General features: G+C 65.3%; 51 protein-coding genes and 2 tRNA genes (1 of these 53 only partly in view). 28 read left to right on the top strand and 25 right to left on the bottom strand.

The features are described from left to right. A protein-coding gene (locus tag J8I33_RS12980) for a hypothetical protein (protein ID WP_209936322.1) crosses the window boundary here: on the bottom strand, positions 1–40 show its 5' portion. It extends 173 nt beyond the left edge of the window; only the first 40 of its 213 coding nucleotides appear in the window; it begins with the start codon at positions 38–40; the stop codon falls past the left edge of the window. A 294-nt stretch (positions 41–334) separates the two neighbouring features. Here J8I33_RS12980 and J8I33_RS12975 point away from each other — a divergent pair, with 294 nt between their 5' ends. Continuing rightward, positions 335–1099, top strand: a complete 765-nt coding sequence (locus J8I33_RS12975) for a hypothetical protein (protein ID WP_209936312.1) — start codon at positions 335–337, stop codon at positions 1097–1099. Positions 1100–1239: 140 nt separating this feature from the next. Here J8I33_RS12975 and J8I33_RS12970 read toward each other — a convergent pair whose 3' ends face one another. The 16 genes from J8I33_RS12970 to J8I33_RS12895 all read right to left on the bottom strand — a co-directional run bounded on the left by J8I33_RS12970 (position 1240) and on the right by J8I33_RS12895 (position 19177). Beyond that, positions 1240–1956 (bottom strand): hypothetical protein, encoded by a 717-nt coding sequence (locus tag J8I33_RS12970; protein WP_209936306.1) that lies wholly within the window; start codon positions 1954–1956, stop codon positions 1240–1242. Positions 1957–2160: 204 nt separating this feature from the next. Then, positions 2161–3723: an ATP-binding protein gene (locus J8I33_RS12965; protein WP_209936298.1), complete on the bottom strand. Its 1563-nt coding sequence runs from the start codon at positions 3721–3723 to the stop codon at positions 2161–2163. 279 nt (positions 3724–4002) lie between these two features. Next, positions 4003–5580: a DNA cytosine methyltransferase gene (locus J8I33_RS12960; RefSeq protein ID WP_209936293.1), complete on the bottom strand. Its 1578-nt coding sequence runs from the start codon at positions 5578–5580 to the stop codon at positions 4003–4005. A gap of 540 nt (positions 5581–6120) precedes the next feature. Then, positions 6121–8154 (bottom strand): DNA topoisomerase III, encoded by a 2034-nt coding sequence (locus J8I33_RS12955; RefSeq protein WP_209936291.1) that lies wholly within the window; start codon positions 8152–8154, stop codon positions 6121–6123. A 295-nt stretch (positions 8155–8449) separates the two neighbouring features. Further along, positions 8450–8902 carry a single-stranded DNA-binding protein gene (locus tag J8I33_RS12950; RefSeq protein WP_209936288.1) on the bottom strand — a complete coding sequence of 151 codons (453 nt, stop codon included), beginning with the start codon at positions 8900–8902 and terminating at the stop codon, positions 8450–8452. A 70-nt stretch (positions 8903–8972) separates the two neighbouring features. Next, positions 8973–9500 (bottom strand): DUF3158 family protein, encoded by a 528-nt coding sequence (locus J8I33_RS12945; protein WP_209936286.1) that lies wholly within the window; start codon positions 9498–9500, stop codon positions 8973–8975. After that, on the bottom strand, positions 9497–10285 hold the full coding sequence (locus tag J8I33_RS12940; protein WP_209936284.1) for a PFL_4669 family integrating conjugative element protein: 789 nt from the start codon (positions 10283–10285) through the stop codon (positions 9497–9499). Before J8I33_RS12940 ends, J8I33_RS12945 begins: the two co-directional genes overlap by 4 nt. Positions 10286–10472: 187 nt before the next feature. Beyond that, positions 10473–11666 carry an STY4528 family pathogenicity island replication protein gene (locus J8I33_RS12935; protein WP_209936282.1) on the bottom strand — a complete coding sequence of 398 codons (1194 nt, stop codon included), beginning with the start codon at positions 11664–11666 and terminating at the stop codon, positions 10473–10475. 4 nt (positions 11667–11670) lie between these two features. Beyond that, positions 11671–12231: a DUF2857 domain-containing protein gene (locus tag J8I33_RS12930; protein ID WP_209936279.1), complete on the bottom strand. Its 561-nt coding sequence runs from the start codon at positions 12229–12231 to the stop codon at positions 11671–11673. Between the two features lie 15 nt (positions 12232–12246). Further along, positions 12247–13908, bottom strand: coding sequence for a ParB family protein (locus J8I33_RS12925; RefSeq protein ID WP_209936277.1), 1662 nt, complete (start codon positions 13906–13908; stop codon positions 12247–12249). Then, a complete protein-coding gene (locus J8I33_RS12920; protein WP_209936275.1) occupies positions 13901–14158 on the bottom strand; it encodes a type II toxin-antitoxin system HicA family toxin in 258 nt (85 codons plus the stop codon). Before J8I33_RS12920 ends, J8I33_RS12925 begins: the two co-directional genes overlap by 8 nt. Further along, positions 14142–15005, bottom strand: a complete 864-nt coding sequence (locus J8I33_RS12915) for a ParA family protein (protein ID WP_209936273.1) — start codon at positions 15003–15005, stop codon at positions 14142–14144. Before J8I33_RS12915 ends, J8I33_RS12920 begins: the two co-directional genes overlap by 17 nt. A 2-nt stretch (positions 15006–15007) precedes the next feature. After that, positions 15008–15226 (bottom strand): AlpA family transcriptional regulator, encoded by a 219-nt coding sequence (locus tag J8I33_RS12910; RefSeq protein ID WP_209936271.1) that lies wholly within the window; start codon positions 15224–15226, stop codon positions 15008–15010. A 496-nt stretch (positions 15227–15722) separates the two neighbouring features. Next, positions 15723–16622, bottom strand: coding sequence for a LysR family transcriptional regulator (locus J8I33_RS12905; protein ID WP_209936267.1), 900 nt, complete (start codon positions 16620–16622; stop codon positions 15723–15725). Between the two features lie 1001 nt (positions 16623–17623). Further along, a complete protein-coding gene (locus tag J8I33_RS12900) occupies positions 17624–18901 on the bottom strand; it encodes an integrase arm-type DNA-binding domain-containing protein (protein WP_209936263.1) in 1278 nt (425 codons plus the stop codon). A gap of 189 nt (positions 18902–19090) precedes the next feature. Then, positions 19091–19177, bottom strand: a tRNA-Leu gene (locus J8I33_RS12895). Positions 19178–19266: 89 nt separating this feature from the next. On the opposite strand from J8I33_RS12895, the gene J8I33_RS12890 reads away from it, so the two are divergent. Together J8I33_RS12890 and J8I33_RS12885 are read left to right on the top strand one after the other, a co-directional pair. After that, a complete protein-coding gene (locus J8I33_RS12890) occupies positions 19267–19455 on the top strand; it encodes a hypothetical protein (RefSeq protein ID WP_209936261.1) in 189 nt (62 codons plus the stop codon). A 254-nt stretch (positions 19456–19709) separates the two neighbouring features. Next, positions 19710–22025 carry an ATP-binding protein gene (locus J8I33_RS12885; protein WP_209936259.1) on the top strand — a complete coding sequence of 772 codons (2316 nt, stop codon included), beginning with the start codon at positions 19710–19712 and terminating at the stop codon, positions 22023–22025. Positions 22026–22609: 584 nt separating this feature from the next. On the opposite strand, the gene J8I33_RS12880 is transcribed toward J8I33_RS12885, so the two are convergent. Next, positions 22610–25501, bottom strand: a complete 2892-nt coding sequence (locus J8I33_RS12880; protein ID WP_245170216.1) for a glycosyl hydrolase family 18 protein — start codon at positions 25499–25501, stop codon at positions 22610–22612. A gap of 284 nt (positions 25502–25785) precedes the next feature. On the opposite strand from J8I33_RS12880, the gene gbpA reads away from it, so the two are divergent. The 19 genes from gbpA to J8I33_RS12785 all read left to right on the top strand — a co-directional run bounded on the left by gbpA (position 25786) and on the right by J8I33_RS12785 (position 44139). Beyond that, positions 25786–27243 carry an N-acetylglucosamine-binding protein GbpA gene (gene gbpA, locus J8I33_RS12875; protein WP_176015701.1) on the top strand — a complete coding sequence of 486 codons (1458 nt, stop codon included), beginning with the start codon at positions 25786–25788 and terminating at the stop codon, positions 27241–27243. A gap of 272 nt (positions 27244–27515) precedes the next feature. After that, positions 27516–27956, top strand: a complete 441-nt coding sequence (gene gspG, locus J8I33_RS12870; RefSeq protein WP_124637886.1) for a type II secretion system major pseudopilin GspG — start codon at positions 27516–27518, stop codon at positions 27954–27956. Further along, the gene (locus J8I33_RS12865) at positions 27931–28443 is read left to right on the top strand and encodes a lytic transglycosylase domain-containing protein (protein WP_124637887.1); all 513 of its coding nucleotides are present in this window, start codon (positions 27931–27933) and stop codon (positions 28441–28443) included. Before gspG ends, J8I33_RS12865 begins: the two co-directional genes overlap by 26 nt. A 2-nt stretch (positions 28444–28445) precedes the next feature. Next, positions 28446–29630: a type II secretion system F family protein gene (locus J8I33_RS12860; protein ID WP_209936256.1), complete on the top strand. Its 1185-nt coding sequence runs from the start codon at positions 28446–28448 to the stop codon at positions 29628–29630. A gap of 49 nt (positions 29631–29679) precedes the next feature. Next, complete coding sequence (locus tag J8I33_RS12855; RefSeq protein ID WP_209936254.1) at positions 29680–31311, top strand: GspE/PulE family protein; 1632 nt, start codon at positions 29680–29682, stop codon at positions 31309–31311. After that, a complete protein-coding gene (locus J8I33_RS12850) occupies positions 31292–32059 on the top strand; it encodes a hypothetical protein (protein ID WP_235356171.1) in 768 nt (255 codons plus the stop codon). The genes J8I33_RS12855 and J8I33_RS12850 overlap by 20 nt, the downstream gene beginning before the upstream one ends. Beyond that, a complete protein-coding gene (locus J8I33_RS12845; RefSeq protein ID WP_209925534.1) occupies positions 32056–32586 on the top strand; it encodes a hypothetical protein in 531 nt (176 codons plus the stop codon). The genes J8I33_RS12850 and J8I33_RS12845 overlap by 4 nt, the downstream gene beginning before the upstream one ends. Beyond that, entirely contained in the window at positions 32583–33137 is a 555-nt protein-coding gene (locus J8I33_RS12840) for a hypothetical protein (RefSeq protein ID WP_209936252.1), read from the top strand. The genes J8I33_RS12845 and J8I33_RS12840 overlap by 4 nt, the downstream gene beginning before the upstream one ends. Next, positions 33134–33616 carry a hypothetical protein gene (locus tag J8I33_RS12835; protein WP_209936249.1) on the top strand — a complete coding sequence of 161 codons (483 nt, stop codon included), beginning with the start codon at positions 33134–33136 and terminating at the stop codon, positions 33614–33616. The genes J8I33_RS12840 and J8I33_RS12835 overlap by 4 nt, the downstream gene beginning before the upstream one ends. 31 nt (positions 33617–33647) lie before the next feature. Continuing rightward, positions 33648–36062: a secretin N-terminal domain-containing protein gene (locus tag J8I33_RS12830; RefSeq protein WP_209925538.1), complete on the top strand. Its 2415-nt coding sequence runs from the start codon at positions 33648–33650 to the stop codon at positions 36060–36062. Beyond that, positions 36059–36547 (top strand): type II secretion system protein, encoded by a 489-nt coding sequence (locus J8I33_RS12825; protein WP_209936246.1) that lies wholly within the window; start codon positions 36059–36061, stop codon positions 36545–36547. The genes J8I33_RS12830 and J8I33_RS12825 overlap by 4 nt, the downstream gene beginning before the upstream one ends. Next, entirely contained in the window at positions 36522–36917 is a 396-nt protein-coding gene (locus tag J8I33_RS12820) for a prepilin-type N-terminal cleavage/methylation domain-containing protein (protein ID WP_209936232.1), read from the top strand. Before J8I33_RS12825 ends, J8I33_RS12820 begins: the two co-directional genes overlap by 26 nt. A 13-nt stretch (positions 36918–36930) precedes the next feature. Beyond that, positions 36931–37428 carry a type II secretion system protein gene (locus tag J8I33_RS12815; protein WP_235356172.1) on the top strand — a complete coding sequence of 166 codons (498 nt, stop codon included), beginning with the start codon at positions 36931–36933 and terminating at the stop codon, positions 37426–37428. Between the two features lie 13 nt (positions 37429–37441). After that, on the top strand, positions 37442–38125 hold the full coding sequence (locus J8I33_RS12810; protein ID WP_050012537.1) for a response regulator transcription factor: 684 nt from the start codon (positions 37442–37444) through the stop codon (positions 38123–38125). Positions 38126–38520: 395 nt separating this feature from the next. Continuing rightward, positions 38521–39042: a fimbrial protein gene (locus J8I33_RS12805; RefSeq protein WP_209925540.1), complete on the top strand. Its 522-nt coding sequence runs from the start codon at positions 38521–38523 to the stop codon at positions 39040–39042. Positions 39043–39059: 17 nt separating this feature from the next. Beyond that, positions 39060–39788, top strand: coding sequence for a molecular chaperone (locus J8I33_RS12800; protein WP_124637893.1), 729 nt, complete (start codon positions 39060–39062; stop codon positions 39786–39788). A 118-nt stretch (positions 39789–39906) separates the two neighbouring features. Then, entirely contained in the window at positions 39907–42465 is a 2559-nt protein-coding gene (locus J8I33_RS12795) for a fimbria/pilus outer membrane usher protein (protein WP_209925542.1), read from the top strand. Next, positions 42462–43430 (top strand): fimbrial protein, encoded by a 969-nt coding sequence (locus J8I33_RS12790; RefSeq protein WP_209936230.1) that lies wholly within the window; start codon positions 42462–42464, stop codon positions 43428–43430. Before J8I33_RS12795 ends, J8I33_RS12790 begins: the two co-directional genes overlap by 4 nt. Before the next feature lie 157 nt (positions 43431–43587). Further along, positions 43588–44139 carry a cytochrome b/b6 domain-containing protein gene (locus J8I33_RS12785; protein WP_050012542.1) on the top strand — a complete coding sequence of 184 codons (552 nt, stop codon included), beginning with the start codon at positions 43588–43590 and terminating at the stop codon, positions 44137–44139. 110 nt (positions 44140–44249) lie between these two features. On the opposite strand, the gene J8I33_RS12780 is transcribed toward J8I33_RS12785, so the two are convergent. Next, positions 44250–44336: transfer RNA gene (locus J8I33_RS12780), tRNA-Leu, on the bottom strand. Positions 44337–44585: 249 nt separating this feature from the next. Between J8I33_RS12780 and rnr the strand changes: the two genes are divergently transcribed. From rnr to J8I33_RS12750, 6 genes are all read left to right on the top strand, one after another. Beyond that, on the top strand, positions 44586–47063 hold the full coding sequence (gene rnr, locus J8I33_RS12775; RefSeq protein ID WP_050012543.1) for a ribonuclease R: 2478 nt from the start codon (positions 44586–44588) through the stop codon (positions 47061–47063). 148 nt (positions 47064–47211) lie between these two features. Next, positions 47212–47955, top strand: a complete 744-nt coding sequence (gene rlmB, locus J8I33_RS12770) for a 23S rRNA (guanosine(2251)-2'-O)-methyltransferase RlmB (protein WP_050012544.1) — start codon at positions 47212–47214, stop codon at positions 47953–47955. Positions 47956–48059: 104 nt separating this feature from the next. After that, complete coding sequence (locus J8I33_RS12765; protein ID WP_209936223.1) at positions 48060–48932, top strand: N-acetylmuramoyl-L-alanine amidase; 873 nt, start codon at positions 48060–48062, stop codon at positions 48930–48932. Between the two features lie 92 nt (positions 48933–49024). After that, positions 49025–49720 (top strand): ribose-5-phosphate isomerase RpiA, encoded by a 696-nt coding sequence (rpiA, locus tag J8I33_RS12760; RefSeq protein WP_069621409.1) that lies wholly within the window; start codon positions 49025–49027, stop codon positions 49718–49720. Positions 49721–50002: 282 nt separating this feature from the next. After that, on the top strand, positions 50003–50719 hold the full coding sequence (locus tag J8I33_RS12755; protein ID WP_050012547.1) for an FCD domain-containing protein: 717 nt from the start codon (positions 50003–50005) through the stop codon (positions 50717–50719). 101 nt (positions 50720–50820) lie between these two features. Continuing rightward, the gene (locus J8I33_RS12750; protein WP_209925546.1) at positions 50821–51810 is read left to right on the top strand and encodes a Gfo/Idh/MocA family oxidoreductase; all 990 of its coding nucleotides are present in this window, start codon (positions 50821–50823) and stop codon (positions 51808–51810) included. 70 nt (positions 51811–51880) lie between these two features. On the opposite strand, the gene J8I33_RS12745 is transcribed toward J8I33_RS12750, so the two are convergent. From J8I33_RS12745 to J8I33_RS12720, 6 genes are all read right to left on the bottom strand, one after another. After that, positions 51881–52573, bottom strand: a complete 693-nt coding sequence (locus J8I33_RS12745) for an amino acid ABC transporter permease (RefSeq protein WP_006484207.1) — start codon at positions 52571–52573, stop codon at positions 51881–51883. 122 nt (positions 52574–52695) lie between these two features. Then, the gene (locus J8I33_RS12740; RefSeq protein WP_209936219.1) at positions 52696–53490 is read right to left on the bottom strand and encodes a cystine ABC transporter substrate-binding protein; all 795 of its coding nucleotides are present in this window, start codon (positions 53488–53490) and stop codon (positions 52696–52698) included. 99 nt (positions 53491–53589) lie between these two features. Further along, on the bottom strand, positions 53590–54627 hold the full coding sequence (locus J8I33_RS12735) for a quinone-dependent dihydroorotate dehydrogenase (RefSeq protein WP_012492588.1): 1038 nt from the start codon (positions 54625–54627) through the stop codon (positions 53590–53592). A 98-nt stretch (positions 54628–54725) separates the two neighbouring features. Further along, positions 54726–55556 carry an arginyltransferase gene (locus J8I33_RS12730; protein ID WP_050012550.1) on the bottom strand — a complete coding sequence of 277 codons (831 nt, stop codon included), beginning with the start codon at positions 55554–55556 and terminating at the stop codon, positions 54726–54728. 33 nt (positions 55557–55589) lie between these two features. Beyond that, entirely contained in the window at positions 55590–56354 is a 765-nt protein-coding gene (aat, locus tag J8I33_RS12725; protein WP_050012551.1) for a leucyl/phenylalanyl-tRNA--protein transferase, read from the bottom strand. A gap of 10 nt (positions 56355–56364) precedes the next feature. Further along, entirely contained in the window at positions 56365–56910 is a 546-nt protein-coding gene (locus J8I33_RS12720; protein WP_006476111.1) for an NUDIX hydrolase, read from the bottom strand. Positions 56911–57144 lie beyond the last annotated feature (234 nt).

Here is a 57144-nt window from a genome sequence, read left to right as displayed (position 1 = left end):
AGAACAAGGCCAATTGGCCAAAAGAGACACGTTGGGACATGGTCGAACTCCTATGGGAAGAAACGAGGAGGCCGGGTCCCTGGCGGGATGGCAACTCCCGCAGGCGGTGAAAAAATAAAGATGCATCGGCGCCTTGGGGGCGCTCGTCCGCGGTGGCGATGCGGAGCGGACTGGCATGGTGCCGTCAACGACAGCAGCTCATGGGCATAACCATCCCGCCGGACGGTGACAGAGTCACGCAACAATCGGGTCCGAAAGGCTTCGGTTTGGTTGAGGGCAGATTGCGTACTGCGTACACTGGCTCGTTGGAAACGACAATGGGCCAGCCCTTGCAATGAGTACGCCATTCCCCAAGGAACATGAAGCCTTCGCCAGCGATAAGAGTCTGCTTACGCAAATCAAGCAGTTGGAAGACCGCATCGAGCAGCGCTACCAGGTTCACCAACTGACGCAATCCCTTCTGGCGATTGTCGACATCATTGGCCCGAGGCCAGAGCCGAAGAAGGACGCACCGCTGTCCGCGGAATTGGCCGAGGCGATGGCGGAATTGCTTAAGGATGTCCCTGCGCCTACGCAGTTGGACGTGGACAGGGATGTAATCTGGGAGATGCGCCGGCGCAAAGGGACGCAATACGTATTGGCGTTCCTGAGCCCTAAGCTCTGGATGAGCCTAGAAAATCTGTTCGCCGGCATTGTTGTGGGCTACTTGCAGATGTTCACCAGCTCCAGTCGCGGGCCACAGAAGGAGACTCGCTCGCGGCTCAGCGAAAACAAGGTCTTCGCTGGCCAGGAAGATCTCAAGGCAGCGCACGAGAAGATCGAGTACCTCAGAAATAGGCAGTACGCTCACAAGGAGCTTGAGCACGATCGCCACTGTGCGTCGTACGTCATCGATGCGCAAGGCGCCATCGCTATCGATGCCGGTGGAGCGCAGAACACCATCCATTACCATCCCACGCTCAGCGTGGACTTGATCAAGTGCCTGGGTGCGGTCGCGCTGTACTTGAGGCAAGACATTCAGTCTCGTAGTGACCATATCGTCGGCAGCTTGACCGAGGAGCAGAGGCAAGTCCTGAGTGCCTGTGCCGGTCAAGCGTGACATGAGGGGAAAAGAGCAAGTTCATCGCGGAACTACGGGGAACGCCGGGAAGGAACGTCGGCGTTCGGCCATGAGCGACCGGTCGCACGACCTCTACAATCCAGTCGATGCGGCCATGTTGATGCATGGAAATCGTCCGTTCAAGAACGTCTGAGGCGCTGGAGACTTGTGCGGATCAGATTAAATTCACTTTCGCTAAGACTTGGATCTGGATAGAGCTCGACGTCTGCTTGCGACCAGTCGAAAGGAAGTGATGAGCGGGTAGCGGCGCTATTGCTGGGCTCTAAGGGTGCATGCTCATCATTCCAGGCGTCGTTTTGCATGCGGTCAAACACGAGTCGCACCTCCTCTTCGGTCTTCCAGTTCTGTCGAATCTTGAGCACACTTCTGATCAGCGCCTCGTTGGTCGGATCCAGATGCTTGCCCCAATTAGGGTCCTCAAAATGCTCATCTATCACGTCGAGGGGCAGGTACTGAACCCGCCCCATCCAGTGCTTAAGGGAGGCGAAGGTGTCGGAGGCTTGATACAGGAACCCGTTCACGAGCTTTCGTGGCGTTGTCTGGATTCTGATTCCTGGCTCACCATGCGCGAAGGCCTCCCAGTCATCCGGCTTGCCGAGCGCACGTAGAGACCAACATGAAGCGAAGAAATCCCGGGTCAACGCGCCAAGCGTCAGATCTTCGCCGGCGGCGGTCCTATACGTGGCGTTCAGGAGTGGATTTTCGGTTGGATCCCCCCACTGCCTACCGTTGATGCGAATTACCGTGAATCGGTGCATACGTACATCTTCCAGGAAATACCTAGCTGTAGTGATGCGGTATATGTCTGAATCTAGATCGACGTCGAGGAAGTTCATTGGGTCTCCGTTTGCGCGCTCGTGCGCCCATCCCTTCTGCAAGATAAACTCGCGTGTAATGCTACAGCCTTCGTACATGCGATGCTGGCGCCTCAAGGACTGCTCCTAGCACATCAAGCCGTCTGCTTTGGGGCGGCAAGCGACGTCCCCGGAAATCCACGAAGAAAAAAAATAGCCCCCGAAGGGGCCAAAGGTGGGACGTGATCACTGCACGGCGGCGAGCTTGCCGTCGTCATCGAATGTCAGGCGAACGGTGGCTCCCGCGAGCTTGGGCTGTTTCGTGAACCGCAGCGATGAAGGCAGAAGTGCGTCGACAACACGGGCGGGTGACACCGAGCAGCCCACTGCAACGAAGGTTCGAAGCGTTCGCTTGTCGCGATCCTCCTGATCCTCGCTGTAGCGATCATCGAAGATGTAGTCGCTGATGAGTTTGGTCGGAGCGTTCGAGGTTGCCGTGAGATAGAGCGTGTTGCCATCGCGTACCGCATCGGCGGGATACCCCGATTGACCTTCAAGGCTGATCTCCAGGGCGCTAACCAATGTCAACTCGACCTCATAGTCGGCCAGGCCGGGATCGCTGTCGTGATGGATGATTGCTCCCGGCCGGACCTGGATGTGGTCGGGTGCCAGCACTCTGGCCTGCGCGATGAGCCAGTGCCCTTCATCGAGGCGCGACTCTTCGAGCAAGAATGCCTCAGTGGCTTCGAGGTAGGTTTGCGCAGCCAATGCAAGGTGCTCATCGTCTGCTTCGATAATCCAGACACCAGACGCCTCGACGTCCTCCCGGGAGGCCAGGCCGTCAACTTGATAGCGATCCCAGAATCTTCGAATACCTGCTGGTTCCATCTCCCAGCTCCTGAACCATGCGAGCCGTGCGAACGGTACGTCATTGAGCAGATCGGCATTTCTCGAGTCGATACAGTTTTGCGCATGGCATTCAATGAATTCGCGGGGCGCCATCCGATCCTTGGCTTCGACCAAGGCCTCGCGATAGGCCCGTGTCATCGCGGCCTGTATCCGCACCTGGTCCGCAGCCTCGTTGAGCAGATGCTGGCGATCAGGGAGCCTGGCAAGGGTATCGTCCGGCAATAACACAATCTGCGAATGGCTGTGGCGCAACTGATCACCGATGGGCAGGCCCTGCAAGAAGCAGCGCCAGCGCAGTGTCGTCCCAGACAGGTCGATCAGCACCTTGCCCATGGTAGTTTGCCGCCACGGCAACGAAGGATCTGCCAGAGGCCGTGGAATCTCGGTTCCGTTGAGCACGACAGGAACGGGAAAGGCTTCGCACAGTCGGGTGAGTTCATTGGCCACCCACGCTTGGAGACTGGCATCCGTCTGCGGAGAGTGGACGCCGTGCAGGCGGATTTCGGTACCGGCACGCGGCGCGGCAGAAATGACTTCGACCTCTTCGCCGCGAATGAGCGAGGCGGTCTCGGCGCGGAATGCCTTGCCCAGCGAATGCACGCGCAGGCTGTGGGCGAAGTACAGGGTGGACAGCACGCCCAGGCCAAAGGCGTTTTCGCGGGCTTGCAATGACTTGTCCCAACCGGACTCGGCAATCGAGATCAGGGTCTGCAGATCGGCAATGCCCGTGCCGTCGTCGCTGACGGTGAGCACATTGTCCTCCACGGTGATGTGGATGTGACTGGCCTGCGCGCGGCGGGCGTTCTGCAATAGTTCGCCCAGCATGGATGCCTGAGTGAAGGCATGGCGCAAGTTGGCGATCAGACGGTTCTGGTTGGTTTGAAGACGGATGGTGCTCATGGCTTGGTTCCTGGGATGAAGTGGCGCGCACCGACGCGCAGCGCAGGGAGCGCGTTGGCGACGGATAGGCCGGCTTGGAATGAATGGGCGCGAGCGCCCGATGGAGAGACGGCATCGGCGCCCTGAATGGACGCGTGTCCGCGGCACGATGCGTTGCGGACAAGGCAGGTCAGCGCGGAGAGCCCGCGGCGCAGCGTGAAAGACCCTGGCTGCTGGCATGGTCCGATACCTCGGCAATGCGGGAGTGAGAATGGCGCGACTTGATCGCTGTGTCGTGCATCAATCCGCAGCGGTCGATTCCGCCTTGTGCAGACACTGCAGCAGCCGGTGGCCCAGCCATGCGAGGCAAGGGACGGCCATCGAGTTACCGAGCGCTTTGTAGCGCGGGGCGTCGGCGGCTGGCTTGCCGCGGTAGGGGACTTGCGTGTAGTTGTCGGGCATGCCTTGAAGGCGTTCGCATTCCACTGGCATCAGCCGCCTTACCCGCCACTGCGACCAGTCGCCGGGCCCGGGATCCTTCCAGTCGTAGTGGAAATGTGCTGCGTGGCTGGACGTCAGCACATGCCCCTTGCCGCCACCGCCCGAGGCGCGGAGTGTGGGCGAAACTTGACCGCCAAGCTCCGCGGCCACTCCCTGTTCACGACCCCGCAGTGCCACGCTGATCACCATCGGCCGGCCCTGGCCGGGCTTGCCGCCCCCCGTCGAAAGAGCCCCGATCAACTGGCCGTGGCCGGATTCCAGCCGCAGCTCGCCGCGCGAATTCTGCGCGAAGGCAATGGCGGGCACCACACCGGCATTCGCGTGGCTGTCGCGATGCCCGCCGGCACGTAGTGTCGGCGTCATTCCCATCGTGGCATCGGCTCCGCTCCCCTGGGCCGTGAAGGCGATGATCGGCACACCTTTACCGGTGCCGTCCTCGCTGCTGCCTTTGCCACCATTCGCGGTACTTAAGGTGTGACTGATGTTCCCCGCCACCGCCTGCACCATGAATGTCTCGGTGCAAATGTCATGCTTCGGGCCAGCTGCCATCAGGCATGCCGCTACATCAACGGGACCAGTGCCGCCGCTGAAGCCGAACGTTGTCGTGACCTTGCCGTAGGGCTGACTCAAGGAGGCATATCCGCTTGCTGCCGCAGCGCCAGGTCCAGCATCGCCGGCAGTTTCTTGCCACGGCGAGTTGCTCGCAGAAGAATCCCCGAGCAGGCCCGAGCGCTCAAAAAGTACTTCGGCGGGATCGAGGTCGTCTCGACCACTTGCCACAAGAAACACACGCTTGCGGCGTTGGGCGACCCCGAAATATTGAGCGTCGAGCACGCGCCAGGCGATACGGCGCCGGGGGCCAGACACGTAACCTGCGTGCGTCCATTTGTCCCCTGGCGGCTCGAGTGCACGGCTTTCGCCGGCCAGTGCGCCCAGCAGACAGCCAAAGGCGTTGGAGCGGTCGCTGAGCACGCCGGGGACGTTTTCCCAGACGAGCGTGACGGGCGGGCGGCAGTCTTGGCTGCGGGTTTGGTCGATGGCATTGGCAAGCTCCACATAGGCAAGGGTCAAGGCTCCGCGCGGGTCATCCAGTCCCCGGCGCGCGCCGGCCACGCTGAACGACTGGCACGGCGTGCCGCCGACCAGGATGTCTGGCGCAGGCACGGTGCCGGCACGAACCTGGCGGGCGATCGCGGTCATGTCGCCCAGGTTGGGCACACGGGGGTAGTGGTGGGCGAGCACGGAGCTCGGGAACGGCTCGATCTCGGCGAACCAGGCGGCTTGAAGGCCGAGCGGCTGCCAAGCAAGGCTTACGGCCTCGATACCGCTGCAAACGCTGCCGTACTGCAGCGGTGCGTTGTGAGGTTGAGGGTGCATGTCGTCTCTCCTGTTCGTGTGGCCCATGGCTAGAAGCAGCGTCAAACCAGGCCAGGCGTTGATGGGCAGGAGAAAGGCGCCGAAGGCCCTGCGGCCTTCGGCTCGGGAGGAGGAAACCACCCGTGGACTGATAGGCAAGCCTGGTCGTCGTTGGAACCGTCTGCCGTCAGCAATCACACCCGGCCCATGTTGTGGTTGGGGCCGGCATCGTCTGGCATGTATCCACACACAAACGGAGCCCAGTGTTTCACCGGCGGGCACCGGCACTGAATACCGCTGACCGCAAGGGGTCTCCCGATGGCTTGCGGGCCTGTGCAAGGCATCGGGAGACCCTTCGAGGTGGGCGGAAGAAACGCGGATCAGCAGAGCGCGCGTGGCGCGGTTCGCGGAGAAGTCACCTTCATGTCCCGCGGCCGGGTGACGGCTGGGCGGGACGCGCACATGAGACAGGGAAGGCGTTGCGCGCTGGGCGTCCCGCAGGGCGTGCGGGACACGAGCCGCGTCGCTGGAGGCGGTCACGGCTCACGGGAAACGGGGCGGTCAGGTGTCCTTGCGGCTGCTGCCGCTGCTGCGGCGAGGGCGCGAGGCACCACGTTTGGACGTGCCGGATTCCACCGGCAGCGTGCCTTTGCAATCGGGGTAGCGACTGCATGACCAGAACGGACCGCTCTTGCCGCTGCGCTGGCGCGTGGGAGCGCCGCACTGCGGGCATGACGGTCCTAATGGAACCTTGATGGACAGGGTGGTGCTGCCGTGCTGCGCGATCAACTGCGAGATCCACGCGGCTTGCTTGTTGATGAACACGTCCAGTGTGAGCTGGCCGGCTTCGATCATGTCGAGGGCTTGCTCCCATACTGCCGTCGTGCCGGGGTCTGCAATTGCTGCTGGAACGGCATCGATCAGGGTGAACGCAGCGTCTGAGGCGCGGATGGAGCGCCCCTTTTTTACAAGATAGCCGCGCGCGATCAGGCCGCTGATGATGTTCGCACGAGTCGCCTCGGTGCCGATGCCAGTCGTGTCCTTGAGCTTCTGCTTCAACCGCGGGTCCGTCACGAATCGCGCAGCGCCCTTCATGGACTTGACGAGCTCTCCCTGCGTGTAGGGCTTGGGCGGCATCGTCTTGAGCGCCTTGATATCGACATCGGCCACCTGGCAGGCCAAGCCTTTGCGTAGCGGGGGCAGTACCTGGCTGCGTACAGAGGCGTCGCCCTCGTCGCCGGCACCACCTTCATGATCGGGTTCGGCCAGCACCAGACGCCAGCCAGCGACGATGACCTGCTTGCCTGTAGCCACCAGCGTCTGTCCGCCACATGAGAGGTTCGCCACGGTGCGGTCGAACTCATGATGTGGCAGAAACTGCGCCAGGTAGTGCGCCCGGATCAGCCGATAGACCGCCAGCTCCTTCTCGTTCATGGCGGAAAGATTGGCTGGCTCCAGCGTTGGAATGATGCCGTGGTGGGCGGTGATCTTGCTGTCGTTCCAGGCGCGCGAGCGCTGGGAGCGGTCAAGCTGGTCCATGAGCGGGCGCAGAGAGGGATCGGTCTTGAGCAGGCTGTCGAGCACTGTCGGCACTTCGGCCAACATGCTCTCGGGCAGGTAGCCGCAATCCGAACGCGGGTACGTCGTTGCCTTGTGCGTCTCGTACAGGGCCTGGGCAATCTCCAGTGTTTCCTGCACGTCGAGCCCGAGCTGCTTGGAACAGACCTCCTGGAGCGTGCCCAAGTCGAACAGCAGTGGCGGGCCTTCGCGCACGCGCTCGGTCTCGACCGACACCACCTGCGCGCTGCCCGCAGCGCGGATCTGTTGCGCGGCCTGCTGTGCGACGGGCTGCTGCAGGCAGCGGCCCGCGTCGTCGGTACAGGCATCGGGTGCAACCCATTGCGCGGTGAAGGCCTGGCCGCTTGCGGACAGGGATACGTCGATGGCCCAGAACGGCACGGAGACGAAGGCCGCGATCTCGCGGTCGCGGTCTACCACGAGCCTGAGTGTCGGCGTCTGGACTCGACCGACAGACAGCACGCCGTCGTAGCCCGCCTTTCGCCCGAGCACGGTGAACAAGCGGCTGAGGTTCATGCCCATGAGCCAGTCCGCCCGCGAGCGCGCCAGCGCCGAGTAGTACATCGGCAAGGTTTCGGCCGAGGGCCGCAGCTTGCCAAGCGCGGTGCGGATGGACGCATCGTTGAGCGCCGACAACCAGAGCCGCTCTATGGGGCCGCGGTAGCCGCACAAGTCGATGATCTCGCGTGCGATAAGCTCGCCCTCGCGGTCGGCATCGGTTGCGATGACGAGGTGGGTCGCCTTCGCCAGAAGCGCCTTGACGACCTTGAATTGCGTGGCGGTCTTCGGTTTGACTTCGACCTGCCAACGCTGGGGAATGATGGGCAACTGTTCGATGGACCAGCGCTTGTACTGCTCGCCGTAGCTCTCCGGCGGGGCTGCTTCGACGAGGTGGCCAATGCACCAGGTGATGGTGACACCGGAGCCGCTCAAGCAGCCTTCACCGCGCTGCGTGGCGCCGAGAACCCGGCCAATGTCTTTGCCCTGGGAGGGCTTCTCGCACAGAAACAAGCGCATGTCCGTCCTCCCGATTCCCGACGATTCCCGTCGTTTATGGATTTGCTGGGATCAAGGATGCCGAGCACCACCAGTGGCAGCAGCTAACAAGCCGCACACGGCGGCGCCCGCATTGACGGAATGGGAATGACTGGTGAGGGGAGGGTGGGTGGCCGCAAGTGTGCGGACCGGGAGCGCGTGGAAGTCAGTGGACGTTGGTGGAGCTATCCCCTGGGGATAGTGCGCGAGTACACGCGAGTACATGGAGGGCGGCGAATCACTGTTGCTGCCGCTCTCCATGCCTGGTCACTTCGGGTTACTTCCTGCGCCTCGTCTCTTTCGATGCTGTCGAATCCTGGGCCGCATCGGGCTTCGGTGCTGCCTCCTGCGCGGTCTCCTGCGATTTCGGGCTGAGGGTCACGGACCCGATGCGGTAGGGCAGGATGCCCACACTGCGCGCGTTGATCTGCCAGGTCTCGCGCGGTTTCTCCTCGTTGTCCGTCCAGGGGGCGCGTTCCATGCGGCCGATGACGAGCACGCGCATGCCTTTCTCGTAGATGTTCTTCCAGTGCTCGGCGTCGCGGTGCCAGATTTCGACCGGCGCCCAGAAGCCGCCGCGGTCTTCGAAGGTGCCATCCTTCCTGGGTACGGGGTTGTCGAAATAAACGTTCAGGCGCAAGAGGCGGCTGGGTTCGTCGTTGCCATTGGGAAATTCGCGGTACTCAGGGGGCGATCCGACATTGCCTTCGCCGGAAAAATGCGTGCTCATGTGCTACCTCCACGGTGGTTGAAATCCCCGTGCCTCGTTGGCCTGGGGCATGCTGGGATGCCGTGCGCGATCAGCGATTGCGCAAGTCGGCGGGAATGGACTTGAGCCGGTGCAGAAAAGCGTCGTCTGCTGCGCCGGCCTTGCTGGCGCATTCCTGCGCCTGTTTGCCCAGGGTGTGCAACAGGCTGATCTGCATGTTCAGCGTGATGCGCTGCAGCTCGATCGCGTGCAGGTCCAGGAGCAAATTGGCCGGCGTGCTTTTGCTGGCAATCACTTCCTGCCACAGGGCAACGCCCATGGCCGAACGGTCGTGCTTGCGCCAGCGCAGAAAAGCCGTCCCTGCGCCAGTGGTCTGCTGGGCCAGTTCGATGGCGAGAAGGTGGAAGGGATGCCCGCACGCCTGCGTCAGCACCTGCCGCTGCGCCAGGGCAATCAGCTCGTCGCGCATGGCGAAGCACTGGTTGGCCCAGCTCTCAAAGTCCCCCTTACCTTTAAAAGGTTTTAAAAGGCCTTTTAGAGAGGCTGCGTGTTCCAGACCGATGAATGCTGTCTGTTGCAGGCCCTGGAAGTAGCGGGTTTCGCGGTTCGGGGCGGTCATGCCTGTTCCTCCTCCCCATCGCTGGACTCGGATGGCTCGGCCACGGGGGGCTGGTCCGTCGGCGCCTCTGGTTGAACAATTGCACCAGGACTATCTCCGCGCTGTTGCGGGCTACGACGTGCAATGGGCGGCGCAAACCTCGAGCGGCGCTCGCCTTCGAGCACGTCCTGCGGCAGTTCGCCGAACTTCTCCAGCGCTGCCTGCGCTGCGGCATTCTTCGAGGCAAAGTCGTCGCGGGTGCAGCCCGAGTAGCGATACTGCTGGGCCAGCGAGAACAGGCTGCGCAGCGCATGGGCACCCTCGTGGAGCCAGCGTTCGAGTGTGCTGCGGTCGATGAGCGCGGCGTGGTGGGCGAGGATGAGCTTGCGGGCGATGTCGTCGTAGTCGGCCAGGAGATAGACGGCGGCAAAGCCGAGCTGCGCGTTGACGAAGAGGGGCAGCTTCACTGGCTGCACATTGAGGTTCTCGCCCAGGCTCAAGGCCGCAGGCACGCCAGCAAGCGCGTGGTCGACCTGCTCGCGCAGCGACTGCAAGATCGCTTTGGTCTGATCGAGCTTTTCCTCGATGCGCAGCATCCACCAGTCGCTATACGGGTCGTCTTGTTCAGAGCCGCGTTTCATCTTGTTCATCACGGAGATATAGCCGTTCAGGCCGACGATGCCCGGCCGGCCCTCCGCGGCGGCGCGGCCGTGCCAGATGCGGGAGGCGTGGTGGGTGTGAAGGGTCAGCGACATCGCGCTGCGCAATGCGCCGAGATTCAGTTGCAGTGGTTCATTGGTTGCCATGGTGGCCGCTCGTTGTTGGACAAGGAGCCGCCAGCATCGGCGCGCAGCGGAAGGCAGTCAGTCAACAAATCGAAATGGGCAAGGCCCCGGTTTGGGGCGTGATGGCCGCAAGCGGCGCGAGCTATCCCCAGGGGATAGTTCTGTAGAGAGCCATGGACATCCACTTCATCGTCTTACAGACTGGCATTCACTTCTTGGTGAGCAGATTGCGCAGTCTCTCGATATGTCGTTTGGCCACCTCGGGCGGCACAGGCTTGCCTTGTGGCTGCGGAGACGATGCCGGTGGCGGCCGTTCGTTTGCGGGTGCGGGTGTCGTTGGCGCATCTGCTGTCGTGGCCCACGCATTGAACTCGCCGCGAATCGCGCGCTGAATGATGCCGAACAGATACCCCGCAGGGTTACGGATAGCATGGTTGCCGCAACGTGCGGCCCACTCATCCAGCACGGCTTGCCGTAGGGAGTCGTCCACTTGATGCAACGCCATCCTGGCGCCTGCCTGCTGCTCCGCTTTCAGTTCCGTGAAGCGTTTGGGCCATTGCAGATCACCTAGTGCGCGCGCTCGCGCTTGCGCGGTAGTACGTACTTCATTTATACGGCTACTACGTACAGTACTGTCCTGCTTCGAATTCCGAAGAGAGGCGTTTGGCGGGACTTTACGGCCTGGTTCGGATTCCGAAGAGAGTAGTTCGACATTCCGAAGTAGGCTCGAAATCCCTTCTTCGGATTCTCGAGAGGCGTCCTCCTGTGGATAACTTTCTGTCGTCTCGATGCCCCGGCGAGCCAAGCGTTCGGCGAGTACCTGCAGCCGCGATGGCAGCGCGCGGCCGGACAGTAGCGGGTCTTCTGCAATTTCCTGGAGCGTGTGCAGGCCCACGATCTGAATGGCCTTGGCCGAATGGCCGAGGGCCTGGCCGATCAGCTCCAGGTAGTCGGTATCAAGCTGCATCGCCTCGAACGGCGTCAACGGCTCGTCATGCAGGACGTACAGATTGCCGAGCAGGCGGCCGGTCTTGGGATCGCGCCGGCGCCGCACCAGGCTCAACCAGCGTGTGAGGCGCAACAGCGTCAGCGCGCGTGCCACGGTCTCATGGGAGGCTTGCCCGGCGCAGGGCATTGACGCCAGCCATGGCCGAAGCTTCTCGTAGGTCGGGAACGCCGTCACGCCATCGCCGCCCAGCATCAACCGGAACACTTGCCAGGCGTTGCGCTCCAGCGGCGTCAGGCGTCGATCGAGAAACAGGCGCCGCGGCACGCTGTCGTGCCGGTTGCCGCTGAAGAGAAAGCCGTCGCCCGAAGCTGCGCCTGATCCGGGCGCGAGTTGCGTCAGCGCACCCTCGAACAGATTGGCGAGGGAGGCAGGACCTGATGCATCCACAACCATGTGCCTATCCCAACCGCTGGTCGATCCAGTTCTTGACCGTGGCCCAGACTACCGACAGCGGCAGAGACATGTCATTGGCCAGGTCCATCACCGCATCAAGCATCGAGGTTTCGTCCTCCAGATCGATGTTCCTGCTGCCGATCACGGCCTTCCATTGCTGCCACAGCTCCGTGTCCTGTTCCGCGTTCAGAACGGGGTGACGTCCCCTCCGCCTGGGCAGGCCGAGGATTTCGCGTCGGATGGCGACTTCCTGATGGGTCAAGCCGTAGAATCGGCTCACCATCTCCGTACTCGCCCCCAGCCTGAGCATGCGATCGACCGTTGCAATCTCTTTCTCCACATCCCGTGCGTGCTTGAGCAAGCGCGTAAGTACTTCGCGATTGACTGTCACGGAGCACCAGGAGACGTTGGCGTTGGCCAGCACGCTGATCAGAGCGGGGTGCTTGAGCGCATCCAGTTCTTCCTCGCCAAACCCCATGGCTTTGCAGCGACGTAGTTGCCCATTGCGCAGATCGTAGAGCGCTTGGGCGAGGACGGCTTGGTTGAGCGGGTGTGGTGCTGACATGCCGGCCTCCCTCGCTCACGTCCCGGGACGCACGGCCCCGGCTTCCAGATCCAGCAGGCGTCGGGCCAGCCGCAGTAGCCGGAACAGCTTGACAAGTGCGGTATCGCTCAATCTCCGGGCCGCCTCGCCATGGCCGTACAGCAGTGTCGGCAGGTCAATGACGACCTGCCGATTGTCCAAGTCGACGTCTGCAGGTTGCTGACCGGCCAGGCAAGCCAGCAGCGCGAGCACGGCACGCCCCAGCGGCGACGGGGCCGGGGCGCAGACACGACATGCGAAGCCAATGCGGTCGGGGCGGTCCTCGATGCACTCGCCGACGTCTGCTTCGCCTGCGATCTCGCGCGCGAACTGCGCGAGGTGAATACGCAGGCGGTCGGGCGTGTCCAGGCCGGGGTCGATGTACCAGACATCGGAGATGGGGTAGAGCCCACCGGCCTGGACCGGGATGGATTGCAACACGTTGGCCGAGAAATCGGGTGGCAGTGCATCGCCCAATCGGCCAGCGACGAGGCGCTGGATGGACTGGAGCCGTTCGGTCGTCGGCGCCGGCGAGACGATGTGCTCCTGAAGCAGATCACCGGACGCTGCCGCAGGGCCTGCCGCGGCTGTCTCGCTCGCATCCCCACGGCCCTCGCGCGTTGAGGGCGCGGTGGACGGTCGACCTGCGGGCGGCGCAGGTGGGGCAGGCGCAGCGGCGGATGGTGCTGGTTCGACAGGTGGACGCGCGACGGCCCGGGGCTCAGCCAATGCGTTCGCCGCCTGGGGCGGTGTTGGGTCGCTGACCAGGGCGCGATGGCGGCTTTCGGATTCGGTTAGGTCCAGGGCGAGCACGTCGTAGTCGATGCCCAGCAACTCGGACATCTGGCCGATCAACTCGTCCTGCACGCGCTGCGGCGAGAACTCCTCGACCTGCGTGTCGAATTGTGACAGCGCCTCCTGAAAGAATCCGTCGAAGTCCAGAAGCAGGGAGCGGCTTTTGGCGTAGTGCTCCCAGGTACGCTCGCATGCCTTGCGCATGACCGACAGCCGTTCGACCTGATGGCGGCCCAGCCCGGCATAGAGAACGGTGGGGATCGCGGGCAACAGATAGCGCACTGCGTCAGCCATGCGACTGATGTGCGATTGCTGCACCGGATAGCCGTCGGCGGCAAGGCGGCGGGCCAGTTCGGACTGGCTCACGGATACGCCGCTTTCCAGCTCGTAGAACTCGCGCGCTTTCTCGATGCCTAGAGCGCGCTCAATGAACGTGAGACGACCATGCAGTTCGTTTTCGGCCAAGTGGCCCGTGAGCGCGACGATCTCACCGCGCTCCGGCCAGGGGCGAAACAAGCAGCCAACGCGGAAGAAGCGCTCATTCTTCGTTTCGGTCCACAGTTCGCGCAGGATTGCCAGACGGGTATTACCTCCGTTACGGATGATGTAGTGCGCTGCACCCGGCCGCCGGGTAATGGGCGGTGGTGCGTCCAGGCCGCGCTCACGGATCGACTCCTTGATTTCCTCGTAGCGCGGATTACGTGTCAGCCGCGGATCGTGTTCATACGGACGCAGCTCATCCAGTGTGACAACGACCTGCGTGTCGGCGATCGGGTCGGACAGGGAATGTACCGCGGGGCCATCGTGCGTGAACCCGCCGCTCAGTAATTTGTCTGCCATCTGCTGGGTGGAAAGTTCAGCCATGGCGAGTTCCTCCCTCGCCGTCGTGCTCGGACGACACTTGTCGCTGCGCTCTTTTCAGCATGGCCCGCGCGTTACGGCAGCCGCGGTGATCGCTGCCTGTAGAGCTGGTATATATCGGCGGCAAGCCGGGCTTGACGAAGCGCAGGTGGCCACCGTGGGTTCGGGAAACCGTCCAGCCCTCACTCAGGGCATATTCGATCAGCGGCAGCAATTGTTTGTGTCCACGCGCCAAGTCACGAGCGTTCGGCATGGATACCCCTCTGGTCGGACTTTCCGGTTACCTGACTGAACAGCTCATGCCACTGCGGGAACAATTCAGTTGCCAGCCCTTGCATGACGTCGAGCGCCGCTGGCGCGACTCGCCCGCCAGGCCGGCGGTGCTCGACGCGATGTACTGGCAAACCTTGTACCGCAGCACGGTGGATCGCTTCGTTTGCCGGGATTTCGCTATGCAGGACTTGGATCCCGGGCTGCTCATCGAATAGTTGCCGCAATGTCCGCTGGATCAATTTGGCGTTGGTGGAAACCGCGGGCATTCGGTTGATCAGCAGGTGCAGCGGCGGGGGCGGAACCCCTAGATGGCGATAAGGCGCGATATCGTCCATCAGTTGCAGCGTGCCGCGGCGCATCTCACGAGCTGAGAGGATTTCCGGCGTGACCGGAGACACGCCGAGGTCCGATGCGAGGACCGCCATCTCTAACATGACGCTGCGTGCCCCCTGGGTATCGATGAGCACCAGGTCGTAGTGTTCCTGGAATGCCGGTAGCAGATTTCGAAGTCTGAGCCGGCCGTCTGGTGCGTGCAGCAACAGGGTGTTCAGTTGTCGATGGCTGTCGTTCGACAAAATCACGTCCAGACGCTCGATGACCGTGCGCGACACGAGTGTGGCAAGTGCGCGCTCATTGAAGGCCAGCAGTTCGTAGACACCCGCTGGCGCGCGGTAGGCCAGTTGGTAATAGGACGACAGGGTAGGCTGCAAGTCGAGGTCGATTAGCAGCACGCGCAATCCCGCGTCGGCGAGAAGGCCCCCTAGATTTGCGGCGACCGTGGTCTTGCCGACACCACCCTTGGTGGAGATGACAGAGGTAACCACCATGATCAGGCTCGCTCTTGACTGCGTTCAGCGATCCATTGATCGATCTCAAGCGAGTCCCAGCCGACCGCGCGAATTCCGAGGCGAATCGGTTTCGGAAATTTTCCCTCTTTCATCAAGTTATAGATGTGAGCGCGTTTGAAGCCTGTCTTGGCTTCCACTTCCGGGCGGCGAAGAATGCGACGCTCGGTCGCTGGCGCGCTGATCTCGTTCTTCTGCTTCATTGGTGGCATTCCTAAATACTCAGTAGGGTCCAGTGGCATCGCTTGGCATGACTCGTATTAGGAGGCAGTAGCTCTTGGCTTTCCCGGAGCAATAGGAATCGGCAACCATCCATATTCTTTCCGTTGCGCGTTCGACTGGCCCCTGTCACGAAGGCAATTTGTAAGGAGCAGTCTTGGGTGCTTCGAAAAGTGAAGCAATAGCGATGTTTGCAAGCTACGGCCGGTACAGTCGGCCGCTGGCTGCCATAAGATCGTTTGCGTCTGAACCTAGACAAGAACGGTCTCGCTCAGGAGCCGTTCTGTCGTCGCAATGACATTTGCCGAGTGAGATTTGTCGACCGGATCAATTGCGGAGATCGATGGTGGGCGGCCGGTTGCGCTGCGGAGGGATAAATTCGTTGCAGAAGTAACCACATATACCGTCTGGATCCAGACAAATATTGCATGGCCTTGTGGGGTTGGGCACAACGTTGCAGTCGGCTCTATTGCCGCACGGCTACGTTATTTGCGAGCCGATATTCTTCGCCCGTAGGACGAATCTCTCAAGTTCTGGAGAAGAAGGGCGCTTGGCCCTTACCAGGAACGTAGATGCTTCTTCGACGTCGTCGCGGATTTGTCGGATGACGACATTGGGATGACCGTAAAGCGCAACTTGTGAGTCCAGAGCCAAGCCGATGCCATATCCGGCGGCAACCATCGTCATCATCAGCTCATGTCCGGAAACGTACTCGGCGACCAGTGGTTCTGCGAGTCCGGCATCGCGGAACATCCGGTTGAGTATGTCGAATCCTCCCGCGCAGCGCTCAGGATGGCAGATGATCATTGGATACTGGATGGCTTCATCCAAGGGCAGTTTGTCTCGGATCAGCAGTGGGTGGCGCGCAGGGAGGGCAAACACGATTCGGTCTGTCCATACCGCCTCTTTGACAAGGTTCTCCGATCCATAGCCGGAATGCACGGTGAAACCCGCATCAACCTGATCGAGTTTGAGCGCATGAGCCATTTCGCTCACGGTCATTTCCAGCACGCGCACCTCGGTCAAAGGCTCTTCAGCCCGGCACATTGCCAACAGTTCTGCCATGCGCGGCTGGGCCAAGCCGTCTGTCAAGGCGATGCGCAGATGTCCTCGATACCCATGCTCGGCAGCCTTAGCGCGAGCGCGGGCGCTGTTGAGGAAAGCGAGTAATCGCCGTACATCTTCGCGGAAAACCTTCCCCGGCCAGGTCAAGCGGATACGCCCTTTGCTGCGCTCGAACAATACTACCCCGAGTTCCTCTTCAAGCTCCTTGATGGCTCGTGAAAGCGGTGATTGGCGAATATGTGCTCGGGCTGCGGCGCGAGTGAAACTCTGCTCGTCTGCGACGATGAGGAAATACTGCAATTGACGGATGCGCATGGTGTAGCTCCCTGTTGTTTTTGTGAGAGAAGGCCCTTCAGCTCGAGCGAACGGAGCGAGGCCAGGACACCAAGGAGAACGAGCTTCGCCGACGGGATCAGCGATAAGCCAGAGAAATCTGGGAAGTTTCCTTACAGCGGTGTGCAACGCTCCGCAGCGATGAAGAACCGCTGGCTGCGAGTAGCAGCCTTATCGGTAGAAGCACCGGCTCGTCAAGCGAAGTCAAGCAGTCGTGTGCGACACGGCCACTTTTGTTGTCTTGCGCCCCCTGCATTTGGGCGTTTGAAGCGTACTTGTACGAATGAATCCAACACGCATGCCGAGCTGGAAAACCGCTCCTTGCTTGCCTGCTTGTGCATTGTGCTCAGAAGGGGAGGCGGATGGTCGGCTAAGTGCCGTCGCACAATGAGTACTGCTATTTTTTCAACAACAGTTAAATTCAAGAGTTGTCCTACTGTTTTTTGAGATTGAAATGATAGCGAAGCTCTATTGGTTTAGTGTTTTTGATTTTAAAAATACCCGGAGAGCGGGGTGGTATCGGCAAGCTGCCAGCGGCGAACATTTGCCGGATCTGGCGGAAATTGAAGGGTAGGAGGCGGCCGCGACCACGCAGTGGCAACTACTCGGTAGCTCGGTTGACACTGCCCGGTACTCACATGACGTCGCATGGGAGCTCTGGTGCGAACCGCTAGTTCCACCGCTTTTCTGTCAACCGACCATGAGGTTCACTGGCTGCGGACATCGTTTTGGCTGATACCGGTGGTTGACCACTTCGTCTCTTTTAGGCTCGCGGAGACTGCGTCGATCAGCCTGTCGAGGTTTTCGATCATGACGGAATCGATGGCTGTACGTGGCGCTCACTTTGTCGGGATCGACGTGGGAAAGCTGGCAAACTGATTCATGGCCGTTTCTAACCGTGAGCAGCCCGCCCCCAATCGGCAGTGATGTTGCGCATGGACTTCGGAGTCAACTCCTGCGAGTTCAATTGGCGCTGACCTCTTTCACCGTGATACTGCTGACGGTCCTTTGCGGACTGGCCTAGGTTCGTGATGACGTTTGTAGACATTGACGCGACGAGAAAATGCTTCAAGCTGCTGCGCAGTTAGGCCCTGCCTCAGTGCTTCGACGTAGTCTGCATACCACTGCATCATGGCGGAGCGCTGAGGTAGATACAGGGCTTGGTTGTAGTCACCAGCAGTACCTTCTTCGACATGGGCTAACTGCATTTCTACGTGGTCTTTGTTCCAGCCGTGCTCGCGCAATAAGGTACTTGCCGTATGGCGTGTGCCATGTCCCACCATGCGTCCTTTGTATCCGATCCCTGAGAAGACGCGGTTGATCGTGTTCTCGCTGATGACAACGTTTTTCCAGCCGATACCCGGGTACAGGTATCGGTGTTGTCCAGTGAGTTTGAAGAGTTCACGCAGCAGATCGATGAGTTGGGTGGGCAGGGGGATGACGATGTCCCGGCGCATCTTCATTTTGGGGCCAGGAATGGTCCAACAGGCGCTGTCGAAATCAATCTCGGCCCACTCGGCGAACCGCACCATCCCAGGGCGACTGGCAGTCCAAATTGTCATCCAGGCGGCTGCACGCTGAATGAAACGGCTTGTCGAGCGCTCAAGGGCTTGCAGAAACGCGGGAAGTTCGGGTTCGAGCAGGTGAGGATACGGACGCGCCCGGGGAGCCTCCTTGGCAATGACTCTCAACTCTGAGGCAGGGTTGTATTCGCACTTTCCGCGGGCGATGGCTTGGCTGAAGATCTCTCGGAGCCAGCCACGGACCTTTTTTGAAACATTTAGCGCGTCACGTTTTTCGATGCGTGCCTGTACTCGGGCGCAGTCGGCACGCGTGATGGCCGATACGCGCATACGCCCCAATTCGGGAAGGATGTCCTTGTCAAGATACGTGCGGAATTTGTTGAGCGTCGTGGCTGCTCGGCCGGCATCCACCTTGCCCTTGTACCAAAGTTCTGCCGCCGCTTGGAACGTGTCGGCGTCTTCTGCAGAATCGTTTGCCTTTGACTTTCGGACCTTCGGATGGACGCCGTTGGCAACCTGGATGATGGCTTGTGCCCGAAGCTCGCGCGCGCGTTGCAGGGAGATGGTGGGGAACACGCCGAAGGATACGCGAGCGCGCTTGCCGGCCAGAGTGAATCGGAAGTGCCAGCTCTTCGTACCGCTGGTGGCTACGAAGAGGAATAGCCCATCACCGTCATTGAGGATGTAGTCACGGTTCGACGGTTTGGCCGCTTCGATCTGCTTGGCAGTCAGAGACATTGTGGGCACCTCCAGATTGGTACATTCGGACAACTCGAACTTTCGATGTGCCGAAAAATGTACCACTTTGGTGCTGGCTTGCCACGGTTCTCAGTAGATCGTGATGGACGCGCAAAAACGAAAAAGCCCGCAATGGCGGGCTTCTCCGAGGTTCCAGAAGACCTTATTGGAAGTCTCTGGAAGTATAAGTGGTGCCCAGGAGAGGACTCGAACCTCCACGATGTTGCCACCGCTAGGACCTGAACCTAGTGCGTCTACCAATTCCGCCACCTGGGCACGTTTCGCTTGCTGCGACGCGAAAGACCGCAATTATAGCCGGTCCCGAGTAGCTGTCAACCCAATTTCATTGGGCCCCCGCAAAAAATATGCGTTCACGCTCGATCGCCCGTTCTCGCCTCGGCGAATCCGAAGTATCCCCGTTGCGCGGCGAGGTTCCGGCGCCGTGGTCCCGTCTCGCCGAGAGCCAGGCCCGCGATCCGTGGTCCGGCCGCGCAGGCAACGGCGACAGGATGCCGTCCATCTTTGTCATCGACCTGACGTTCAATTTCAAGTGATAAGACAAGTACTAAAGTTTGTATAAATCCTATGGGACAAGAGATAATTGACTCTGGCACTTGAAAAAAATCAAAGCGATTCGAGCACCATGTCGGCCTGGTAACCGGCAGCCCAACGTGGCGCGGTTGTGTGTTGATGAACCCGAGGGGATCGCCGGTGCGAAGAAGAATGCGGCCGATCCGCCGCAAGACAATTCAGGAAATGCGCACCATCGAACTCGGGTAAATAAAACAATAACGAGGAATGCCATCCGATGCCTGACTGGCTCAATCGAGTCTGGAAGATCGCGACATCCGCGCGGCCCGCCGTGTGGCCGCTGTCGGCCGGTGTGGCCTTGCTGGCCGTGCTCAGTTGTACGCCGGCGGCCGAGACGCTGCTGTCTCCGCTCGACCGTCTCTACTGGAATCTGGTGACGACCGGTATCGATTACGGCGCGCGAGACGATGTCGTCGTCGTCTCGATCGACAGGAAGACGGTCGCCGAACTGGGCGGTGATGCAAGCTATACGCGAGCGGCTCATGCGCAAGTGCTCGATCGTCTGGGCGGTGCATCGAGCGTCGTGCTCGACATGACGATGTTCAGCCCGGCGCGCGGCGACGACGCGCTCGTGGCTGCGCTCGCGCGGCACGGGCGGGTCGTGCTGCCCGCCCACGTGTCGCCGGAGGGCACGCGCGCCCACACCGTGCTGCTGCCCGCGCCGCGGTTGCGCGGCGCGGCGGCGGCCGTCGGCCAGCGCAGCGTCGTGCTCGGCAGCGACCATCTGGTGCAGGGCATTGTGCCGTACGTGCGGGCCGGCGATTCGGATCACGAACTGTCGCACGTCGCGCTGCAGGCGATTCGTGTCGCGGGAAGGTCGCTGCCGGCCGGCGACGTGCACCTTCACGTACAGGATCACGTGTCCCGGATGGGGCATGTCGAAGCGCGCTCGCTTGCGCTGCTCCTGCCGGCGCGCTTCGATCTCGAGCGCTATTCGTACGTCGACGTGCTGAAGGGGCGAATCCCCGAGTCGGCGTGGCGCGGCCGCATCGTCTTCGTCGGCGACACGATGTCCGATCTTTCCGGCGTCTACGACCTGTCGACGTCGGCGGGCGGACAGCTGCGCCGCGTCGAGGTGGACGCGCTGGTGACGCAGGCGCTGATCGACGGCCACATCCTGTGGCGCGAGCCGATGGCGATCCGGGTCGCCGTCAGCATCGCGGTCGCGACGGGAATGCTGCTGATCTGCCTGCTGGTGCCGGGCTGGCGCATGTATGCATTCGCGATCGGGTGGCTGGCCGCGTTCGTCGCCGCCGAAATGCTGCTGCTCGTACATGGGTCGTACTGGACGCCGATCGGACCGTTGCTTGCCGTGTGCGTATTGATTTTCGCGATATGCGGCTGGCGGCGCGCCGGCAGCCTGCGGGCGTTCCTGCTGAGCGAATACGGGATGCTGCGCGGGCTGGCCGGCCAGCACGCGTTCGTCGGCTTGCCGCCCGCGGCCGGCGCGGACAGCGGGCTGCCGACGACGGATGAAGTCGACCTCGCGATGCAGCGCATTCGCGAATGGCGGACGGCGTATGTCGACATGATCGAGACGCTGCCGTATCCGATCTTCGTCGAACAGCGTGGCGAGATGCTGATGTGCAACGCACGCGGCCGCGCGATGCTGGCGGCGCTCGACGCCGACGGCGACGCGGCGGTACGGCGCGTGCTGTCGATCGTGCGCGACGAAGTGCTGACCGCGAAGGCGAGCGGCAAGATCCATTCGGCCGAGCTGGCGCTGAACGGACGCACGCAGATGGTGATGGTGACGCCGTTCGGCGATGGCGACCAGCACAGTTCGACCGCGAGCATGATCTGCCTCGTCGATATCCACAACATCAAGGCCGCGGTCGAAAGCGACCGGCGCACGCTGCGGCACATGGCGCACGATCTGCGCAACCCGCTGTCGACGGTGCTGTCGCTGCTCGAGGAGCGCAACCGGGCCGACGGCGCGAGCGACGAGGATTTCCTGGCCGACCTGCACAAGCTCGTCGACTACAGCCTGCGCGTCGCGCAGGATTTCACGCAGTTGTCGCGCGCCGAGCACCTCGACACGCACGCGTACGTGCCGATGTCCGCGAACGATCTCGCGACGGAAGCGACCGATCATGTCTGGCACAGCGCGAACGCGAAGCGCATCCGCGTCGAGGGCCCGCATTACGATGGCGACGACGTGTTCGTCCTCGGCAATCGCGACATGCTGTTGCGCGCGTTGACCAATCTGCTCGACAACGCGATCAAGTACTCGGCCGAGGAGACGGAGATCGACGTCTGGATCGACGCCGACGACCGGCAGGTGTCGGTGGCGGTGCAGGATCAGGGGATCGGCATTCCGGCCGACGCGATGCCGAGGCTGTTCGAGCCGTTCTTTCAGGTGGCCGGCATGTATCGCGACGCAAGCCGCGGTGTCGGCCTCGGGCTGCCGTTCGTGAAGGCGGTGATCGAGCGCCACGGCGGAGCGGTCGAGGTGACGTCGGCGCCGGGGCAGGGCAGCCGCTTTACCATACGCTTGCCGAGAGCCGCCGCGCAAATGCTCGAAGACGCGTAACCGCCGGGTACCGGAACGGCAGCGCGGGCGTGCGCTTTGCCGAAGCCGGGCGAGGATTGAAACTCGATCGATGAAAGGCCGGACCCCGTGCTGCGCGGGTCCGGCCTTTTTGCGTTTCGGCGCGGCATTCGTCACGACGACGAATACCGAGGCCCGGACAGCGTGTCGAATGACGTCACGTGTGCCCGGCTCGGGCGGAAGGAAGCGTGAAAGGGTTGCGTGCGTCTTGCTGTCGTACCGCCTACCGCCTACCGCTTACCGCACGACGGCGAGGCCGCGAATGCCGCCAGGCGATGACGATCCGGCGGCCCGGCCCTGTCGGCCATCGCGCGCACCATCCGGCGCGTTTGCAGGCTGATCCTGCGGCGTACGGATGCACGCGCGGCGGCACGGCAAGCGCCGGAAGCCGACACGGGAGACCGACGCCTGAAACGGCCGCGCATCGCCCGGTCCCGAAACGAAAACGCCCCCGCACGAGGCGGGGGCGATTCAGGCATTTGCCGTTGTGCGTCGTTGGACGCGGGTTTCACATCGGCCGGGGCGCCGCGATGGCGCGGCCGGCCGGACCTGGCACGTCGTCGGTCTTACTCCTTGTGTTCCTCCCACGCCTGGTCCCATGCGGTGCCCTTGCCCGGCTCGTAAGCCCAGGCCGCCATCGAGCACCAGTTGGTGTACGGGAACGGCTTGCAGCGGTACAGCTTGCCGTTGTTGGAGACGACGTCGCCGGCGTTGTACTTCGTCCCTTCCTTGTACTGCGGGTGGTCGCCGCCGCCGTTGCCGCCGCCTTCACCGCCGCCTTCGCCGCCACCGTTGCCGCCACCGTTGCCGCCGCCTTCGCCGCCACCGTTGCCGCCGTCACCATGGAGCGTCCACGCGTCGTTCCACGCGAAGCCCTTGCCCGGTTCGTATGCCGCCGGCGCGCCGGAGCACCAGCCGCTGTACGGGAACGGCTTGCACTGGTACAGCTTGCCGAGGTTCGACACGATGTCGCCAGCGTTGTATTGCGTACCGGCCTTGTATGCCGGGTACTCGCCGCCGCCATTGCCGCCGCCTTCGCCACCGCCGTTACCGCCACCCGCATCCTTCGCCTTCACGAGGACCGTATGTTTGGCGCTGCTCGACAGCTTGCCGTCGCTGACGGTGACCGAGAACGTGAACGACTGGTCCTTCGCGAGTTCGGGCGCGGAGAAGTTCAACGTCGCGCCGCTCGGCGTTGCGTTGATGCCGGTCGGGACGTTCCACTTGAAGCTCAGCTTGTCGCCGTCCGGGTCGGTCGACTTCGCGGCCGACAGCGTCACGGCCTGGCCGGCTTCAGCCGTTGCCGGGCCGCCGAGGTGCGCGACCGGCGGACGGTTCTCGGCGGGCGGCGGCTCGACCGTCGCGTCCGCCTGCGCGGTCACGACCACCTGCGCCGTATCCTTCAGCCCGGCCGGATCGGTGACCGTCACGCGGAACGTGTACTTCGTGTCCTGTTTGACCGACGGCACGTCGACGCTCGCGGTCGCGCTCGTCGCATTGACGAGCTTCAGCGGATCGCCGCCGACCTGTTCCCACTTGAAGCTCAGCTTGTCGCCGTCGGGGTCGCGCGACTTCGACGCATCGAGCGTCACCGTCTGCGGCCCGGTCACCGTCAGATCGGCGCCCGCGTTTGCGACCGGCGGATGGTTTTCGGCACCGCCGCCGCCTTCGTCGCCGTGACCGAGGCCCTTGTGCATCGCGTTCAGGATGTCGCCGTTGTCCGCGTCGATTTCCCACGAGAACAGGCCGCCCAGCTGATGCGCCCGCACGTAGTCGCCCTTGGCGAGAACCGAGCGCTCGTCGTCGAACGTGAGAAGTTCGCCGGTGCCCTTGTTGAACACGTACGGCGCTTCGGCCGTCTGGTCGTAGTGGTATTCGTAGCCGTTGATGCCGGCGTTGTTCGGCCCGATCATCTCCGCCTTGAGCTTCTTGTAGTCGAGGATGCCCGGCTCCCACTGGCCCTTGTGCGGGCCCGTCGCCGTGCCGGTGAACGGATTGCCGTCGGCATAGCCGTGCACGCCGTTCCAGCCGCGCGCATACGCTGCCGCGCCGACCACGAGCTTCTTCGGATCGACGCCCTGCGCGAGCAGCGCCTTGATCGAGTTGTGCGTCGTGTACGCGGTGTCGGGCTTCCAGTTCGGTGCGTACAGCGCGGTTTGATGGCCCAGCTCCGTCAGACTGAACGCACCGTAGAAGTCGTACGTCATGTCGAAGATGTAGTCCATGTACTTCGTGGCTTCCTTGTAGTTCACCACGTCGATCTTGTCCTTGCCCGCGCCGATCGCCGACGTCAGCTCGTAGGTCTTGCCGGTTTCCTGCGACAGCTTGTCGAGCATCTGCCGCAGTTCCTTCATCAGCGTCACGTACAGCGGGCCGTCCTTCACCGGATCGCCGAGCGACGGATTCACGCCCTTGCCGCCGGGGAATTCCCAGTCGATGTCGACGCCGTCGAAGAATTTCCACGTGCGCAGCAGTTGTTCGGTCGAATCGACGAACACCTTGCGCTTCGCCGGATCGTGCATCCCGAAGAACGGGTCGGACAGCGTCCAGCCGCCGATCGACGGCAGGATCTTCAGGTTCGGGTTGCGCTTCTTCGCGGCCATCATCTGGCCGAGCACGCCCTTGAGCTTCGAATTCGCGGTCTGGCCCGGCAAGGTCTTGGCCATCTCGCCGTACGTGTCGTGGATCGCGACGCTGTAGTCGGGCAGGCCCTTGCAGCTTTGCATCAGTGTATTGAACGAGCCCGGCAGGTCCTTCGCGAGCGACGCGTTCACGTCCGCGCCGCCGCAGATCGGGATGAAGCCGTACAGCATGTGCGTGAGGTTCTCGACCGGCACGTTGTCGACGTTGAACTTGCGATCGTAGATCGACCAGGTCGCGAAGTAGGTGCCGACCACCGAGTCGGTCGTGTTCGCATACGGCTTGTGGTTCTTGCTCGCATTGTTCGGCAGGTCGTCCGCCAGTTCGGGAATCGTGTCGAACACGACCACGTCGAGCGGCGCGCTGTCGGTCGAGGCGCCGTTGGCGTCGATCACGCGAACCTGCATCTTCTTCACGCCGGGCGTCTTCACGTTCGCGACGACCTGGCCGCTTTGCGTGCCGCCGGGCGTCATCCGGACCTCGGATGCCGGATCGACGACACCGTTGACCACCGCGACCGCCTTCACCGCGGTGCCGTTGCTCCAGATGTCGAACGGCAGCGGCACGTCGACCTTCTTGTTCAGCTTGACGATGTCCTTGTACGGCGCGACGCCGGCCTTCTGCATGTCGATCTCGACGAAGCCGTGCGGCTGCGACGTGATTTCGTACTGCTTCAGGCTGGGCTTGCCGGGCGCGGCCAGCGCGGCGTTCGCGAAGCTCAGTGCGCTGGCCGCGGCGAGCGCGGCATAGGCAACGTGCGCACGACGCAGGGAGCGGCGGCGGATCACGATGTCGGGAGTGCGTTTATGCGATTTCAATTTGATAACCATCCATCCGGGTGTTGAAAAAAGTGCGGGAAAGCGAGCACATTCTTTTTCGAGGGCGGCATGGCGGCAACGATTCTCAACGCAATCTAAAAGCGGGCGGGCTGGGGGCGACGATTCTTTGAGAGATCGTTCAGGAAGGTACGCCGAAGCGCGGCGCCTGACGATACTGCACCCAGCGTTTCGTCAGCAGGACATACGTCACGCACATTCCGGCGGATCGTTCGCGATTCGCTTAACGAGGCAACTCCATTCAACGCTCAACCCAACGGAATCAGATGAGAACCCGATCAGCCAAAAAGACCCTCTTTACCCTGTCGCCGCTCGTAGCCTGCGCGTCGATGTTCTTCGCGCAAGCCGCGTTTGCCCACGGCTACCTGTCGGAGCCGCCGTCGCGCGGCCTGCTGTGCAGTTCGAAGGCGGGCAAGGTCGAAAACTTCAACTGCGGTTCGGTCACCTACGAACCGCAAAGCATCGAAGGCAAGCAGGGTTTCCCGGCAGCCGGCGCGCCGGACGGCGAGATCGCGAGCGGCGGCGTGACGCAGTTCAGCGAGCTCAACGAGCAGTCGGTCGATCGCTGGAAGATCACCGACATCAAGCCGGGCGCGCAGAAGTTCAAGTGGACGTTCACCGCGCCGCACGTGACGAAGGAATTCAAGTACTACCTGACGAAGCAGGGCTGGAATCCGAACGCGAAGCTCACGCGCGAGCAGTTCGACCTGGCGCCGTTCTGCACGATCGACGGCGGGATGAAAAAAGCCGACGAGATCGGCCCGCACGGCTGCACGATCCCGTCGGACAAGAAGGGCCATCACGTGATGCTGACGACGTGGCACGTCGGCGATACGGCCGGCATGTTCTATAACGTGGCCGACCTGAACATCACCGACGCCGGCGGCCCGACCGATCCGGGCAAGCCGAACTGGTCGAACGTCGGCAGCATCGCGCCGACGATGGACCTGAAGACTGGCGACAAGGTCACGAACCGCGTGTTCAAGTCGGGCGGCGAAGTGCCGTCGATGAAGACCACGGTGACGATCGGCTCCGCGCAGCAGGGCGAACGCAACATGTGGCCGATGCTGCTCGCGAAGGAAATCAACCGCACGCAGGCGGCGAACCTGATCGCCGGCGTCGAGCGCGACGGCCGCATCGAGCCCGCGCTTGGCAAGAACGACGTGTTCTCGAAGAGCACCAGCGGCATCGTGCGCACCGAGACGACGATCGATCACCAGCCGGAAGGCGGCCTCGACGAAGGCTTCAGCATTTCGAACAACGGCGAGTTCAAGATCCAGAACGGCAAGGCGACCGCGAAGTTCTTCCTGAAGTTCAATCACACGAAGGACACGAACGTCACGGTGAAGGTCTACGACGCGGCGAACTCGCTGGTCGGCTCGAAGTCGTCGACGATGCGCATGCAGGGCGACGTGAACGTCGATATCGCGAACGCGAAGGCGGGCGACCACACGGCCGTGGCGACGTCGCAGATCGAGGGCGGCACGCTGAAGCAGGAAACCACCACGTTCAAGCTGACCGGCGAATCGGGCGGCGAAGGCGCTCAGTGCCAGGCTGCATGGAAGCAGGGGACGGCCTACACGGGCGGTGCGAAGGTGCAGCACAACGGCCGCACGTACGAGGCGCGCTGGTGGACCCAGAACGAGGTCCCGGGCGATCCGGCATCGACGGGCGCCGACCATACCGGCAAGGTGTGGAAGGACCTGGGCGCCTGCAGCAAGTAACGACCTGACAAGGAGATGACTTGAGCCGCGCGCAGCCATGCGCGCGGCTTTTTTGCTGACGCGCGGTCGCGAGTCGGCCGATTCAAAACCGTTTTTGATATTTCGTTGATGAAGGTGGTGACGCTTCCCTTCCCCCGGGAAAATGACCTCATCGATCGGCGCTTTCCTTCAATCGAACCACCTCTCCGAAAGCGCCTCACTCACCTGCCGTCTGCAACACGACGGCCCCCGGCCGCGACGCCGTGCCGGGATCTCTACAGAGGGCAAACGACGTGAAACAGAACTACCGGAAATGGGCAACGCGCCGCGGCCAGCAGGGCTTTACGCTGCTGGAGCTGCTGGTCGTGCTGCTGATCATCGCGCTGCTGGCCGGCTATGTCGGTCCGAAGCTGTTCTCGCAGGTCGACAAGGCCAAGGTCAAGTCGACCGAAGCGCAGATGAAGACGCTGGGCGACGCGGTCACGCAATTCCGGCTCGACACGGGCCGCTATCCGACGGCCGACGAAGGGCTCGACTCGCTGGTCGCGCAGCCGCAAGGCAGCGACGGCTGGAACGGTCCGTACCTCGCGAAGGCGGTGCCGAAGGACGGCTGGGGCCGCGCCTACCAATGGAACGTGCCGGGCCGCGAAGGCGAGGCGGAGATCGTGTCGCTCGGACGGGACGGTCGTGTCGGCGGGAGTGGTCTCGATGCGGACCTCGTCTATGGCATGTAAGGGTCCGCGCCGCTGGATCGCGGGGGTGGCGCTGTTCGCCGCCTGCGCGTCCGGCGCCGCGGCCAAGGATTGCTGGACCCGGGCGGGCGATCGTCACGGCATCGATCCGTTGCTGCTGGTCGCGATCGCGAAAGTGGAATCCGCGCTGAACCCGCGCGCGATGAACTGGAACCGGAACGGCACCTACGACATCGGGCTGATGCAGATCAACAGTTCGCATTTGCCGCGTCTCGTCAAGGTCGGCGTGACGCACAAGCGATTGATCGACGAGCCGTGCACGTCGATCGACACCGGCGCGTCGATTCTCGCCGGATTCATCGACCGGCACGGCTACACGTGGAACGCAGTCGGCGCGTACAACGCCGGGTCGTCGACGAAACGGGAGCCCGCGCGCAAGGCTTATGCGACCAAGGTCTGGCGCGTGTACCACGCGCTGACGAGCGATCGCGACGCGAGCCTCGCGCTGCTCGACGACTGGCGGAGGTAGCGATGGACGCGTTTCGGGTACGCGTGCTTGCCGCCGGCAAGGTCACGCAGCAGGTGGTCGAAGCGGCAAGCGAGACGGACGTGCGGGCGCGCTTCGCGGCGCAGGGCGCGGTCGTGCTCGAGGTGCGGCGCGATGCCCGTTTCGGGCGTCGCAGACGGGCGCCGAAGTTCGCGCTCGCGCTGTTCCTGCAGGAATTGTCGACGCTGCTCGACGCGGGCCTCGTGCTGATCGAGGCGCTCGAGGCGCTGCGCGACAAGGCGGATTCGGGCCGGGATGCGAAGCACGTGATCGACCGGATCCTGGCGGTGATGGTCGAGGGGCAGCCGTTGTCGAAGGCGCTCGCGCAGCAGCCCGCCATTTTTCCGCCGCTGCTCGTCGCGACGATCGAATCGTCGGAGGGCAGCGGTCAGTTGCCGCTCGTCCTCAAGCGCTATCAGCAATACGAAGTGAGAATCGAACAGGTTCGCAAGCGCGTGATCGGCGCGCTGATCTATCCGGCGGTCGTGATCGGCGTGGGCATCGCGATCCTGCTGTTCATGGCGTTCTTCGTGATCCCGCGTTTCGCGGTGGTGTTCGAATCGCTCGCCACATTGCCTGCGACCGCCCGCGCGATGCTCTGGTGGGCGAACCTGCTGCGCGAGAACGGGATGGCGGTCGGGCTCGCGGTCGCTGCGTCGTTCGTCGGCGCGGCGCTGGCGCTCCGCTCGGCCGCGTTCAAGCGTGCGGTGCAGCGCCTGATGTGGCGCGCGCCGAAAGTGCGCGACATCTGCGCGCTGTTCGCGCTCACGCGGTTCTACCGGACCGTCGGCCTGCTGATCGCGGGCGGCACGCCGGCGATCGTGGCGCTGGAGCTGTCCGGCAAGGTGTTGCCCGAGCACTTTCGCGCGCGGCTCGCCGTCGCGCTGACCGAGATGCGCGCAGGGCGGCCGGTCGCGGCCGTGCTCGCCGCGCATGGATTGACGACGTCGGTCGCCGAGCGGCTGTTGCGCGTGGGCGAACAGAGCGGCGACCTCGGCGGGATGTGCGAGCACATCGCGCAGTTTCACGACGGCGCGCTCGACCGCGCGATCGAGATGCTCAGCAAGGTGTTCGAACCGGTCCTGATGCTCGCGGTGGGCGCAACGGTCGGCGCGGTGGTCCTGCTGCTCTACATGCCGATCTTCGAATTGGCCGGCAGCGTCGGATAGCCGGGCGACAAGGCGCTCGCGATTCCACTGTCCAACTGGAGAAAATTCAATGAAAACGGAACACATCGTTCAACGCTGGCAGTCGGAATCCGACGCATCGGGCGTCGATTTCGCGCAGTACGTCGGCGGGTTGCTGGCCGCCGATGCGGCGCTGCTCGCACAGGCGGCCGCCTGCCTCGGCATCGGCGCAGTCGACGCGGATGCGCTGCGCGCGGCGCGCACGCGCTTCGACCTGCTGCCGCTGCACGACGCGCTGACCTGGCGCGTGCTGCCGGTCGAACTCGACGGCGCGCCGTGCGTGGTCGTCGCCGATCCGTTCGCCCGCCACGTGCGCGACGAACTGCTTGCGCGCTTCGGCACGCGGCCGATCGAACTGGCGATGAGCGCGCCGGGCGAGGTCGAGCGGCTGCTCGGCGACATCGAGTCGAGCGAGCGGCTGATGGATGACGTGACGATCGATACGCAGGGCGATTCGCTCGCGCAGGCGATCGAGTCGATCTCGCTCGCGAGCATCGCGAAGGACGAAAGCCCGATCATCCGGCTCGTCAACACGACGCTCTACGACGCGCTGCAGAGCCGCGCCAGCGACATTCATCTCGAAGCGGTGCCGGACGGCCTGTCGATCCGCTACCGGATCGACGGCGTGCTGCAGTCGATCCGCCATATTCCGGGGCTCGAGGCGGCCGCGCAGACGCTGTCGCGTCTCAAGGTGCTCGCCGCGCTCGACATCGCGGAGAAGCGCGTGCCGCAGGACGGCCGCTTCAAGGTCGTGATGCAGGGCCGCGAAATCGATTTCCGCGTGTCGATCATTCCCGGCACCCATGGCGAAAACGCGGTGATGCGCGTGCTCGACAAGTCGCAGCGCGGCGACAGCGTGAGCCTCGACGTGCTTGGCTTCGATGCGCCGACGGCGCGGCGCGTGCGCGCGCTCGCGCATCGTCCGTACGGGCTGATGCTCGTGACGGGGCCGACCGGCAGCGGCAAGTCGACGACGCTGTACGCGGTGCTGTCGGAGGTCAACACCGGCGACGACAAGATCATCACGATCGAGGACCCGGTCGAATACGAACTGCAGGGCGTGCTGCAGATTCCGGTCAACGAGCGCAAGGGGCTCACGTTCGCGCGCGGCCTGCGCTCGATCCTGCGTCACGATCCGGACACGGTCATGGTCGGCGAGATCCGCGACGAGGAGACCGCGTCGATCGCCGTGCAATCCGCGCTGACCGGCCACCGCGTGCTGTCGACCGTGCATGCGAACGACGGGTTCAGCGTGATCGACCGGTTCATCTACATGGGCGTGGAGCCGTCGACGTTTCTCGAGGCGCTGAACGGCGTCGTGTCGCAGCGCCTCGTGCGCCGGATCTGCGCGAGCTGCGGCGACGCGGCGCACGGCGCCGACCTGCGCGACGCGCCGCTCGACGAGCTGAAGCGCGCGGTCGTGCCCGGCGCGGGTTGCGACACGTGCCGCGGCACCGGCTATCACGGCCGGATCGGGCTCGCGGAAGTGCTGACGCTCGACGCCGCGATGAAGGTCGCGTTGCTCGAACGCTCGATCGAGAAGCGGACGCGCGCGCTTGCGGACAACGCCGACTACCAGTCGATGCGCGACGCGGGGCTGGCGGCGATTCGCGCGAGGCTCACGACGTTCCAGGAGGTGCAGCGTGCGATCGCCGTGGAATAACGCCGTCGCGGTGCTCGACGCCGACACGCTGCGCGTGTGGACGAGCGACGGCTGGCGCGTGCGTCGCGCCGGCCCGCCGCAGATCGTCGTCGCGCACGACGGACTGCCGGCCGACGCGCTGGCGCGGGTGCTGGGCGACCTGCCGAAGCAGCGCCTGCCGATGTGCAACCGCCTGCGGATCGTCGTCGGCCATCCGTGGACGCATGGCGTCGTGCTGCCGTGGCAGGACGGGCTGGTGTCGGACGCCGCCTGGGACGGCTATGCGCGCGCGCTGTTCGCCGCCCGCGCGCAGCGCGGTGCGCTGCGCATCCGTATCGAAGCCGCGCGGCACGGCCGCGCACGTCTGGCGGTGGCGGCCTGCGACACGTTGCTCGCGTCGCTCGCGACCGTGAGCCGCGCCACCGGCTGGCGGCTCGTCAGCGTGCGCGATGCGCTGTCGGCGTCGCTCACGCTGCATGCGGGCCGCCTGAGCGCGGAAGACTGCCGCTACGCACTATTGCAGCCGCGCGTCGTCACCTGCGTGTTTCGTCGCGCGGGCGAGTGGGCCGACGTGGTCACGCTGCCGCGTGCGGGCGGCCGGCGGCTCGACGACTGGTTCGCCGCCGCCGCGCTGATGGCCGGGCAACCGCTGGCCGGCGCGGCGTTCGCGAGTGCGCTCGACGGCGCGCCGCCGGCCGCGGACGACGTCACGCTGCTTGACGACGGGTGGGGCGACGTACCCGTGTGCGCATCCGGAGAACCGGCATGACGCGCGTCGACGAACTGGATTTCGCGGCGCCTCGCACGCGCGTCACGCCGTGGGCGGCCGTCGCGCTGTGCTGCGCGTTGCTCACCGGTGCATTCGCCGCGAGCGAGTGGTCGCGCGTCGACCAGTTGCGCGACGACGTCGACCGCCTCGAAAGCCGTATCGACCAGCGCAAGCGCGCGATCGAGCGCGAGCAGCGCCGGCAGAAGAGCATGACGCCGGAGCAGCGCCGCATCGAGCGCGTGCTCGCCGAGCAGAAGACGAGCGCCGCGGGCTCCGGGCTGTCGGTGGTCGACTGGATCGAGCACGCATGGACGCCGCAAATCGCGCTGAAGTCGCTGACGGTCGACAAGGCCGGCCGCGAGGCGCGCATCGAAGGCGGCGCGGCGGAGTTGTCGCACATCTACATCTTCGTCGATCGTCTGAACGACCGTCACCCGGACCGCAAGATCGGCCTGCTGCAGCACCGCACGAAAGCGGAGGACGGCAAGGACATCTTTCATTTCAGCCTGAGTATCGAACACCCATGACGAACCTGAAAGCAATCGACACGACGGCGCTCGCCGCGCGGCTGCGCTGGGGCGCCTATGCGGCGACCGCCAAGCTCGGCGTGCCGGGGCTGCTGGCGGGCGGACTCGTCGTCGCGCTGATCGGCGCTCACGCGTTCCACCTGCAGCCGGACGGCGATCGGCTCGAGACCGAGCGTTCGGCGCGCGCGGCGGAACTGGCCGCGCTGCCGAAGCCGGGCAAGCAGGCCGGCGCCGGCGGCATGACGCTGCAGCAGGTACAGCAACTGCGCAGCAGCGAGCAGGCGTATTCGATTTTCCAGATCCTGTCGCAGCGCGGCATGGATCGCAAGCACGCGACTTATCGCCGCGAAGTCGAGATGAAGGGCAAGCTGCGCCGGCTCACGATCAGCATCGCGCTGAGCGGCAGCTATGTCGGGCTGCGCGAAGCGATGCGCGAGATCGCGGACCAGCCGATGGTGCGCATCGAGGGCGTGTCGATCGAGCGCGACCGGATCGACAGCGCCACCGTCACCGCCGACCTGCGGGTCAGCCTGCTGGGGCCCGATACATGATGCGCACCGTCCTGATCCCGCTGGCGCTCGCAGTCGCCACCGCTTGCCTCTCCGGCGGCAGCGCCGCGCACGAGAGCGGCAGCCCGGCGCCGATCGTCGACGTCTTCCCGGCGCAGAGCTGGGCGTCGCTCGGCGCGGAGCCGGCGCGCGACGACGCGCCGCCGGTCGCGGCGCCCGAACCCGCACCCGAACCGGAACCGCCGTCGCTCGACACGCCGATCGACGCGCCGCCGGCCGCCGCCGTCCCGTTCGAGATCGCCGGGGAGTGGCGCGAGAGCGGCCAGCGCATCGTCGTGCTGGAAGGCATCGGCAAGACGTTCCTGCTGTGCGGATCGCGCTGCGACGTGCGCGACGCGGTACGGCCGGGCGACGAGATCGCCGAAGGCTACCGGCTGAAGAAACTGGGCGAACAGGGCACGGTGATCGTGACCCGCGGCAGTGCCGATGTCGAGCTGTCGCTGCCCGTCCCGATCCAATGAACCCCGAATCCAACCTCTGCCGAACACCATCATGAAACGTAAAGTCAGTCTGTTGCTCCTGATTTCGGCGCTTGCGCTGACAGGATGCGCAAGTACCCCGTTCAATGCCGCGCCCGATGCCGCCGCGACGCCCGCCGAACGACTCGGCACGCTGCAGCAACAGCAGGCCGCCGCGCCCGACGACATCGCCGTCACGACCGCCGTCGAATTCAGCCGGCAAGCGTATGTGCGCGCGGAACTGAAGGAAGCCGACCGCCAAGTCGCGCAGGGCAACCATGCGGCCGCGATCGATCACCTGGAGAACGTGCTGGGCGAAGATCCGGGCAACCTGAAAGCCGCCCAGACGCTCGAGCAGGTCAAGCGCCGCCAGCAGATGGCGGTCGACCTCGCGCGCGCGCAGCGCATCGGCGGCGAGAAACCGCAGGAGGCGCTCGAGATCGCGCGGCGCATCCTCGCCGAGCAACCGAACCACGCGGGCGCCAAACGCCTGCGCGACACGATGCTGCGCCAGTCGCAGGCCAGCCGCGCGGTGCGCCCGCAACTGTCCGACGCGCTGCGCAAGCCGGTGTCGCTCAATTTCAAGCAGCAGCCGCTGGCCAACATCTTCGACGTGATTTCGCGCGTGTCCGGCGTGAATTTCGTGTTCGACCGCGACGTGGACACCAGTCAGGCCGCGACGCTGCTCGCGGAGCGCACGACCGCCGAAGACGCGATCAACCTGCTGCTGCGTACCAACCAGCTCGAGAAGAAGGTGCTCGACAAGCACACGCTGCTCGTCTACCCGTCGCAGCCTGAGAAGGCCCGCAATTACACGGAGTTCGCGATTCGCACGTTCTTCCTGTCGCATGCGGACGCCAAATCGGTGATGGCCGCGCTGCGCCAGATGGTCAAGCCGAAGGACGTGTACGTGGACGAGCGGGTGAACGCGGTCGTCATGCGCGACACGCCGGAGACGATCCAGGTCGCGGAGCGCGTGGTGATGGGGCTCGACATCCCGCAATCGGAAGTGACGCTCGACGTGCAGGTGCTCGAGGTGAACATGAACGACAGCCTCGATCTCGGCGTCCAGTATCCGGGCAAGATCCAGTTCAACGCGCTCGGCGGCGTGGAAGGCGGTGCGCTGACGCTCGGCGACCTGCTGCGGCTGAATCGCGACCGCGTCGGCGTGTCGAGCGAATCGGGCGGCCTCGCGCTCGCGATCGATCTGCTGCAGAAGCAGGGCAAGACGAAGACGCTCGCCAATCCGAAGATCCGCGTGCGCAACATGGAGAAGGCGAACATCAAGATCGGCGAACGCGTGCCGATCGTCACGACCACCAACGCGAACGGCGTCGTGACCGAATCGGTCAGCTACCAGGACGTGGGCCTGATGCTCAAGGTCGAACCGCGCATCAGCCTGAACGAGGAGGTGAGCGTCAAGGTGAACATGGAGGTCAGCAGCATCCTGTCGAAGGAAACCACGAAGACCGGCCTGGTCGCGTATTCGCTCGGCACGCGCAACGCCGAGACGCTGATGACCGCGAAGAACGGCGAAACGCAGATCCTCGCGGGCCTCGTCAAGCGCAACGAAAGCGACAGCATCGCCGGGCTGCCGGGCGTATCGGGCCTGCCCGTGCTCGGCCGGCTGTTCGGCTCGAACGGTCGCAGCAACGAGCGCTCGGAGATCGTGCTGCTGATCACGCCGCATATCGAGCGCAATCTCGACCTGCCGATGTCGGCGGTGACGACCTTCCTGTCGGGCACCGAGTCGCGCGTGACCACCGAAGCGCTGACGCTCGAGTCCGCGCAGGCCGTGCCGGCGCGCCTGCCGTCGCCGAACGGCCCGGATCTGGACGCGCCGATCGAGCCGTCGCCGCCCGCGGGCAACCGTGCAGCCGCGGAGCGCGACACCGCCGACTCGGCAGAGTCGGCCGACGCGCAACCGCAGGCGCCCGCGGAGGCCCGGCAGGACGACGCGACGAGCCCTGCAGTCGAGCCCGGCGTGCGCGGCGCGGGAATGATGCGTACGCGTGCCGCGGCCGGGCAGCAGCCGGTTGCCGCCGTCAAGGTGGCCGCGCTCGCCCCGGCCGGCACGGCGGCGCACCGCCGGACGGTAGCGCCGCGAGAGGATGCGCCGCACGCGGCCGCCACGCCGGCGAAGCCTGCCGACCTGCGCGCGGAAGTCGCGATGGCGCGAATCGAGCTGGATCGCGCGAGCGAGGTCGGCGGCGCGTCGCGGCGCGCGCGACCGGCCGCGCTCGAGCATGCCGGCGCAGCGGTGCCGGACGCGCAGGCGAGCGCCGCCGCTGCGCCTGCGCGCGGCGAGCACCGGGTCGCTACCGCGGTGCGCTCGCTGATCGCCACGCTGCAGGCGTTCGTCGATCGCTTCGTGGGCGGGCCCGAACCGGCCGCGCCGCTGTACGCCGACGCGCCGATGCTGCTGTCCCGCACGCGGGGCTTCGCATGAGCGTCCGTCGACGTGCCCGTGCGCGCGGCTTTACGCTGATCGAGCTGATGGTGGCGATGTCGCTGCTGGCGTTGCTCGCGACCGTCGCGCTGCCGTTGACGGATCTCGTCAAGCGGCGCGCGGACGAGGCCGAGCTGCGCCGTACGCTGGTCGTGATCCGCTCGGCACTCGATGCATACAAGGAGGCGGCGAGCGACGGGCGGATCGAGCGCAGCGTCGACGCGAGCGGCTACCCGGCCGACCTGCGCGCGCTCGTCGACGGCGTCGTCGACAAGAAGTCGCCGGACGGTGCGCGACTGTATTTCCTGCGCAAGATTCCCGCCGATCCGATGTGCGAATGCGACGGCAAGGCGCCCGAAGACACGTGGGAAACGCGCAGCTACGCGAGCGATCCCGATTCGTTTTCTTCCGGTGAGGACGTGTTCGACATCCGCTCGACCAACCGCAAGGAGGGCCTCAATGGTGTCCCGTACAACCAGTGGTAGTCGTGTGCGCCGCGCCGCCGGCTTTACGCTGATCGAGTTGCTCGTCGTGATGGCGATCATCGCGGCGCTCACCGCGTTCGTCGCGCCCGGCTACCTGAAGCAGAGCGAGCGCGCGAAGGAAACGGTGCTGCGTCACAACCTGAACACGCTGCGCCAGTCGATCGACGACTATCGGGCGGATCACGGCCGCGATCCCGCCACGCTCGATGCGCTGGTCGAGCAGCGCTACCTGCGCGAGCTGCCGCTCGATCCGGTCACCGGCAAGCGCGGCTCGTGGCGGCCGCAGGCCGGCGAGACGGGTGGCATCGCGGACGTGAAGAGCGGGGCGAAAGGGCGCGCGCTCGACGGGAGCGACTATGCGACGTGGTGATCGGCGGTGCGGCTTGCGCAGACAGCGCGGCATCGCGTATCTCGGCGTGCTGATGCTGGTCGCGGCGCTCGGGCTCGGCATGACGCAGGCGGCGCGGATCTGGACGACGGTGCAGCAGCGCGACCGCGAGGCGCAGCTCCTGTTCGTCGGCGACCAGTTTCGCGCGGCGATCGCAAGCTACTACAATGCGGCGGGAGGCGGCCGCTATCCGGCGTCGCTCGACGCGCTGCTCGAGGATCGTCGCGGGCTGCCGACGGTGCGTCACCTGCGGCGCCTGTACGCCGATCCGCTGACCGGGTCGACGCAGTGGGGGCTCGTGAAGGCGCCGGACGGCGGCATCATGGGCGTGTTCAGCGAGGCGCCCGGGCAACCGCTGAAGCGCCAGGGTTTCCCGGCGCGATACGACGCGTTCGGCGACAGCGGCGCGTACAGCGAATGGACTTTTGTTTATCTGCCGCCCGCTCCGGTCGACGCTGCGGCGAACGGGCCGGGAGACGGGGCGGCATACTGAGATCAGGACGAACATGATTGTCGCAATACTTGAAGACATCGTGACCCAGGCAGGCGTCGTGGCCGGCTGGCTCAACAAGGCCGGCTACGACACGGAGGTGCGGCACGACGGCGACGGCTTCATCGAACTGGTGCGCACCCAGCGCGTCGACGTGCTGCTGCTCGACTGGGACGTGCCGGGCAAGTCGGGGATCGAGGTGATGCGCTGGGCGCGCGAATCGTTCGCCGACGCGCTGCCGATCATCATGATGACGCAGCACGACGGCGAGAACGACATCGTGTTCGGTCTGAACAGCGGCGCCGACGATTACCTGATCAAGCCGCTGCGCGAGCGCGAGCTGGTTGCACGCGTGAACGCGCAGGCGCGCAAGTACTATCCCGAGACGCAGCGGGCGAAGGTCGTCGAGGTCGGCAAGTTCGCGCTCGACGTGAGCGCGCACGCCGCGACCGTGGACGGTGCGCCGGTCGAACTGTCTCTGCGCGAGTTCGAGGTCGCGCTGATGCTGTTCGAGAGCGTCGGGCGGATCGTGTCGAAGGACATGATGATCAAGCGCATCTGGGGCGTGGTCGACCGGAAGTACGACGCGACGCTTGCCACCTACGTGAGCAAGCTGCGCTCGAGTCTCGGGCTGCGCGCGAAAAATGGCCTCGTGATCACGACGGTCTACAACTACGGATACCGGCTCGAGCGGGCCTGAGCACCCGGCCGGATAGCGGCCGCTTCGTCTCCCGATCCGGCGACGCGGGGTGGCGCACCGCCTCGGCTCGCTGGCCTTCCGTCGCCGTTCGGCATGGCAACGATGCACGTCGCGACGCTGTCGTGATGCGCGGCGGCGCGCGTCGCGATCCATTCATCCACCTGTTCTTTCTCTGTCATTTTCCACCGGTTCGAACGGCACGTTCGGTCACGCCGGTGCGAGATCGCGCTCGCGCTCGGCGCGCGTGCGGCGCCTGTCGGGCAATCGTTGAGGATCTCTTCACATTTGTTGGGTGGCGGCGACCGGGCCGGAATAATGCCTGTGAACTCGACGGGTTCACGGTTCCGCTGTCCGGGACCGGCAGTGAAGCTCCTTACTTTTCCCCAAGACATTCGATGAAACAGTTCCAGAAACCTTTCGTGCTGCTCGCCCTGATGGCGGCATTCGGTTCGACGTCCGCGTTCGCGGCCGACGGCACGGTGAACTTCCACGGCAAGATCGTCGCGACGACCTGCAAGATCGACAACAGCAATATTCAGGTGCCGCTCGGCGCAATCGGTATCGACCAGCTCGCCGAAGCGGGTCGGGAAAGCCGTCGCGTGCCGTTCCAGATCGCGCTGAGCGAGTGCAATGAGCAGTTGAGCGGCGTGCGTGCGCAGTTCGAAGGGCTGTCGCACGGCGAAGATGCGACGCTGCTCGCGGTCGGCACCGGCGGCAAGGACGACGCGAAAGGCGTCGGTATCCAGTTGATGCACGAAGACGGCAAGCAGATCGGCATCAATACGGAGTCCGACACACTCCAGTTGACGCCGGGCAGCAACGTGCTGAACTTCGCCGCGAACTACGTTTCGACGTCGGACCAGACCGAGGCGGGCGAGGCGAACGGTACGGCGTCGTTCACGCTGAACTACCGTTGAGCCGAGGGGGCCAGCCGATGACGCATCGCTTCGTACCCCGCGTGCTTGCCTGCATGCTCGGGCTGTGCATGACTCACGGCGCGCTCGCGGGCATCGTGGTGGGCGCGACCCGCGTGATCCTGCAGGAAGACCGGCGCGAGGCCGTCGTGCCCGTGAAGAACACGGACGGCCAGCCGTATGTCGTGCAGGCGTGGATCGACGGCGGGCCCGCGCAGGCCGGCGCGAAAGCGCCGTTCTTCGTTACGCCGCCGCTGTCGCGGCTCGATCCCGGCAAGGAAAACCTGCTGCGCGTGATGCGCGTCAAGCACGCACTGCCGGCCGATCGCGAGTCGATGCTGTGGCTGAACGTGAAGGAAATACCGGTCGCGGCGAAGCAGGAGAACGTGTTGCAGATCGCGATCCAGACGCGGCTCAAGGCGTTCTACCGCCCGCAGGGCCTGACCGGCTCGGCGGCCGATGCACCGGCGGCGCTGACCTGGCGCATCGTGCCGTCGCGCGCCGGCGCGATGCTGGCGGTATTCAATCCGACGCCTTATCACGTCACGTTCGCGAAGATCGACGTCGATGCGGGGGCGACCGAGGATGTCGATCTCGAGACAGCGCCGCCGTTGCAGGCGACGACCTACCCGCTGCGCAACCTCCGTGCGCTGCCGGCGCAGCCGGTCGCGCTGCGGTTCAGCACGATCAACGACTACGGCGCCGTGACGCCGACCGTCACGGTGACGGTGCCGGCCGACGCCACCTGATGCGACGCGGTCGCGCAGCCGCGGCCGACGGGCGCTTCACGATCCGCTTTTACGACCTTTTCATCCTTCAGACCTCACGCGGCGCGCGTTCATCCGGCGCGCGCCGCGCCTTTCGTTCATGACACGACGCCTTCACCTGCTGCGCCGATGCGTGCTCGCGCTCGCCTCGACCCTCGCGATCGGATTGCCGATCGCGGGCGGCGGGTCCGCGCACGCACAGACGGCATTCAATCCCGCGTTCCTCGCGTTCGGCAACACGCAGGCGGACGTGGACCTCGACGCGTTCGCCGAGGCGAACGTGCTGCTGCCCGGCATCCATCCGGTCGAGGTGGCGGTGAATGGCGAATCGTACGGCCTGAACGACATCCGCTTCGAGCGCGGCGCCCCCGACGAATCGGTACGGCCGTGCCTGAGCGCCGCGCAACTCGATGCGTTCGGCGTGAATCTCGCGGCGTTTCCGCGACTCGCGGATGCACAGGACAATGCGTCCGCTTGCATGAACCTGCGCGACGCGATGCCGGACGCGACCGTCACGGTAGACCCGGATCGCCAGGCGCTGTCGCTGACGGTGCCGCAGGCGAAGATGAAGCGGGTCCCGCGCGGCTCGGTCGATCCGTCGCGCTGGGACAACGGCATCGATGCGATGCGCATCGACTACCGTGTCAACGCCGCGCAGCGGCGCTACGGCGACCTGCCGTCGGGCCACACGACGGAAGCCTACGGCAGCGTGCGCGCGGGCCTGAACCTCGGCGCGTGGCGCCTGCGCGGCAGCGCGATGGCGAACCGCAACGCGTCCGGTTTGCAGACGCAGTTCTCGAACGCCTATCTCGAACGCGACATCCCCGCGTGGCGCAGCCGCGTGACGCTCGGCGACAGCTTCACGTCCGGCAGCGTGTTCGACAGCGTGGCCTTCCAGGGCGTGCAGCTCGCGTCCGACGACACCATGCAGCCGGACAGCCAGCGCGGCTACGCGCCCGTCGTGCGCGGCATCGCGCAAAGCCACGCGAAGGTCGAGATCCGTCAGAACGGCTATCTGATCTACAACAGCTACGTACCGCCCGGCCCGTTCGAGATCGACGATCTGTATGCGGTCGCGTCGAACGCGGATCTCGAGGTGACGATCATCGAGGCCGACGGGCAGGCGCGCAGCTTCATTCAGTCGTCGGCGAGTATTCCGACCCTGCTGCGCCAGAACGCGTGGTCGTATCGCGCGGCCGCGGGCCGCCTGCGCGCCGATTCCGGCCGGCCGCAGTGGTTCGCGTCGGCGAGCGCCGCCTATGGCTTGCCGGGCGAGACGACGATCTACGGCGGCGCGACCTTCGCGAGCGGCTATGCGGCGCTGGCGGCCGGGGTCGCGCGCAACATGGCGCGCCTGGGCGCGGTGTCGGTCGACGTCACGCATGCGCGCCACCGGAACCACGCGGGGCAGGCGGGGGCCGGCAGCGCCGCGCGCCTGATGTTCGCGAAGGCGTTCGCGGCCACCGGCACCGAGCTGCGCGCCGCGCACCATCATTATTCAGACGGCTATCGCAGCCTGTCCGACGTCGCGGTGCGCTATGCGGCGTCGGTCGACCGGTGGGCGTATCGCGCCGGCAAGCGCAGCCGCAGCGAGCTGAGCGTGTCGCAGAACCTCGGACGCGCGGGCTCGCTGTACGTCAACGCGAGCCGGCGCACGTACCGCGACGGCGCGGGGGAAGACCGGCTGGTGCAGCTCGGCTATTCGGGTAGCGTATCGCGCGTGTCGTACAACGTGAGCGTCAGCCACGAGTCGCGCGCCCGCGGCGCGAGCAGCCGGCAGGTGTCGCTGAACCTGTCGCTTCCGATCGGCGGCGGGCGCACGGCGGCGCCTCGCGCGTACGGCAGCGCGACGCTGATCGCCGGCACTGCCGGCACGGAGCAGCGCGCGGGCGTGTTCGGCACGCTGCTCGCCGACGATAGCCTCAGCTATGGCGTCGACGCCGATCGATCGGCGAACGGCCTCGGCGGCGCCCTGAACCTGAACTATCGGGCGACGGCCGGCCAGTTCTCGGCCACCCACAACCAGGCGCGCGGCGGTTCGCAGACTTCGGTCAGCGCCGCGGGCGGCGTGCTCGTGCACGGCGGCGGCGTGACATTGTCGCAGCCGCTCGGCGAAACCGTCGCGCTCGTGCGCAGCGAGCGCGCGGCCGGCGTCGGCGTGGTGGCGCATGCCGGCGTGCGTACCGACCGCGCGGGTTATGCGGTCGTGCCGCATGTCACGCCGTACCGGCAGAACCGCATCGCATTGCGGACCGCGGAGCTCGATCGCCGGCTCGAGATCCGCAACGCGATCGTGCACGTCGTGCCGACGCGCGGGGCGGTCGTGCTGGCGCCGTTCGAGGTCGAGGCCGGGCGCCTGATGCTCGATCTGGTCGACGACGCGGGCAAGCCGGTGCCGTTCGGCGCGGCCGTGCTGACGGCGAACGGCAAGGCGGTCGGCATGGTCGGCCCGAACGGTCAGGGCTTCGTCACGGGGATCGACCGCGCCGGCGACCTGCTCGTGCGCTGGGGCATGCGTGCGGACGAACGCTGCGCGCTGTCGTACGACATCGGCGAATCGACCGCGCATCGCAATTTTCCCGAACTCGCGGCCGTCTGCTCGCGCGCGCATCCGGCGCTGCGGGCCGACGCCGCGTCAACCTCGTCATCCCGATCATGAAACCCTCGACTTTCCGATTTGCCGCGCGTCTGCGCCGCTGGGCGGCACTCGTCGCGCTGACGCTCGGTACGGCGCCCGCGTTCGCCACGTGCCTGAGCGCGCCCGAAGACTTCAATCCGCTCGAGTTCGGCCCGATCGCGGCCGACAGTGTCGACGCCGGCGGCATCGTCGCGTCGGCGCGTTTCACGCTGACCGTCACCTGCTCGCGCAACGGCGAGAACGTGCCCGAGCCACGCACGTTGCGGTATGCGAGCGAGTTCGGTCCGCTGCCGGGCATGAACCTCTGGGCGAGCAACCTGCCCGGGCTCGCGCTTCGCGTGGCGCGCGATGGCGAGGATCTCGGCGGCCAGACCGACGGGTTGCTCGGCGTGCATCCGGGCGATGGCACGGCGCGCGAGTACGTGATCGACGTGGAACTCGTCAAGACCGGGCCGGTGACGCCCGGCTTCCTGCAGGGGCAGGTGCTGAGCGTCGATGCATCGGCCGCGATTGGCGACCCCGACCACAACGTGGTGCACAAGCACATCACGAGCAGCTATGTGCGCGGTGTCGCCTGCACGGTCAATACCGATTCCAAGCATCTTGTCGTGCCGCTCGGCGCGGTGCCCGCGAACGCTTTCGATGGTCCGGGCTCGACCCGTGCGTCGCGGGAATTCGCGATCAACCTGACCTGCAGCCCGTATGGAGAAGCGCGGCCGACGCCGCTGTCGATCCAGTTGCTCGGCGAGACGGTGCCGGGCACGGCGGACGTGCTGAAGCTGCATGGCGACGCTGCCGCGCAAGGGGTGGGGATCCGCGTGCTGAAGGACGAAGCGCCGGTGACGTTGAATGCGTGGCACAGCCTCGGCGATGCGACCGTCGGCGCGACCACGTTGCCGTTCACCGCGCAGTACTACCAGTACGGCGAGCGCGTGACGGCGGGTTCGGGCGACGGCGTGATGACATTCCTGATCGAGATGCGTTGACGCTGGCCGGCCACGCGGCGCTCGTCCGCGCGCCGGCCAGCGCCGGACCGGGCGTTTTGAAATCCTTGAGGATGCTTATCCATACCGGAATCGACGTCGATAATTTCATCCACTGTTCCAACACAACACTGCAATGGCAATCGATAAAGGATGAATCATGCATACGGTTTCTCAGACCAGTTTTCGGCAAGCGTCTTCGGATGACGGCCGCTACGATCGCTTTTCCCGCGCACTGCACTGGATCTTCGCGGTCGTGATCCTGTACACGATGGTGGCCGGATTCTCGCTGCACTTCATTACCCAGCCGGACGTCTGGCGTTTCGTGTCGACGCTCAACATGTCGCTCGCGAGCAGCCTGATCGTGCTGTTTCCGCTGCGCTACGTGTGGTCGTTCTTCCGCCGGACGCCGCCCGACATCGCGTCGATTCCTTCGAAGCAGCGGTCGATCGCGCATCTGGTGCACTCGCTGATTTACGCGCTCGTCGCGTTCGTGCTGTTCAGCGGCTTCGTGATGGTGCCGGACGGCTACTGGCTGTTCTGGGCGGTTTACGTGAATACGCCGTTCAGCGCGGGGCCGGTTACCGAGCACTGGTTCGTCCTGCACAAGATCGGCTGCTATCTGCTGGCATTGCTGGTGGTCGCGCACGCGGGCGCCGCGCTCAAGCACCATTTCGTGTCGAAGAACGGCGTGCTGAAGCGCATGCTTTGACGAGGCCGCCGCAGTGAGTCGATGAAAGGGAAGGCGGGCGCGCAGGCGCTTTACTTCCTGGGCCGAAAATGAAAAAAGGCCGGCTAGAAGCCGACCTTTTTAAATACAGATGGTGCCCAGGAGAGGACTCGAACCTCCACGATGTTGCCACCGCTAGGACCTGAACCTAGTGCGTCTACCAATTCCGCCACCTGGGCACGTTTTGCAGTAGCTGCTTGCTGCAAAGAAGCGAAATTATAGCGCCCCAATTATTCCTGTCAACACTTTTTTGCGATGCATCGCAAACCGGCCGTCGCCGCGCGCGCCGGCGGCATTCCCGTCTTTTGGCGACACGGGCGGGTGATAGAATGACCCGCCGCCGTCAATATAGAACTGTCAGACGGACACCTCTATGTTGATGCCGTGCACCATCAGTCAACGCAACGAGAACAATCATCGACAAACCCTTGAGCAAATATCCGTACCCCATTCCGAGCCGTGAAGAGATTCTCGGCGTGCTGCGTACGAGCGACGCGCCGCTGGCCGCCAACGACATCGCCGAAGCCCTGTCGATCAAGCGTCAGGAGCGCGAGGGGTTCTTCCGGCGTGTCGCCGCGATGGAGCGCGACGGCCAGATCCGCCTCGACAAGCGCGGCCACTACCAGTTGACCCATCCGTCGAATTTCGTCGCAGGGCGCGTGCAAGGGCATCGCGACGGCTACGGGTTCGTGATCCGCGACGACGGCCAGGACGACCTGTTCTTGCCGAACGGCGAAATGCAGAAGGTGATGCACAACGACCGCGTGCTCGCGCGGATCGTCGGCTACGATCGCCGCGGCCGGCCGGAAGGGCATGTCGTCGAAGTCACCGAGCGCGCGAACAAGCGCGTGATCGGCCGCCTGCTGAACGAGAACGGCGCGCTGATCGTCGCGCCGGAAGACAAGCGCATCGGCCACGACATCCTGATCACGCAGAACGTGAAGAAGGCGAAGGTCGGGCAGGTCGTCGTCGTCGAGCTGACCGATTTCCCGAGCCGCCATTCGCAGCCGCTCGGCCGTGTCGTCGAAGTGCTCGGCGACATCGACGATCCGGGCATGGAAATCGAAATCGCGGTGCGCAAGTACGGCGTGCCGCACGAATTCAGCCAGCCGGCGCTCGACGAAGCCGCCGCGCTGCCCGACAAGGTGCGCCCCGCCGACCTGCGTTTCCGCGTCGACCTGCGCGACGTGCCGCTCGTGACGATCGACGGCGAGGACGCCCGCGACTTCGACGATGCCGTCTACTGCGAGCCGGTCAAGGTCGGCCGCGGCGACGGCTACCGGCTGATCGTCGCGATCGCCGATGTGTCGCACTACGTGCAGCCGGGTAGCGGGCTCGACGCCGACGCGCTCGAGCGCAGCACGTCGGTCTACTTCCCGCGCCGCGTGATCCCGATGCTGCCGGAGAAGCTGTCGAACGGCCTCTGTTCGCTGAATCCGCAGGTTGATCGCTGCGTGCTCGCGTGCGACATGGTGATCACCGGGCGCGGCGAGATCAAGGCATACCAGTTCTATCCGGCCGTGATCCATTCGGCGGCGCGCCTCACGTACACCGAAGTCGCGGCCGTGCTGTCGAACACGAAGGGGCCGGAGGCCGCGCGCCGCGCCGACCTGCTGCCGCACCTGCAGGATCTGTACGGCGTCTACAAGTCGCTGTTCGCCGCCCGTCAAAAGCGCGGCGCGATCGACTTCGACACGACCGAGACCTACATCGTCTGCAATTCGCAGGGCAAGATCGAGCAGATCGTGCCGCGCCAGCGCAACGACGCGCACAAGCTGATCGAGGAATGCATGCTGGCCGCGAACGTCTGCGCGGCCGATTTCCTGAAGCGCAACAAGCATCCGGGCCTGTACCGCGTGCACGCGGGGCCGACGCCGGAGAAGCTCGAGAACCTGCGCGCGTTCCTGCGCGGCATGGGCCTGTCGCTCGGCGGCGGCGACAAGCCGCATGCGAGCGACTACGCGGCGCTGATGGCGCAGATCCGCGACCGGCCGGACGCGCAGATGCTGCAGCCGATGCTGCTGCGCTCGATGCAGCAGGCGGTCTACAGCCCCGACAACATCGGTCACTTCGGTCTCGCATACGAGGCGTACGCGCACTTCACGAGCCCGATCCGCCGCTATCCGGACCTGCTCACGCACCGCGCGATCTACGCGATCCTGTCGGGCAAGAAGTACGCGCCGAAGGCGCCGGAAGGCTTCGAGCTGAATACCGCGCTGTCGCCGCGCGCCCGCGCGATGCAGCAGGCCGACGACGAAGCGCGCGGCCGTTCGCGCTCGAACACGGCGATCTGGGAAGAGCTTGGCCTGCACTGCTCGGCGAACGAGCGCCGTGCGGACGAGGCGTCGCGCGACGTCGAGGCGTGGCTCAAGTGCTACTTCATGCGCGACAAGCTCGGCGAGGAGTACGGCGGGATGGTGAACGGCGTGACGTCGTTCGGCATCTTCGTGCAGCTCGACACGCTGTTCATCGAAGGGCTCGTGCACGTGACGGAGCTCGGCTCGGACTACTTCCAGTACGACGAGATCAAGAACGAGCTGCGCGGCGAACGCACGGGCATCCGCTATCGCCTGTCGGATCGCGTGCGCGTGCAGGTGAGCCGCGTCGATCTCGATGCGCGCAAGATCGATTTCCGCCTCGTGCGCGATACGCCGGTGAAGGCGCCGCGTCCGTCGCCAGCGCCGGCTGCCGGCGTCGATCGCAACGGCGGCGGCCCGCGCGTGCGTGCGCTGCCGCCGGTCGACGAAGCCGCGCCGCGTCGCAAGCCGGCCGCGAGCGCGCCGAGCGTCGCGGTGAAGGAAGCGCGCGCCGCGCGTGGCGCCGCGAAGAAGAAGGGCGGCGGCGGTGGCGGCGGCGCACCCGCGAAGCCGACCGCGAAGAAGGCCCGCGCCCGCAAGAAGTATTGAGCGTTCGGGGCGGCGTACGCGCACGCCCCGCAGTATCGAGAGACGCCGCGTCACCGGTCATCGGCCGGCCACGCGGCGCTTTCCTTTTCCATGGATCGCGGCCGCGCACGTCGCGCGGCCGCACGTTTGATCGAAGGTTGTTCCAGTCATGTCACGTCTGAAGGTTCTTTACGGTTTTCATGCGGTGACCGCACGTTTGCGGCACGATGCATCGACGGTGGCGGAGGTGCTGTACGACCAGACGCGCCGCGACCGCCGCATGCAGGACTTCCTGCACACCGCGAAGGAAGCGGGCGTGCGGCTGATCGCGGCCGACGAAACGCGCCTGTGGGGCCTCGCGCATACCGAGCGCCACCAGGGCGTCGTCGCGCGCGTCGAGGACATGCCGCTCGCGCAGAACCTGTCCGAGCTGCTCGACGGCATCAACGGGCCCGCGCTGCTGCTCGTGCTCGACGGCGTCACCGATCCGCACAACCTCGGCGCATGCCTGCGGGTCGCCGATTCGGCCGGCGCGCACGCGGTGATCGCGCCGCGCGACCGGGCGGTCGGCCTGAACGCGACCGCGGCCAAGGTGGCGAGCGGCGCGGCCGATACGGTGCCGTACATCACGGTGACGAACCTCGCCCGCGCGCTGCGCGAGCTGAAGGAGGCCGGCGTGTGGATCATCGGCACGTCGGACGAGGCGTCGGCGACGCTCTACGACACGAAGCTCGACGGCCCCGTCGCGCTCGTGATGGGCGCGGAAGGCGAAGGCATGCGCCGGCTCACGCGCGACACCTGCGACGAAGTGATGAGCATCCCGATGGCCGGCAGCGTCGAAAGCCTGAACGTGTCGGTCGCCAGCGGCGTGTGTCTGTACGAAGCCGTGCGCCAGCGGCGCGTGAAGGGCTGAGCCCGGGGCTGCCCCGTCCCGCGCGCGATGCGCGGGCGTCGAATGACCCGAACGACGCGCGCCGCGATGCAACGCGGCACGCGGCTCTGCGGAACCCGCGACCGATGACCCTGTTTCGTGTTGGCGTCTCCTGCGCCGTGCTCGGCCTGCTCGCAGCGTGCACGTCGCCGTCGCTCGTCGAACGCGGCACCTACTACGCCGACACGAGCCTGCACGCGCGCGGCGCCGATTCGCGGATCCGCTTTCTCGTGATGCATTACACCGAGAGCGACGAGACGAAATCGCTGCGTACGCTGACCGGCGATTCGGTCAGCGTGCACTACGTCATCCCGCCGCAGCCGCGCACCGAGCGCGGGATGCCCGTCGTCTACCAGCTCGTTCCGGAAGCGCGGCGCGCGTGGCACGCGGGCGTCAGCGAGTGGCAGCGCACGACCGAGCTGAACGCGGTGTCGATCGGCATCGAGAACGTGAACCGCGGCCCGCTCGACGCGCAGCAGCGTACCTGGCAGCCGTATCCGCCCGAGCAGGTCGACGCGCTGATCCGTCTGTCGAAGGACATCGTCGCGCGCTACGGGATTGCGCCGACGCGCGTGGTCGGGCACAGCGACATCGCGCCGCAACGCAAGATCGATCCCGGCCCGCTGTTCCCGTGGCATGCGCTCGCGCAAGCCGGCGTCGGCGCATGGCCGGACGACGCGACCGTCGCCGCGCGGCTCGGCGGCCGCGACCCGCACGCGCCGGTCGACGTGCGCGACCTGCAGTTCAAGCTCGCGCGCTACGGCTACGACGTGCCGACCGACGGCGTGCTCGACACGCGCACGCAACGCGTGTTCGCGGCGTTCCAGATGCATTTCCGGCCGTCCGATTACGCGGGCAATCCGGACGCGGAAAGCGACGCGATCGCGCAGGCGCTGCTCGACAAGTACTTCCCCGGCACGCAAGCGGCGGCCCCCGCACCGGCGGCCGACGCGCGGTGACTACGCGGCGTATCGCACGCCGAAAAACGCGGGGGCGTCCGCCGACTCCGGTAAACTGGCAGTTTTCCGCAATCCCGCAGCATTACCACGCCATGACTCAAGACGAACTCAAACGCCTCGTCGGCCAGGCCGCCGCCGATTACGTGATCCAGAACGTGCCGGAAGGCGCCGTGATCGGTGTCGGCACCGGCTCGACCGCCAACTGCTTCATCGACGCGCTCGCCGCCGTCAAATCGCGCTATCGCGGCGCCGTGTCGAGCTCGGTCGCCACGACCGAACGCCTGAAATCGCATGGCATCAAGGTGTTCGACCTGAACGAGATCGAGTCGCTTCAGGTGTACGTCGACGGCGCCGACGAAATCGACGCAGGCGGCGCGATGATCAAGGGCGGCGGCGGCGCGCTGACGCGCGAGAAGATCGTCGCGTCGGTGGCCGACACGTTCGTCTGCATCGCCGACGCCAGCAAGCGCGTGCCGGTGCTCGGCGCGTTCCCGCTGCCGATCGAGGTCGTGCCGATGGCGCGCACCGCGATCGGCCGGCGCGTGACCGCGCTCGGCGGCGTGCCCGTGCTGCGCGTGACGAAGGACGGCGCGCCCTACATCACCGATAACGGTAATGAGATCATCGACGTGAAGGGCCTGCAGATCGCCGATCCGCGCGGTTTCGAAGCGCAGGTGAACGCATGGCCGGGCGTCGTGACGGTTGGCCTGTTCGCCGAACGCGGCGCGAATCTGTGCTTGCTCGGCACGGAAAACGGCGTCGAAACGATCGTTTATCCGGCTGGCTGAAACTGAATGAGAAGCAGTCCGTAACGGTGCGGTATCGGCCGTCATGGATTGGATGGTTAAATCTTGTGGAAACCGGGGTCCGGCAGGCGCGGCGCGCTTCCCGGGCCTTTTTTTTAGCCGTATAAATCACCTCGTTCAAAAGAGGGATAACCCTGTCAGGTGTTTACCAGATAGCGAAATATCGTCGAACTCATCAACTTATAGATCATAAGAACAGAGTAGTTACCAGGGCCGGCGGAACTGCGGAGCAGGTGTTCGCAAATCGACGCACGGGGAGGTGTCATGGAGCAGGGCAAAGACCGGTCACTGGTCGCCAAAGTGATGGATGGGCTTGTCGCGGGTATCGTCGAGGACAAGTACGGCGGCATCTTGCCGCCGCAGGACGTGCTGTCGAAAGAGTTCGATGTGAGCCGCACGGTCATGCGGGAAGCGTTGTCGATGTTGCTTGCGCGCGACATGCTCGACGTGCGTCCGAAAGTCGGGACGCGCGTGCGGCCGATGCGCGACTGGCGGATGATCGACGAGGACGTCGTGAGCTGGCGCTTTCGGGCAAAACCCGATCCGCAGTTCATGCGCGACGTCATCGAATTCCGGATGCTGATCGAGCCACGTGCGACCGCGCAGGCGGCGGTGCGTGCGACGGCGGCCGACATCGCGGGCATTCGCGAAGCGTTCGATGCGTTCAAGGTGCTGCAGCCGGGCGACGCCGGCTACGACACGGCGGACGAGTTGCTGCATACGCGGATCGTCCAGGCGAGCGGCAACCAGTTCTTCCAGCAGATGGCGGCGATCGTGCGCGGCGCTGTGCGTCTCGTGAACCCGCGCGTCGTGCAGAAGGAGGGCGCGCACGACACCGCGGTGAAGGCGCATGCGCGCGTCGTCGATGCGATCGAGCGGCGCGACCCGCGCGAAGCCGAAGCGGCGTCGCTCGCGCTGATCGATTTCAGCGCGGACGAGATTTCGCGCGATTTCTCGGTCGACGTGCCGGTGCGCGCCTGACGCGGCGCGTGTCGCTCATCCTCGTGCCGCCGGGCCGTTTATCATGACGGCCGGCCGGCAGCGTGCCGGCCACCGTCATACGACCGACACGGAAGATCAGGATGAACGACAACGACCATCGCCCGGTGCGCTTCGGCATCGTCGGTGCAGGCAGCATTGCGCGCCGCTTCGCGCAAAGCCTCGCACACGTGCCGGGCGCCACGCTCACCGGCGTCTGGGCCCGCCGCGCCGACGCGGCTGCGGCCTTCTGCGGGGCATACGGCGGCACGCCTGCCGCGCGCCTCGACGCGCTCCTCGCGAGCGACGAAATCGACGCGGTCTACATCGCGACGCTCCATGACAGTCACGCGCGGTACACGCTGGCCGCCCTGGCTGCCGGCAAGGCCGTGCTGTGCGAGAAACCCGCGGCGCTGAACGCCGCGCAACTCGACACGGTGCTGCAGGCGGCGCGCGATGCCGGGCAGCTCTTCATGGAGGCGATGAAGCCCCCATTCTTCCCGCTGTATCGTCAACTGCGTGCGCACCTGCGTGACGATCCGATCGGCGAGATCCGGCTCGTGCGGGCGGGCTGCGCATCGTCGTCGGTGCCGGACGACCATTCCGTCTATCGGCTCGATCGCGCAGGCGGCGCGTTGCTCGACATCGGCATCTACGAGGCGTTTCTCGCTGTCGACTGGCTCGGCGCGGCGCGCGACGTACAGACGCTCGGCCGCGTCGGTGCGACCGGTGTCGACCTGTTCGCAAGCCTGAACAGCGTGCATGCGAACGGCGGGATCGCGCAGCTCTTTTGCGGGCTCGACGTGATGGGGCGCGGCGACGCGCTGATCGCCGCGGCCGGCGGCCACGTGACGATTCACGAGAAGTGGTGGAACCCCGAGCGTGCGACGATCCGCTATGCGGACGGGCGCACCGTCGAACTCGACGCACCGGCCGCGGGCGGCGGGCTGAACTACGAAACCGCGCATTTCTGCGACCTGCTGCGCGCGGGCGAGACCGAAAGCCCGATCATGACGCACGACCATTCGCGGCAGATGATTGCGATGACCGATGCGGCGCGCGCCGTGCTCGGCGTGCGCTATTCGGGCGAATAGGCGGAATAGCCGAAACAGGCGGGAAGGAGGGCGCCGGGCCCGCGAGCGCGACCCGGCGTAACTGCGCGGCTCAGTGCCGCGACGGCAGCGACAGGCGCTTTTCGTACCAGCGCTGCACCCATTCGAGAATCTGGCACAGGATCCAGTACACGGCCGCGGCGGCGAGATAGAGCGGCAGCGGCTGATAGGTCGCCGCGATCACTTCCTGCGCGCTGCGCAGCAGTTCGGTCACGGTGATCACCGACACGAGCGACGTGTCCTTGATCAGGCTGATCAGGCTGTTCGACAGGCTCGGCACCGCGATGCGCAGCGCCTGCGGGCCGATCACGTAGCGCAGCGTCTGGCCCCACGACAGCCCGAGGCTGTATGCGGCGAGCCATTGGCCGCGCGCGATCCCGTTGATCGCGCCGCGCATGCTTTCCGACATGTACGCCGCGACGTTCGCGGACAGTGCGATCACGCCGGCCGGCGTCGGGTCGAGCGAGATGCCGAGGCTCGGCAGCCCGTAATAGATCACGAAGATCTGCACGAGCAGCGGCGTGCCGCGCATCAGGCTCACGTACGCGCGCGCCAGCCACGCGAGCGCGTTGACCCAGATGCGCTCGAAGCCGTCGAGCGCTTCGCTTTGCCGGATGCCCATCATCGCGAGCACGACGGCGCCAAGCAGGCCGAACACCATCGACAGCACGGCGAACTTGACGGTCAGCACGGCACCCTGGGCGAGCACCGGCAGCGATTGGACGAGCAGGGACGTTGTCGACATGGAATACGAAGCGAATGCGTGCGCGAAAGCGCAATCATAAACCGGACCGATAAAACAAAGGGCGGCATCGTTGCGGATGCCGCCCTTTCCGGCCCGCCGTCAGGCGGGAAATGCAGGCGTGCTTACTTGATCGGTTTCGTCACGTCGATGCCGAACCACTTGTCGGAGATCTTCGTGAACGTGCCGTCGGCCTCGAGCTGCGTCATCGCGTCGTCGATCGCCTTCTGGAACTTCGGGTTGCCCTTCTTGAACGGGATGCCCGACGGGTTCGCCGAACCGACGTTCGCGCCCGGGCGCAGCGGCAACTGCGAGTTCTTCGTCAGGTACGCGAGCATCAGGCGGTCGTTGAGCGCCGCGTCGAGGCGGCCGGCCGCGAGATCGCGCAGGTACTCGGGCGCGCCCGGGTACGTCTTCACGTCGATGCCGGGCACCGATTTCGCCATGTCCATGTAGTTGGTGCCGAGCGCGACGCCGAGCTTCTTGCCCTTCAGGTCGTCCAGCGACTTGAACTCGCGCGTGTCGTCCTTGCGCTGGATCAGCTGCGCGGACGAGAACGTGTACGCAGGCGAGAAGTCGAGCGTTTCCTTGCGCTTGTCGGTGATGCCGACCTGGTTGGCGATCACGTCGAACTTGCCCGCCTGCAGGCCCGCGATGATGCCGCTCCATTCGGTCGTCACGAACTCGGCCTTCACGCCGAGCTTCGCGGCGACGGCCTTCGCGATGTCGACGTCGAAGCCGACGAGTTCGCCTTGCGGGTTCTTCGAGTTGAACGGCGGGAACGTGCCTTCGAGGCCGACGCGCAGCGTGCCGCGCTGCTTGACCTGGTCGAGGAGGTCGGCCGCGTGGGCGGTTGCCGCAGCGAACGACGTGCCGATCACGCCGGCAACCAGCAGCTTCTTCAACAGCGAAAATTTCATCGTGTGTGTCCTTGCCCTGTCCGGGTCAATGATTCTGATGGTGAAGCGATGATAGCAAAAATGCTATCGATATCTAAATAAAGTTTGTTTATGGCTATATTACGCGGTGCGTTCGCGGGCGATCGCCTTCACGCATTCGGACACGAGCGCCGGGCCGCGATAGATGAAGCCGGTATAGAGCTGGACGAGCGCCGCGCCGGCCGCGAGCTTCGCACGGGCATCCTCGCCCGAGAAAATGCCGCCGACGCCAATGATCGGCACGTCGTTGCCGACTTCGGCGTGCAGTTTGCGGATCACTTCGTTCGACGCGTCGAACACGGGGCGACCCGACAGGCCGCCGGCTTCGTCCGCGTGCGGCAGGCCCTGGACGGCCGCGCGCGACAGCGTCGTATTGGTGGCGATCACCGCTTCGATCTTGTGGCGCAGCAGCGTGTCGCCGATTTCCTTGACCTGCTCGTCGTCGAGATCGGGCGCGATCTTCAGCGCGAGCGGCACGAGCTTGCCGTGCAGGTCGGCGAGGCGCTGCTGCTTGTCCTTCAGCGCGGCGAGCAGCGCGTCGAGCTCGCCCGCGCCCTGCAATTGGCGCAGGTTCTTCGTGTTCGGCGACGAGATGTTGATCGTCACGTAGCTCGCGAACGGGTACACGCGCTCGAGGCAGTACAGGTAATCCTCGGCCGCGCGTTCGATCGGCGTGTCGGCGTTCTTGCCGATGTTCAGGCCGAGGATGCCGCGATAGCGGGCGGCCTGCACGTTCTTCACGAACTGGTCGACGCCGTGGTTGTTGAAGCCCATCCGGTTGATCAGCGCTTCGGCCTGCGGCAGCCGGAACATCCGCGGGCGCGGGTTGCCGGGCTGCGGGCGCGGCGTGACCGTGCCGACCTCGATGAAGCCGAAGCCGAGCGCCGCGAGGCCGTCGATGGCCGCGCCGTCCTTGTCGAGGCCGGCCGCGAGGCCGACCGGGTTGCGGAACGTGAGCCCCATCACGGTGCGCGGCGCGTCGGGCACGCGGGCCGACAGCGCGCAGGCGAGGCCCGTGCGTCCGGCCGCGCCGAGCGCGCGCAGCGTAAGGTGGTGAGCGTCTTCCGCATCCATTTTGAACAGGGATGCGCGGGCCAGCGGGTAGAGGGAACTGAACACGGGAATGGGGCGGACGGCCGAAATGAATGACAACCCGCTATTTTACCGGGAGTTGCGCGGCACGGGCGTGCTTCGCTTCGTAGCCGCCGCTACGCGCGTCAGCCCGAGCCGGAATGTCCGCCCGGCAACGGCGCGCGCGCCAGCGCCGCGTCGACGGGCGGCAGGTCGATCCGTTCCGGATCGAGCGTCTTCCAGCGGCCGTCGATCAGCCCTTCGAGCGGATGGAAGTTCGCCTTGTAGGCCATCTTCGGGCTCTCGCGGATCCAATAGCCGAGGTACACGTAGGGCAGCCCGAGGCTCTTCGCCTGCTCGATCTGCCACAGGATGTTGTAGGTGCCGTAGCTCGTGTGCCGGTCGTCGGGCTCGAAGAACGTATAGACCGACGACAGCCCGTCGCCGAGGATGTCGATCATGCTGACCATCCGCAGCTTGCCGGGTTCGCCGCCCGGTGCGTCGAGGTCGCGGAATTCGACGAGGCGCGAGTTGATCCGGCTTTGCAGCAGGAACTGTTCGTACTGGTCGCGACTGTCGCGATCCATGCCGCCGCCCGCGTGGCGCGCGGACTGGTAGCGCATGTAGAGCGCGTAGTGCTCTTCGTCGTAGTGCAGCGGCGACACCGTCGCGACCAGCGTGCGGTGCCGCTTCCACATCCTGCGCTGCGTGCGCGTCGGCGCGAACTCGCCGACCGGCACGCGCACCGGCACGCATGCGCGGCAGCCGTCGCAGTACGGACGGTACGTGAAGACGCCCGAGCGGCGGAAGCCGGCCTTCACGAGTTCGGTGTAGATGTCGGAATTGATCAGGTGGCTCGGCGTCGCGACTTGCGAGCGTGCGATGCGGCCGTCCAGATAGCTGCACGGATAGGGCGCCGTTGCATAGAATTGCAACGCCGAAAGCGGTGAAAGCGGCAGCTCAGTCGGGTGAGTCATGGGCAGCTCTCGATGCAGGGAAGGAGTGCCGCGCTAGCGCTCGCTCCCGGTGGGCGCCGCCGTTTCGGCGGGGCTCGTCAGCGCGGCGAGCACGCGCTTGTCGAACTGCCACGGAATCGGCGGTTCGGCTGCCGCGCGGCGCACGTGAGCGACAAAGGCCTGGCGTGCGATCTCGCGGCCGCCGAGCGACGCTAGATGCGACGTATTCTGCTGGCAGTCTATCATTTCCAACCCCTGCTCGCGAAGGTGCGCGACGAGCGCGGCCAGCGCGATTTTCGATGCATCGGTCACGTCCGCATACATCGACTCGCCGAAAAACATCCGGCCGAACGACACGCCATAGAGGCCGCCGACGCGGCGCCCGTCGTGCCACGTTTCGATGCTGTGCGCGTTGCCGGAGCGGTAGAGCGACGTATAGGCGTCGATGATCTCGGCGGTGATCCAGGTGCCGCGCTGCCCGCGGCGCGGCGCCTGCGCGCACGCGCGCATCACGCCGGGAAAGTCGTGATCGACGCGCACTTCCCATTCCGGCGTGCGCAGCACGCGCTTCAGCGTCTTGCGCAGCGACGGCGACACCTTGAATTCGGCCGGCACCAGGATCATGCGAGGGTCGGGGCTCCACCACAGCACCGGCTGGCCGTCCGAGTACCACGGGAAGATGCCGCGCCGGTACGCGTCGATGAGGCGCGACGGCAGCAGGTCGGCGCTCGCGGCGAGCAGCCCGGGCGCGCCGGTCGCGGGGCCGAGCGCGCGTTCGATGGACGGAAACGGATCGTCCGGGCCGAGCCAGGGAACCATGGGTGGGGGCTCAGCCGTTGCGCAGCGAGCGGAAGATATCGCCGGTGTGCACGCCGTAGTCGCCGGCTGCGCGATCGGCGAAGAAGAAGCGCAGCGTCTGGCTGACGGTCGGGAACGCGATCTCGTCCCACGGAATGTCGGCTTCGTCGAACAGTTTCACTTCGAGGCTTTCCTCGCCGGCTTCGAAACCCGGATCGGTGAGCCGCGCGAGGTAGAACAGATGGACTTGATGCACGTGCGGCACGTTGAGCAGCGTGAACAGGTTCTGCACCTCGACGCGCGCGCCGGCTTCCTCGAGCGTTTCGCGCGCGGCGGCTTCCGCGGTCGTCTCGCCCATTTCCATGAAACCCGCCGGCAGCGTCCAGAATCCGTAGCGCGGTTCGATCGCACGGCGGCACAGCAGGATCTGGTCGCCCCAGACCGGCACCGTGCCGACGACGTTGCGCGGATTCTGATAGTGGATCGTGCCGCAGTGATCGCAGACGAAGCGTTCACGGTTGTCGCCAGGCGGAATGCGCGCGAGGACTTCGTGACCGCAGACGGAGCAGAATTTCATGTCGAGTGGAAGGGACGAGGTGATGCGAGTGTATCACCGGCCCGCGGCATTCTTGAACGCCTGCGCATGCGGCGGCGTGTCGGGCGAAACGGCGCGCGCGTGCGCGAAGAGGGCGCGGCGTCCGGACGCGCGAAAACAAAAAGCCCGGCGCGAGGCCGTAATGCCGTTCAGTTAAGGTTCTTTCTGAGGAACCGGACAGCATAACGAGCAGGACGGGACTTGACGGCCCGATCG

The sequence above is a fragment of the Burkholderia sp. AcTa6-5 genome (assembly GCF_017815075.1).
Lineage (GTDB): Bacteria > Pseudomonadota > Gammaproteobacteria > Burkholderiales > Burkholderiaceae > Burkholderia > Burkholderia sola.
Note: the sequence above shows the minus strand (reverse complement) of the source record. Positions and strands in the feature narration are given on the sequence as shown.

Bases quoted from the DNA above. Each gene is read 5' to 3' on its own strand.
- J8I33_RS12745 (WP_006484207.1), bottom strand. From the start codon at position 52,573: ATGTCGACAACGTCCCTGCTCGTCCAATCGCTGCCGGTGCTCGCCCAG.
- J8I33_RS12720 (WP_006476111.1), bottom strand. From the start codon at position 56,910: ATGAAATTCTGCTCCGTCTGCGGTCACGAAGTCCTCGCGCGCATTCCG.
- J8I33_RS12915 (WP_209936273.1), bottom strand. From the start codon at position 15,005: ATGGTGGTTACCTCTGTCATCTCCACCAAGGGTGGTGTCGGCAAGACC.
- J8I33_RS12965 (WP_209936298.1), bottom strand. From the start codon at position 3,723: ATGAGCACCATCCGTCTTCAAACCAACCAGAACCGTCTGATCGCCAAC.
- J8I33_RS12890 (WP_209936261.1), top strand. From the start codon at position 19,267: ATGCGTTCACGCTCGATCGCCCGTTCTCGCCTCGGCGAATCCGAAGTA.
- J8I33_RS12805 (WP_209925540.1), top strand. From the start codon at position 38,521: ATGAAACAGTTCCAGAAACCTTTCGTGCTGCTCGCCCTGATGGCGGCA.
- J8I33_RS12740 (WP_209936219.1), bottom strand. From the start codon at position 53,490: ATGAAATTTTCGCTGTTGAAGAAGCTGCTGGTTGCCGGCGTGATCGGC.
- J8I33_RS12830 (WP_209925538.1), top strand. From the start codon at position 33,648: ATGAAACGTAAAGTCAGTCTGTTGCTCCTGATTTCGGCGCTTGCGCTG.
- J8I33_RS12900 (WP_209936263.1), bottom strand. From the start codon at position 18,901: ATGTCTCTGACTGCCAAGCAGATCGAAGCGGCCAAACCGTCGAACCGT.
- J8I33_RS12865 (WP_124637887.1), top strand. From the start codon at position 27,931: ATGCGGACCTCGTCTATGGCATGTAAGGGTCCGCGCCGCTGGATCGCG.
- rlmB (WP_050012544.1), top strand. From the start codon at position 47,212: ATGTCACGTCTGAAGGTTCTTTACGGTTTTCATGCGGTGACCGCACGT.
- J8I33_RS12860 (WP_209936256.1), top strand. From the start codon at position 28,446: ATGGACGCGTTTCGGGTACGCGTGCTTGCCGCCGGCAAGGTCACGCAG.
- rpiA (WP_069621409.1), top strand. From the start codon at position 49,025: ATGACTCAAGACGAACTCAAACGCCTCGTCGGCCAGGCCGCCGCCGAT.
- J8I33_RS12800 (WP_124637893.1), top strand. From the start codon at position 39,060: ATGACGCATCGCTTCGTACCCCGCGTGCTTGCCTGCATGCTCGGGCTG.
- J8I33_RS12730 (WP_050012550.1), bottom strand. From the start codon at position 55,556: ATGACTCACCCGACTGAGCTGCCGCTTTCACCGCTTTCGGCGTTGCAA.
- J8I33_RS12750 (WP_209925546.1), top strand. From the start codon at position 50,821: ATGAACGACAACGACCATCGCCCGGTGCGCTTCGGCATCGTCGGTGCA.
- J8I33_RS12950 (WP_209936288.1), bottom strand. From the start codon at position 8,902: ATGAGCACGCATTTTTCCGGCGAAGGCAATGTCGGATCGCCCCCTGAG.
- J8I33_RS12945 (WP_209936286.1), bottom strand. From the start codon at position 9,500: ATGACCGCCCCGAACCGCGAAACCCGCTACTTCCAGGGCCTGCAACAG.
- J8I33_RS12930 (WP_209936279.1), bottom strand. From the start codon at position 12,231: ATGTCAGCACCACACCCGCTCAACCAAGCCGTCCTCGCCCAAGCGCTC.
- gbpA (WP_176015701.1), top strand. From the start codon at position 25,786: ATGAGAACCCGATCAGCCAAAAAGACCCTCTTTACCCTGTCGCCGCTC.
- aat (WP_050012551.1), bottom strand. From the start codon at position 56,354: ATGGTTCCCTGGCTCGGCCCGGACGATCCGTTTCCGTCCATCGAACGC.
- J8I33_RS12970 (WP_209936306.1), bottom strand. From the start codon at position 1,956: ATGAACTTCCTCGACGTCGATCTAGATTCAGACATATACCGCATCACT.
- J8I33_RS12935 (WP_209936282.1), bottom strand. From the start codon at position 11,666: ATGGTTGTGGATGCATCAGGTCCTGCCTCCCTCGCCAATCTGTTCGAG.
- J8I33_RS12940 (WP_209936284.1), bottom strand. From the start codon at position 10,285: ATGGCAACCAATGAACCACTGCAACTGAATCTCGGCGCATTGCGCAGC.
- J8I33_RS12840 (WP_209936252.1), top strand. From the start codon at position 32,583: ATGACGAACCTGAAAGCAATCGACACGACGGCGCTCGCCGCGCGGCTG.
- J8I33_RS12905 (WP_209936267.1), bottom strand. From the start codon at position 16,622: ATGCGCATCCGTCAATTGCAGTATTTCCTCATCGTCGCAGACGAGCAG.
- J8I33_RS12835 (WP_209936249.1), top strand. From the start codon at position 33,134: ATGATGCGCACCGTCCTGATCCCGCTGGCGCTCGCAGTCGCCACCGCT.
- J8I33_RS12820 (WP_209936232.1), top strand. From the start codon at position 36,522: ATGGTGTCCCGTACAACCAGTGGTAGTCGTGTGCGCCGCGCCGCCGGC.
- J8I33_RS12975 (WP_209936312.1), top strand. From the start codon at position 335: ATGAGTACGCCATTCCCCAAGGAACATGAAGCCTTCGCCAGCGATAAG.
- J8I33_RS12790 (WP_209936230.1), top strand. From the start codon at position 42,462: ATGAAACCCTCGACTTTCCGATTTGCCGCGCGTCTGCGCCGCTGGGCG.
- J8I33_RS12960 (WP_209936293.1), bottom strand. From the start codon at position 5,580: ATGCACCCTCAACCTCACAACGCACCGCTGCAGTACGGCAGCGTTTGC.
- J8I33_RS12855 (WP_209936254.1), top strand. From the start codon at position 29,680: ATGAAAACGGAACACATCGTTCAACGCTGGCAGTCGGAATCCGACGCA.
- J8I33_RS12925 (WP_209936277.1), bottom strand. From the start codon at position 13,908: ATGGCTGAACTTTCCACCCAGCAGATGGCAGACAAATTACTGAGCGGC.
- J8I33_RS12910 (WP_209936271.1), bottom strand. From the start codon at position 15,226: ATGAAGCAGAAGAACGAGATCAGCGCGCCAGCGACCGAGCGTCGCATT.
- J8I33_RS12795 (WP_209925542.1), top strand. From the start codon at position 39,907: ATGACACGACGCCTTCACCTGCTGCGCCGATGCGTGCTCGCGCTCGCC.
- J8I33_RS12825 (WP_209936246.1), top strand. From the start codon at position 36,059: ATGAGCGTCCGTCGACGTGCCCGTGCGCGCGGCTTTACGCTGATCGAG.
- J8I33_RS12920 (WP_209936275.1), bottom strand. From the start codon at position 14,158: ATGCCGAACGCTCGTGACTTGGCGCGTGGACACAAACAATTGCTGCCG.
- J8I33_RS12810 (WP_050012537.1), top strand. From the start codon at position 37,442: ATGATTGTCGCAATACTTGAAGACATCGTGACCCAGGCAGGCGTCGTG.
- J8I33_RS12845 (WP_209925534.1), top strand. From the start codon at position 32,056: ATGACGCGCGTCGACGAACTGGATTTCGCGGCGCCTCGCACGCGCGTC.
- J8I33_RS12785 (WP_050012542.1), top strand. From the start codon at position 43,588: ATGCATACGGTTTCTCAGACCAGTTTTCGGCAAGCGTCTTCGGATGAC.
- J8I33_RS12755 (WP_050012547.1), top strand. From the start codon at position 50,003: ATGGAGCAGGGCAAAGACCGGTCACTGGTCGCCAAAGTGATGGATGGG.
- J8I33_RS12765 (WP_209936223.1), top strand. From the start codon at position 48,060: ATGACCCTGTTTCGTGTTGGCGTCTCCTGCGCCGTGCTCGGCCTGCTC.
- J8I33_RS12955 (WP_209936291.1), bottom strand. From the start codon at position 8,154: ATGCGCTTGTTTCTGTGCGAGAAGCCCTCCCAGGGCAAAGACATTGGC.
- J8I33_RS12885 (WP_209936259.1), top strand. From the start codon at position 19,710: ATGCCTGACTGGCTCAATCGAGTCTGGAAGATCGCGACATCCGCGCGG.